The sequence below is a fragment of the Weissella oryzae SG25 genome (assembly GCF_000691805.2).
Taxonomy (GTDB): Bacteria; Bacillota; Bacilli; order Lactobacillales; family Lactobacillaceae; genus Weissella; species Weissella oryzae.
In genome coordinates, this window is sequence record NZ_DF820498.1 from 1 (window position 1) to 45,541 (window position 45,541).

General features: G+C 40.8%; 36 protein-coding genes, 1 tRNA gene, 1 rRNA gene and 1 pseudogene. 6 read left to right on the forward strand and 33 right to left on the reverse strand.

Annotation, left to right across the window (positions count from 1 at the left end; genetic code table 11):
- Positions 1-268: 268 nt before the first annotated feature.
- From TT13_RS11565 to TT13_RS09200, 14 genes and pseudogenes are all read right to left on the reverse strand, one after another.
- Entirely contained in the window at positions 269-931 is a 663-nt protein-coding gene (locus tag TT13_RS11565) for an HDIG domain-containing metalloprotein (protein WP_278279346.1), read from the reverse strand.
- A pseudogene (gene lysS / locus TT13_RS09140) lies at positions 926-2,410 on the reverse strand (lysine--tRNA ligase); the annotation flags it as partial. The gene TT13_RS11565 and the pseudogene lysS, both read right to left, overlap by 6 nt.
- A gap of 96 nt (positions 2,411-2,506) precedes the next feature.
- Entirely contained in the window at positions 2,507-3,400 is an 894-nt protein-coding gene (hslO, locus tag TT13_RS09145; protein WP_027699687.1) for an Hsp33 family molecular chaperone HslO, read from the reverse strand.
- Between the two features lie 149 nt (positions 3,401-3,549).
- The gene (ftsH, locus tag TT13_RS09150) at positions 3,550-5,613 is read right to left on the reverse strand and encodes an ATP-dependent zinc metalloprotease FtsH (RefSeq protein WP_027699688.1); all 2,064 of its coding nucleotides are present in this window, start codon (positions 5,611-5,613) and stop codon (positions 3,550-3,552) included.
- Positions 5,614-5,654: 41 nt separating this feature from the next.
- The gene (gene hpt / locus TT13_RS09155; RefSeq protein WP_045477116.1) at positions 5,655-6,224 is read right to left on the reverse strand and encodes a hypoxanthine phosphoribosyltransferase; all 570 of its coding nucleotides are present in this window, start codon (positions 6,222-6,224) and stop codon (positions 5,655-5,657) included.
- 143 nt (positions 6,225-6,367) lie between these two features.
- Positions 6,368-7,354 carry a tRNA lysidine(34) synthetase TilS gene (gene tilS / locus TT13_RS09160; RefSeq protein WP_027699690.1) on the reverse strand — a complete coding sequence of 329 codons (987 nt, stop codon included), beginning with the start codon at positions 7,352-7,354 and terminating at the stop codon, positions 6,368-6,370.
- Between the two features lie 50 nt (positions 7,355-7,404).
- Positions 7,405-7,803 (reverse strand): FtsB family cell division protein, encoded by a 399-nt coding sequence (locus TT13_RS09165; protein WP_045477104.1) that lies wholly within the window; start codon positions 7,801-7,803, stop codon positions 7,405-7,407.
- 139 nt (positions 7,804-7,942) lie between these two features.
- Entirely contained in the window at positions 7,943-8,221 is a 279-nt protein-coding gene (locus TT13_RS09170; RefSeq protein WP_027699691.1) for an RNA-binding S4 domain-containing protein, read from the reverse strand.
- Positions 8,208-9,815, reverse strand: a complete 1,608-nt coding sequence (locus tag TT13_RS09175) for a putative polysaccharide biosynthesis protein (protein ID WP_027699692.1) — start codon at positions 9,813-9,815, stop codon at positions 8,208-8,210. Before TT13_RS09175 ends, TT13_RS09170 begins: the two co-directional genes overlap by 14 nt.
- 15 nt (positions 9,816-9,830) lie before the next feature.
- The gene (gene mfd, locus TT13_RS09180; RefSeq protein WP_027699693.1) at positions 9,831-13,322 is read right to left on the reverse strand and encodes a transcription-repair coupling factor; all 3,492 of its coding nucleotides are present in this window, start codon (positions 13,320-13,322) and stop codon (positions 9,831-9,833) included.
- Between the two features lie 11 nt (positions 13,323-13,333).
- The gene (gene pth / locus TT13_RS09185; protein WP_027699694.1) at positions 13,334-13,900 is read right to left on the reverse strand and encodes an aminoacyl-tRNA hydrolase; all 567 of its coding nucleotides are present in this window, start codon (positions 13,898-13,900) and stop codon (positions 13,334-13,336) included.
- Positions 13,901-14,179: 279 nt separating this feature from the next.
- A complete protein-coding gene (locus TT13_RS09190) occupies positions 14,180-14,782 on the reverse strand; it encodes a hypothetical protein (protein WP_027699695.1) in 603 nt (200 codons plus the stop codon).
- Between the two features lie 30 nt (positions 14,783-14,812).
- On the reverse strand, positions 14,813-15,262 hold the full coding sequence (locus tag TT13_RS09195; RefSeq protein ID WP_027699696.1) for a GNAT family N-acetyltransferase: 450 nt from the start codon (positions 15,260-15,262) through the stop codon (positions 14,813-14,815).
- A 241-nt stretch (positions 15,263-15,503) separates the two neighbouring features.
- Complete coding sequence (locus TT13_RS09200; RefSeq protein WP_027699697.1) at positions 15,504-17,795, reverse strand: YhgE/Pip domain-containing protein; 2,292 nt, start codon at positions 17,793-17,795, stop codon at positions 15,504-15,506.
- 139 nt (positions 17,796-17,934) lie between these two features.
- Between TT13_RS09200 and TT13_RS09205 the strand changes: the two genes are divergently transcribed.
- Together TT13_RS09205 and cbpA are read left to right on the forward strand one after the other, a co-directional pair.
- Complete coding sequence (locus TT13_RS09205; RefSeq protein WP_027699698.1) at positions 17,935-18,570, forward strand: TetR/AcrR family transcriptional regulator; 636 nt, start codon at positions 17,935-17,937, stop codon at positions 18,568-18,570.
- 80 nt (positions 18,571-18,650) lie between these two features.
- A complete protein-coding gene (gene cbpA, locus TT13_RS09210; protein WP_027699699.1) occupies positions 18,651-19,298 on the forward strand; it encodes a cyclic di-AMP binding protein CbpA in 648 nt (215 codons plus the stop codon).
- Between the two features lie 257 nt (positions 19,299-19,555).
- On the opposite strand, the gene TT13_RS09215 is transcribed toward cbpA, so the two are convergent.
- The 4 genes from TT13_RS09215 to TT13_RS09225 all read right to left on the reverse strand — a co-directional run bounded on the left by TT13_RS09215 (position 19,556) and on the right by TT13_RS09225 (position 21,616).
- Positions 19,556-20,404, reverse strand: a complete 849-nt coding sequence (locus TT13_RS09215; RefSeq protein WP_027699700.1) for an undecaprenyl-diphosphate phosphatase — start codon at positions 20,402-20,404, stop codon at positions 19,556-19,558.
- 94 nt (positions 20,405-20,498) lie between these two features.
- On the reverse strand, positions 20,499-20,666 hold the full coding sequence (locus TT13_RS11350; RefSeq protein ID WP_190279656.1) for a hypothetical protein: 168 nt from the start codon (positions 20,664-20,666) through the stop codon (positions 20,499-20,501).
- Positions 20,659-21,300, reverse strand: a complete 642-nt coding sequence (locus tag TT13_RS09220) for a DUF1700 domain-containing protein (protein ID WP_027699701.1) — start codon at positions 21,298-21,300, stop codon at positions 20,659-20,661. Before TT13_RS09220 ends, TT13_RS11350 begins: the two co-directional genes overlap by 8 nt.
- Positions 21,290-21,616: a PadR family transcriptional regulator gene (locus TT13_RS09225; RefSeq protein WP_027699702.1), complete on the reverse strand. Its 327-nt coding sequence runs from the start codon at positions 21,614-21,616 to the stop codon at positions 21,290-21,292. Before TT13_RS09225 ends, TT13_RS09220 begins: the two co-directional genes overlap by 11 nt.
- Positions 21,617-21,758: 142 nt before the next feature.
- On the opposite strand from TT13_RS09225, the gene TT13_RS09230 reads away from it, so the two are divergent.
- The 3 genes from TT13_RS09230 to TT13_RS09240 all read left to right on the forward strand — a co-directional run bounded on the left by TT13_RS09230 (position 21,759) and on the right by TT13_RS09240 (position 24,377).
- Positions 21,759-21,995, forward strand: a complete 237-nt coding sequence (locus tag TT13_RS09230) for a PspC domain-containing protein (RefSeq protein WP_027699703.1) — start codon at positions 21,759-21,761, stop codon at positions 21,993-21,995.
- 232 nt (positions 21,996-22,227) lie between these two features.
- A complete protein-coding gene (locus tag TT13_RS09235) occupies positions 22,228-22,800 on the forward strand; it encodes a PadR family transcriptional regulator (protein ID WP_052348614.1) in 573 nt (190 codons plus the stop codon).
- Between the two features lie 2 nt (positions 22,801-22,802).
- A complete protein-coding gene (locus TT13_RS09240) occupies positions 22,803-24,377 on the forward strand; it encodes an MFS transporter (RefSeq protein WP_045477107.1) in 1,575 nt (524 codons plus the stop codon).
- Between the two features lie 90 nt (positions 24,378-24,467).
- Here TT13_RS09240 and TT13_RS09245 read toward each other — a convergent pair whose 3' ends face one another.
- From TT13_RS09245 to TT13_RS09260, 4 genes are all read right to left on the reverse strand, one after another.
- Positions 24,468-25,697: an LCP family protein gene (locus tag TT13_RS09245; RefSeq protein ID WP_082816217.1), complete on the reverse strand. Its 1,230-nt coding sequence runs from the start codon at positions 25,695-25,697 to the stop codon at positions 24,468-24,470.
- A gap of 169 nt (positions 25,698-25,866) precedes the next feature.
- Positions 25,867-27,099: an LCP family protein gene (locus TT13_RS09250; protein ID WP_027699706.1), complete on the reverse strand. Its 1,233-nt coding sequence runs from the start codon at positions 27,097-27,099 to the stop codon at positions 25,867-25,869.
- A gap of 212 nt (positions 27,100-27,311) precedes the next feature.
- On the reverse strand, positions 27,312-28,268 hold the full coding sequence (locus TT13_RS09255; RefSeq protein WP_027699707.1) for a thymidylate synthase: 957 nt from the start codon (positions 28,266-28,268) through the stop codon (positions 27,312-27,314).
- A 10-nt stretch (positions 28,269-28,278) separates the two neighbouring features.
- Positions 28,279-28,758 carry a deaminase gene (locus TT13_RS09260; protein WP_027699708.1) on the reverse strand — a complete coding sequence of 160 codons (480 nt, stop codon included), beginning with the start codon at positions 28,756-28,758 and terminating at the stop codon, positions 28,279-28,281.
- 208 nt (positions 28,759-28,966) lie between these two features.
- On the opposite strand from TT13_RS09260, the gene TT13_RS09265 reads away from it, so the two are divergent.
- Positions 28,967-29,197, forward strand: a complete 231-nt coding sequence (locus TT13_RS09265; RefSeq protein WP_027699709.1) for a Veg family protein — start codon at positions 28,967-28,969, stop codon at positions 29,195-29,197.
- Positions 29,198-29,320: 123 nt separating this feature from the next.
- Here the strand turns inward: TT13_RS09265 and TT13_RS09270 are convergent, their stop codons facing one another.
- The 11 genes from TT13_RS09270 to rrf form a co-directional block, all read right to left on the reverse strand.
- Positions 29,321-30,667, reverse strand: a complete 1,347-nt coding sequence (locus tag TT13_RS09270; protein ID WP_027699710.1) for a hemolysin family protein — start codon at positions 30,665-30,667, stop codon at positions 29,321-29,323.
- Between the two features lie 171 nt (positions 30,668-30,838).
- Positions 30,839-35,080, reverse strand: a complete 4,242-nt coding sequence (locus tag TT13_RS09275; RefSeq protein ID WP_027699711.1) for a beta strand repeat-containing protein — start codon at positions 35,078-35,080, stop codon at positions 30,839-30,841.
- 308 nt (positions 35,081-35,388) lie between these two features.
- The gene (locus TT13_RS09280; protein ID WP_027699712.1) at positions 35,389-36,753 is read right to left on the reverse strand and encodes a hemolysin family protein; all 1,365 of its coding nucleotides are present in this window, start codon (positions 36,751-36,753) and stop codon (positions 35,389-35,391) included.
- Between the two features lie 54 nt (positions 36,754-36,807).
- The gene (gene rsmA, locus TT13_RS09285) at positions 36,808-37,704 is read right to left on the reverse strand and encodes a 16S rRNA (adenine(1518)-N(6)/adenine(1519)-N(6))-dimethyltransferase RsmA (RefSeq protein ID WP_027699713.1); all 897 of its coding nucleotides are present in this window, start codon (positions 37,702-37,704) and stop codon (positions 36,808-36,810) included.
- Between the two features lie 7 nt (positions 37,705-37,711).
- Entirely contained in the window at positions 37,712-38,266 is a 555-nt protein-coding gene (gene rnmV, locus TT13_RS09290; RefSeq protein ID WP_027699714.1) for a ribonuclease M5, read from the reverse strand.
- Between the two features lies 1 nt (position 38,267).
- Positions 38,268-39,068 carry a TatD family hydrolase gene (locus TT13_RS09295; RefSeq protein WP_027699715.1) on the reverse strand — a complete coding sequence of 267 codons (801 nt, stop codon included), beginning with the start codon at positions 39,066-39,068 and terminating at the stop codon, positions 38,268-38,270.
- A 113-nt stretch (positions 39,069-39,181) separates the two neighbouring features.
- Complete coding sequence (locus TT13_RS09300) at positions 39,182-41,320, reverse strand: cation:proton antiporter (RefSeq protein ID WP_027699716.1); 2,139 nt, start codon at positions 41,318-41,320, stop codon at positions 39,182-39,184.
- A gap of 14 nt (positions 41,321-41,334) precedes the next feature.
- Entirely contained in the window at positions 41,335-43,137 is a 1,803-nt protein-coding gene (recQ, locus tag TT13_RS09305; protein ID WP_027699717.1) for a DNA helicase RecQ, read from the reverse strand.
- Between the two features lie 84 nt (positions 43,138-43,221).
- The gene (gene metG / locus TT13_RS09310) at positions 43,222-45,240 is read right to left on the reverse strand and encodes a methionine--tRNA ligase (RefSeq protein ID WP_422821963.1); all 2,019 of its coding nucleotides are present in this window, start codon (positions 45,238-45,240) and stop codon (positions 43,222-43,224) included.
- 131 nt (positions 45,241-45,371) lie between these two features.
- A tRNA-Gly gene (locus TT13_RS09315) sits at positions 45,372-45,443 on the reverse strand.
- A gap of 3 nt (positions 45,444-45,446) precedes the next feature.
- A 5S ribosomal RNA gene (gene rrf / locus TT13_RS09320) occupies positions 45,447-45,541 on the reverse strand; the annotation flags it as partial.

Below are 45,541 nucleotides of genomic sequence, written 5' to 3' on the forward strand. Positions count from 1 at the left end.
TTATCGAAACGTTATTCAGTTTTCAATGATCTACATTGCCCTAAGACAACTTTTATATCATATCTTATTTATCAAACTTTGTCAATAACTTTATATGACTTTATATGACTTTATTTGAAGTAAGATGTAGATAAAATCATCAGATTGCCTCTGACAACTTAATCTATATTACAGATTACATTAGGGTTCGTCAAGTACTTTTATCGACTAATTTTCCCAAACACAAAAAAACAAGCAGTTATCAACTAACTGCTTGTCTGTATTGAATTTATAGAGTCCCGCGTAAGCCTAATTCGTCTACATTTTCCTTCATTGCATTGATGCAACCTTCAATCGCTGTGTTCAAATCCATCCCTAGTAACTCAAGAGCCTCGTTGATTGAATTGCGGTCGACACCACGGGCAAATGAAGCTTGTCGGAATTTCTTATTAATTGACTTCACCTTAACGTCTAAGATGCTATTTGATGGTCGAATTTGCACGTCAGCATAAATCAAACCACTTAGTTCATCCATCGCATACAAGGTCTTTTCCATCAAATTACTTGGTTCAACATCGGTTTCGAAATGATAGGCATGGCTCTGAATTGCATGGATATAGGCTGGGTCAACACCCAACTCAGTCAATATCTCAGTTGCTTTGAAGGTATGGTAACCCTTACCCCATTTTTGCCAATCAAGGTCATGCAACAAACCAGTTACACCCCATAAATCTTCATCCGCACCATTTTGTCGTGCAAAGTAACGCATGATTGCTTCAACAATTTTAGAATGCTCTAACAAAGCTGGATCATCCACATATTGAGTCAAGATTGCCCAAGCTTCGTCCCGTGATAACTTTTTAGCAACTTTAGGATCATCTGTGGCTGCTTTAGTACTTTCAACTGGTTTAGCAGCTGCTTTATTGCTATTCTTTGGTGCATTTTGCTTCATCGTTGGGAAAAGCAAGACATCGCGAATTGTATCTGTATCTGTCAAAAGCATTACTAAGCGGTCGATACCAATCCCTAGTCCACCAGTTGGCGCCATACCATATTCAAGTGCCTCAATGTAATCTTCATCAATACCTTCGGCTTCATCGTTACCAGCAGCCTTTTCTGCGGCCTGAGCCTCAAAACGTTGGCGTTGGTCAATTGGGTCATTTAATTCCGTGAAGGCATTTGCATATTCGCCCCCAACGATATACAACTCAAAACGGTCCGTGAAACGTGGGTCTTCGGCATTCTTTTTAGCTAAAGGTGATACTTCTACTGGGTAGCCATAAACAAAAGTTGGTTGCATTAAGGTCTCTTCGACAAACTCATCAAAGAACTTAGCAATGATATGGCCGACTTCCCAATAGCTTTCGACTTTAACACCCTTTTCCTCAGCAATTTTTCTAGCTGCTTCGATGGTCATTGGTTGCCAAAAATCAACACCAGTCACTTCTTTGATTAAATCAAGCATGTGCTTACGGGCAAAAGGCTTAGCCAAATCAATCTCATGATTCTGATAAGAAACTTTCATCTCAGGCGTAACTGCACGGGCGGCTGCCTTAAAGATGTTTTCCGTTTCTTCCATTACATCTTTGAAATCAAAATAAGCTGCATATGATTCTAGTGTCGTAAACTCAGGATTATGCTTAGGGTCCATCCCCTCATTACGGAAAATTCGGCCAATTTCATAAACTCGCTCCATACCACCAACAATTAAGCGCTTTAATGGTAATTCAGTCGCAATCCGCATATACATATCGACATCCAGACTATTATGGTGTGTTATGAATGGACGAGCAGTCGCTCCACCAGCGGAGGTCAACAAGATTGGTGTTTCCACTTCAATAAAGCCTTCTCCATCCATGTAAGAACGAATTGCTGAGATAATCTTAGACCGCTTCATAAAGCGATCCATTGAATCTGGGTTAGCAATTAAATCAAGGTAACGTTGACGGTAACGTGTCTCCACGTCCGTCAAGCCATGGTACTTATCAGGTAAAGGACGTAAAGCCTTAGATAGGTGTGTAATTTCATTAACATTAACCGAAAGCTCACCTGCTTTGGTCTTCATCACTGTTCCGGTGACACCTAAAATATCGCCTAAGTCAGACTTCTTTAACCATTCGTAGCTCTCATCACCAACAACTGACTTTTGTACAAAAAGTTGAATACGGCCAGAGCGATCCTTAAGATCAGCAAAAGTTAGCTTTCCTGAACGTCGCTTAGTCATCATCCGTCCTGCAATCGTTACTAGATTAGCTTCAGCTTCTAATTCTTCACTCGTCTTGTTATCAAAAAGGGTGTGAATTTCTGCTGCTGTATGTGAACGCTCAAAGCGGTGTCCAAAGGGATCAATACCCGCATCTCGTAATTCCGTCATTTTTTCACGACGAATAAGCATCTGGTCATTTAATGACATCATTGCTTGATCAGCCATAATTGTTGCCTCGATTTCTTTTTCAATTTTTATCTGAATAACTTAATAGTCACAGCCAATAACTAGTTTGCCAATTTGCCAATTGTTTTGCAAGCCTTATTCCGCTTCATTTTGCTTGATTGCAATAATTGATGCAAGTTCAGCCTCATTAAAATCAATTTCTTTACCTGTAAAGCGATCAATTATATTGATACCATGGTCTTCACGCATCATCGCTTGCAATTGTTCCAACGGCAAAGTCTCAACCATTCGACCATACTCACTCTTGGTAATTTCTGGAAACAGACCCAAATCAGTTTCAGACAATAGCTTGATTGTTTCATGACCAAACAATTCTTCTAAAATAGTATAAGGTGTATAGCCATCTAACAACTGAGCTGAAATATTTGGGAAGGTTGCCAAATTCGCCTCTAGCTTTTGAATTGCATCATCATCCGCATCAGGTAAGGTTGAAATAATAAAGCCGCCGGCTGCCAAAACCTGCCCTTGGTCATCTACTTTAACCGAAAGGGCAACGGCTGATGGAATCTGCTCTGATTTAGCCATGTAATAGGTAAAGTCATCCGCAATTTCGCCTGTGACCAACTGAACTGACCCAGTAAATGGCTCACCGAAATCAATTTCTTTAGTTACCTGCAAAAAGCCATCCGTTCCAACTGCACTAGCAACTGCACTTTGCTCAGTAGTCAAATTTGGTAAAGTCACTTGGGGATTTGTAACATAGCCACGAACATCACCAGTAGCACTAGCTTCAACCACAATTTTACCGGCGGGGCCGTGACCATCAATAGCGACAGCTAGACGCTCTTCACCCTTAAGCACTGCGTTTGCAACCAAGAGCGAACCAATTAGCGCTCGACCTAAAATCTCCACTCCCAACGGGCTAGCATCATGAAACTTGGCGGCAGCCTGCATCATTTCAGTCGCATCAACGGCAATCGCACGAAAATTACCATCCATCGTTGTTACGCGGATTAACTTATCAGCCATTTTTATCTCCATTTCTTTGCTTAAATTATGTAACTATCTTAACATGTTAATTCTTTACAAACATAGCTTATTAAGCTAGATACCTAAAGATTAAAAAACTACGTTAGGCTCAAGTAAACTTGGGCTTAACGTAGTTTAATCAAATTACCTTATGATAATGAATCATCATCATCCGGTGTAATTGTCTCACCATCTTCGACTGGTGTTGCCTCTGCTTCCTTATGTTGAACGGCCGTTTTGGCTTCATCATAAGACATTGGACGTGCTTCTGCATCGTTGTCAACATCGTTTGGCATCTTACCTGTCTTGAACAATGACAAAATTGCCTTTTCATCCAAAGTTTCGTACTTTAACAAAGCTTGGGCAATTGCTTCATGCGCACTAGCGTACTGGACAATAATGTCATGAGCTTTTGCATAACCTTCGTTAGTAAGACGACGAACTTCTTCATCAATCAGACGAGCTGTTTCTTCTGAATAGTTTGGTGAATCACCATAAGACCGGCCAAGGAATGGCTGACCGCCACCCTCTAATTGAACCATGCCCAACTTATCAGACATTCCATATTGTGTAACCATTGAACGTGCAATTCCAGTTGCTTGCTCAAAGTCGTTTGAAGCTCCTGAAGATTGTTGATTATAGATAATCTCTTCGGCAGCCCGACCACCCATCAAACCAGCGATTTGATCAGTTGCATCACTCTTTGACATTAGCATTTGGTCTTCACGTGGCAACATGATTGCATAACCGCCAGCGCGACCACGTGGCACAATCGTCACCTTATGCACAACTCGTGCATCATTTAGCACCAAACCAACAATTGCATGTCCCGCTTCGTGATAAGCAACAGTCTTGCGTTCCTTTTCAGAAACAACTCGGTCCTTCTTAGCTGGTCCAGCAATTACTCGATCTTCGGCTTCATCAACATCCGCAGCCGTAATTGTCTGCTTACCTTGACGAGCAGCCATCAACGCTGCTTCATTCAACAAATTAGCCAAATCTGCACCGACAAAACCAGGGGTTTGCTTAGCAATCTCTTTCAAATCAACATTTGAATCTAATGGCTTATTCTTTGAATGAACCTTTAGGATTGCCTCACGTCCCTTAACATCAGGACGGCCAACCAAAATCTTACGATCGAAACGACCTGGACGAAGCAAAGCAGGGTCTAAGACGTCAGAACGGTTGGTTGCGGCAATGACAATAACGCCTTCATTACCCTCAAAACCATCCATCTCAATCAACATCTGGTTCAAAGTTTGCTCACGTTCATCGTTTCCGCCACCCATACCGGCACCACGTTGACGACCAACGGCATCAATTTCATCAATAAAGATGATTGATGGAGCAGCTTTTTTAGCGTTTTCGAACAAATCACGTACACGACTTGCCCCAACACCGACAAACATTTCCACGAAATCAGAACCTGAAATTGAGAAGAAAGGTACTCCAGCTTCACCAGCAACTGCCTTAGCCAATAAAGTCTTACCAGTTCCTGGAGGTCCCTCAAGTAGGACACCAGATGGGATGCGCGCACCTAGCTTAGTGAACTTATCACGATCACGTAAGAATTCAACAACTTCGACTAGTTCTTGCTTCTCTTCTTCTGCACCAGCTACGTCCTGGAAACGCACTTTATTACTTGATGGATCGGCAGGCTTGGCCTTTGACTTACCAAAGCCCATAACACCACCACTGCGGCCACCTTGACCACCTTGTGACATTCCATTCATCATGAAGTACAACAATCCAAAGACCAATAACATTGGTACAACTGTGACCAAGATATTACTCAAAATATCTGAATCTTGTTGTTGCGTCTTCATCTCAGTATCAGTCTTGCTAGCTGCTTGACCAATCTCATTTAGAATTGGATCTGATGAAATTACCTTGGTTGTAAAGTGGCTAACTTCGGTGCGGGCCGCTTGACCACCAAGATTAAACAAACCGGGCTCTGTTTTTTGATCTGACTTTCTCGTTGTCCGATACTCACCACTAATTTCATAAACACCAGCACCTGGTTTAATAGTAAAGTCCTTAACTTTTTTGTCCTGTAACTCTGTCAAAAACTTTGAAGTGGACACATTTTCAGTTGCTGATCCTTGTGACGGACCTGCCACCCAATATATCAAACCCAAAATTCCTAGGATGACAATTACATAGAACAAACTATTACGAACAAAGTTGTTGTTGCCTTGTGGCTTCTTGTCCATGTGTTCCTCCCATATACATATTGAAACAATATGTTTTCATTTTATCCTAAATCATTTGCCAAAATATCTTTATGCTCAGGTGCATAGACCTCGCGCTTCAAGATACCTACGTATGGCAGGTTACGGTAAAGTTCCTTGTAATCTAGGCCATAGCCTACAACAAAGGCATTTGGTACGTCAAAACCAACATAGTCGACAGTTGCTTCAACCACACGACCCTCTTTTTTATCAAGCAGGCTGGCAACCTTGACGGAGGCTGCACCACGCTCTTTTAAAAGATCGAGCATAAATTTAAGTGAGCGACCGGTATCAACGATGTCCTCTAAAATAATGATGTCGCGCCCAACAATATCGGCTTTCAAGTCAGTAATCAGATCAATTTCACCTGAACTTGCTACACCGCCGTGGTAGCTTGAAACATCAATAAATTCGACCTCTGCATATTGCATATGGCGCATAACATCGACCGTCCACAAAACTGCTCCTTTCAAAACTGAAAGTAGAATTGGTGTCCGTCCCGCATAATCATTTGCGAGGGCTTGGCCAATTCGAGCCGCTGCTTCAGCAATGTCTTTTTCACTGTACAAAACACGCTCAATGTCATTGTTCATGTCATTTTGACTCATGGGTTTATATTCTCCTAAATATAAAGGTTATCTACCGTTACACAGTAACAATAATAACACAAAAGTTCTTAATTTTTTTAGTCATTTTAATGTAAATTTATTGGTTAATATCAGGTAAGCAAATATTTTTATTTAGTTATTTGTAATTTTAAAGTCTGGTAATTTTTAATCAATGCGCGTCCGTTTGATAGAAGTACTTCACCATGCGCTGTGCTCTTATTTTGCATCATTTTTACCGCCTGTGCTAACTGGCGATCTTTTATATCAAAAACTCCCTGACCGTTGAGCCAACTTTGCAATATCAAAACTAATACCGCTGAATCCTGTTGCCAAGCTAAGTCCCCCAGCTTTAAAGCGGCTACTTGCCGATTTAGTTCCGGTTGTGCTAATTGCATTAGAGTTGCTATCTGTTGCGATAGTCTAACTATATTCGCCCCAGCTTTTTGATTTATCAAATTAAGTTCTGGCAACACCTTTTGCCGTAAACGATTGCGCGCAAAATTTATATCTTGATTGCTATCATCCTCAATCCATTCGGTTATCGGCTCTTTTAGCAAATCGGGTAATTGCGCTTTTTGCAAATCTAAAAATGGACGAATAATTTCAATCCCTGGAGCAAGAACTTGGCAAGAAGACATTCCTTGCAACTGCGCCGCTTGCCCACCACGAATCAATTTATACAAAATCGTTTCGATCTGATCGCCTTGATGATGTGCTGTAGCAATTTTATTACTGCCAATTGTTTGTGCAAAATCGGCCAATTCTGCATACCGCCGTTCTCTGGCTTGCTCCTCAACTGCACTTTGTGGTTTTTCTTGCCAATCTAATCGAACAACCTTACTAGTCACCAATTTATCAGCCAATTGATCAAAAGTTTCCCGTACTAATTGCTCTTCTTTAGCTAATTGATAATCTGCACGTAATTGATGATTAACATAAAGTCCACTAACACGGGGCTGGATGTCAGCCGGCAAAGTGCCATCCGTAAGCCAATGCAATAAGTGCAGGGAATCATATCCTCCTGAAAATGCAACTAAGATATGATCATTTTTATCAAACAATTGTTCGCTTCGGACTTGCTGAATCAAATTTGCTCTCGTTACCCGAGCTCGCATAAAATCTCCTTTTTACTAAAAAACTGAGACGTTACCGTCTCAGCGTCCTACTAACTCTTACCGCCATTAGGTAAGCTAAATACAACTTCACCTGACTTTGTGTACATTAATTTTTCGCGCACGTAATTTTGCAAATACGTTTTATCATTTAAATCTTTTTTCTGTTGTTTTAACTTGACACCACTTGCCTTAGCAGTAGCAAGCGTTTTATTAGCTGTTGTAACTTGTGACGCAATGGCGTCATACCCACGCATACCACTTGATACCGATACAATGCCGATAATTAAAATCGCTAAGGTCAAAACCCAACCAAAGCGTCGCCGAAAAGTATGCACTTTTGCATTACGCGTGAGTTGCGCTTGACTCAAATTGCTTTGAAAACGCAACTCACGCGCGCCGCCTTCATTCAAAGGGCGGATATTCACTTGTCGGTCCGCTTGTCGAGCCATAGCCTTTCTCCTCTTGTTAAAAACAACTACTAGTAAGAAAATATCTGACTCTACTTTAACCTGCTTTATACTAATTTTGACTTTTTTAAGATGTTCTTTAAACTTTTTGCAAGATTTTATAACTTAACGTTACTTATTTTTAGTTATCGATTTCCGTGGATGCCTCAGCGTACTTTTCATCCACAATAGTGTACATCCGTTCTGCATCATCTTTTTTGGTTGTTTCAACAATTTCGTTAACTTTAATTATTGAAACTTTATTACCAAAACGAATTGTCAATTCATCGCCAACCTTAACATCACTAGATGATTTTACCGTTTTACCATTAACATCAATTCGTCCTTGGTCAGCAATTTCCTTAGCAACCGTTCGGCGCTTAATCAAACGTGATACTTTCAAAAACTTATCTAATCGCATTTTTTCTCCTCTTTATGAAGCGGTCATAAAACTTTTTTCCATGTGGTAAAGCTAACCACTCTTCAATTGATAAAATATTAGTTAATCTTAACATGATTATACAAACAACTAAGCCAAACATAATCGCTAAAACCGTTTGCTCAACGCTAGCTAGCCGTGAACTACCAAACCATAAACGTCCTAAAATATAACTAAAACGGGCACTTAAGCCGATCATGCCAGCCAAGCCAATTAATTTGAAATACCAGTTGGCTGGACGCCACTTATGCCAAAGTCCGCTTGGAATGCGCCAAATGGTAAAAATCGTTAGTGGTACTAAAGCAAGTAGAGTTGCTACACTCGCACCATTAATTTGCCACATTGGCACAAACAAAATATTTAAACCAAATTTGCAAAGTAAGGTCAAACTGATCATCCAAGCCAAACCTTTCGTGCGGTTAAAACTTTGCAATGTTGAAACTAGGACTGTAATTAAAGTGGCAGGGATTATCGTTAGACTGTACCAAGCCAACGCCGTTGAACCTTGCTGACTACCGAACAGCATTTGATTAAGGGCTGGCATAATTGCAACTAACCCGACAGTCGTTACGACGGAAAATAGTAATGATAGGCGGGTTGTCATTTGAAAATCAGTCTTAAAGGCCTGCTCATTTTCATTAAGTAAGTGTAAGCGCAAAGTTGGTAATAATGAAGTTCCTAAGCCGGTTGCCACTACCATCCCCAATTGAACCATAGGTTGACCACGGTCATAGACCCCCTTGGTCGCTTCAGCCATCGTGGCTTGCAACCCGCTGTCTTCGAGTAGGACCTTTACTGAGAATGAATCCATTAATTGCAGCAAAACTAGTAATGCCGCAATCATTGCTAATAGTCCACCCTCATTGAGCAAACGCCCTAGTAAGTGACGCCAGTTAAAGTTTGGCGCTAGCCGCAAATCAGCTGGTAGTCGATCATGCCATACTTGGCGTAACGTACTAATCAAAAATACACTTGCTGCCAAAGCCGCCAGCGTTGCTGAAAAAGTTGTCCAAGCACCCATTAAATACATTGACCAGCCATGTTTGACTGCCCAGTATGCGGCTACTAAAATCACTGTCACCCGAACAACTTGCTCAATTACCTGTGAAATCGCCGTTGGTAGCATGTCTTGCTTGCCTTGTGCAAAACCACGCCCAATTGTTAAGAATGGCATTAACCAAAACATCCATGCAACTGCCTGAATCACCCCAGTCAACTTAGTATCATTCCCCATTAAAATCGCAATTACTGGTGCTGCGCCATATATCAAAAGAAAGAGGCCCACAGATATTAAGACTAAGAGCCAAAACATCCGACGAGCAACCAGTTGTTCCTTCAACGGGTCACCATTTTGTTCGGCAATTAATTTTGATACAAATAAAGGCCAGCCTGACAAAGCAAAAACCATCCCAATACCATAGATTGGGTAAACTTGTTGATAAACATAAAAGCCGGTATTTCCCACTAAATTTTGGAAGGGAACCCGATAAACTGCTGATAAAATTTTGGCGATTAATCCAGCTAATGCTAGCACACTTGCACCAACCACTAAATTTTGACCCTTAGTTTTACTCATGTATCTTTCCTCAACTTATACAAGCTGATTAATTAACGCTAACAAATCGGTTAACCAATCATCCGCTGTCATCTTTGGCTGCAAAACTAGTTCCGCCTTTAATGGATCACTCTGTTTAATTTGCCCCTTTAAGCGGCGACCAGCCAAAGCAGCAATTAGACTAGCACCCGTGACCTTACTGTCAGCGTTGAAGCTAACCAATAAAATATTATTACGTGCAAAATCCTTTTTAATCTGTTTAATTCCAATTTGATCTGCAAGCGACTTTAACCGACCAACCAGCAACAAACGTGTCACAGCTGCCGGTAAATCACCAAAGCGATCTTGAAGATCTTCGGCAATTTCGTCATATTCCGCTTGACTATCAGCCTTACGAATCCGCTGATAAAGATCAATTTTTTGTGGTCCATTAGCAATATAGCTTTCAGGTAAGAAGGCTTCGACTTGCAAATCCAATTCTGCATCATTTTTCTTTGCCTTACCTTTACCTTTCTTCTGAGCCACAGCTTCTTGTAACATCTGCGTATAAAGGTCATAACCCACCGCATTGATAAAGCCGTGTTGCTGCTGGCCAAGTAAGTCACCGGCACCCCGAATTGATAAATCACGCATGGCAATTTTAAAGCCTGAACCTAGTTCTGTGAAGTCACGAATCGCGGTCAATCGTTTCTCGCTTTCTTCATTTAGGGTTCGGGTACCTGGATAGGTGAAATAAGCATAGGCAATATTGTTCGACCGGCCAACGCGACCCCTTAATTGATAAAGCTGAGCCAGACCCATATGATCTGCATTTTCTACATAAAGGGTATTGGCATTTGGAATATCAACCCCAGTTTCAATAATCGTCGTTGTAACTAAGACATCATACTCACCATTGATAAAATCAACCAAAACCCCTTCTAGTTGCGCTTCTGACATCTGGCCATGCACATAGGTAACCCGGGCTTCTGGTGCGATTTGCTCAACCATCGCTGCAACCTGCGCAATATCTTCGACCCGATTGTGCAAATAATAAATCTGCCCACCACGTGCCATTTCGCGCTCAATTGCATTACCCAAGACGGCTAGATTTTGTTCCATAACATAGGTCTGGATTGGATAACGATTTGCTGGAGGCGTTTCAATCACTGATAAATCACGCAACCCGACCATTGACATGTTTAGTGTCCGGGGAATCGGTGTTGCGGTCAAAGTTAGAACATCAACATTTGGTTGTAACTGCTTTAGGCGCTCTTTATGTCGAACCCCGAAACGTTGTTCTTCATCAATTACTACCAAACCCAAATCAGCAAAAACAATATCCTTCGATATAATCCGGTGGGTTCCAACTATAATATCAATTTCATGATTCTTTAGCTGTTCTTTTATTACTTTTGACTCCTTAGCGCTTTGGAATCTTGATATGACCGCCGTCTTAATACCAAAATCTTCAAACCGACTTTGCATCGAATCAAAGTGTTGTTGGGCCAAAATTGTCGTAGGCGCTAAAATTGCAACCTGTTTACCTTCATGAGCCGCTTTAAAGGCTGCCCGGAAGGCAACCTCGGTCTTACCAAAACCAACGTCGCCAACCAATAGGCGGTCCATTGGACGTTCGCGTTCCATATCTTTTTTAATCTCATCGGCTGAACGTAACTGATCCGGCGTTTCTGGATAGGGGAAAGCATCCTCAAAGCGTTGAATTTCAGCATCATCAGGTCCAAAGGCATAGCCTTTTTGGAGTTCTCTTTGTGCCGATAGCTGAATTAATTCATCAGCAATATCGGCAACCCGCTTTGCAACTTTGGCTTTTGCTTTGGCCCACTGTGGCGAGCCAAGCTTGGTTAGCTTTGGCTGTTTCTCAGCTGAACCAACGTACTTTTGCACTAAATCAAGCTGGGTTACTGGAATGAAAATCTTGGCATCATCCAAAAAACCAATCGTAATATAATCTTGCTTAATACCACGATTTTCAATCGTTTCCATTCCTTCGTAAATCCCGATTCCATGATTCACATGGACAACATAGTCGCCCGGCTTTAATTCATTGTACGATTTTAAACGTTCAGCATTTGAGAGGGTTTGACGGCGCGGTACTTTTCTTTGCACTTGCTGAAATAATTCACGTTCCGTCAATAACACTAATTTTTGCGCTGGTAATTCAAAACCGGCACTCAAAGCTAACTCTGTTAATTGGGTTCGCCCGGCGACAAGCTTATCGACGGCGACTTGATTGACTTTTATATCATAATTCGCCAGGGTCTCCAGCAATCGGTTCGCCCGTTCTGCTGTATTAACCGCAAAAATTATCGTCATACCCTGCTTTTGCCAACGGGCAACTTCACCCTTTAAAAGATTCATCTGACCAAAGAATTGCTGTGCTGGTCGAACCACCACATTTGTTAAGCTACTTTGCTTTAAATTACCGATTGACCTTTGTAAAGGTGACAAGATAATTGAGGCCTGCCTTAAATCACGAGCAAGATCCGTTAACTGCCAAGCATAGTCAAATTTTTTCAATCCTTGGTGTTCAGTTGCTTTAGTTTCCCACCAAGCAATGTTTTCTTCCAAACTAGCTTGGCTATTTTCGATTGCACGTGGAAAATCATCAAAAACTGCCAGACCAGCTTCCGGTAGATAGTCAAAAATACTTGTGGCATCTGGATAGACCAGGTGCAAGTACTGTCGAATTTCTGGTAAGAACATGTTTTGATCCAAAGCATTTAACAATGGATGAAAACTCTCCGTCAAATGTCGTTTATCAGCGCCAACCAAGGCATCTCGGTCAGTAGTCATTGCAATTTCTAGGCGCGTTTTAATTTCAGCATACTCATCGTTGGCCACAACCAAATCGCTAGCCGGTAAAATCTCAACTTCTGGTAAATTCTCGAGTGAACGCTGCGTTTCAACATCAAACGTGCGTAACAAATCCAGTTCTGTATCAAAAAAGTCCAAGCGCACTGGATTATCTAAATTTAACGGATAAATATCAATAATCGAGCCACGCAGCGCAAACTCGCCCGGTTGTTCTACCCCATTACTCCGAACATAGCCCATTCTTACTAAATCAGCACTTAATTTCTTTAAATCATAGCTATGTTCAAAATCAATTTTTAGAGTAGCGGCTTTAAAGACTGATACTGGTGGCAAATATCGCTGAGCTCCAGCTGCTGAAGTTATAATGACCGCTTTAGGGTCATTTAATAACAAATTCAAAGCTTCAACGCGGGCCAGTTTTGTGTCCAAAGAAGTAACTGCAATTTCGGCCACAATTGTATCCTCACTCGGAAAAATCCCAACGTGTTCACTACCAATCAAGGCTGCCATATCTTCAGCTAATTGATCCGCATGAAATTGATTATCTGTAGTAATAACCATTGGTACAGCACGTTCATGCCAAATTCCGGCCAGGTAAACCGTTCGGGCCGTCCCAGTTAAACTAGTAATTAAATGTCGACCGCCACTTTTACTTGCTTTAACTAGCTCATTAAAACTAGCATCTGTTTGCAATAAGTCAAAAATTGCCACAAAATCCTCCTCTAGTTAAATGCGTTCATCATTGTTGACATATCATCCCCATCAGCAAAGGCGGTGAAAATTTCAAGTGCCTTGTCTGTTCCACGTAAAACATCAATATCTTCGTCCTTACTAAACTTTCCAAGGACATAATCGACTACCGCTTGGTGTTGATGACTAGGATGACCAATTCCAAATTTTAAACGGGCAAAGCTCTGCGTACCTAGATGATTGATGATACTCTTTATGCCATTATGCCCACCTGCTGAACCCTTTGCCCGCAAGCGTAGCCGTCCCAAGTCCATATCCATATCATCTTGTACTACCAAAAGATCATCTAAAGCTAAATTGTAATAATCCATTAATGGACCAACTGCTTGACCTGATTCATTCATATAGGTCGTTGGTTTAACTAGCAGAATTTTTTCACCCGCTAAATTAATTTCTGCAATCATCGCATGCTGCTTACTAACAACTTTAAAGTTAGCTCCCTGGCTAGCTGCTAGTGCATCAACTGTCATAAAGCCAATGTTATGTCTTGTGTGTGCGTATTCAGCGCCAATGTTTCCTAAACCAACAATCATTTTCATTATTATATGTAACCCCTTATTTTCACTCCATAATGCACGAAATGGGCTGAGATGAAATATCCCAACCCTAACACCTAGTAACTTACTTCGTACACCTTGGCATTCTATTAATAATCAGTTTTGCAATTACTTCCCAAATTAGACAACTGGCAAACCCATATTAATTAGGTCAGCCATTATCATTCCTAGGAATATTGTATCATTCTACCACCTTAACATAACAAGCGCATCTTTATTGATCAAAACAAAGTAACTAACTTAGATTTGTGCTAATAAACATCATTCTAGTCCAACTTTAGCGCCTGGCCGCTTGTATTTATACCAACGACGCCCATATATTAACAAGGCTAGGCTTAAATTCAAAAGGACCAAATAGATTGAAAAACCAACTTGACTAAGGGTTAATCTGGTCGCTACCAGCAAGCCAGATGTTGGTGATATTACACCAGTTAAAAAGAGCCAAGGAATTTCACTAAGTGGTCGACGCCAGACCTTGATAAAAGTTGGTAAGGCAGCCGCAAAATCTCCAATAATTGAAAGAATAATCGCTAAATTGGGGTTCTTAGTAAAGTACCACGTCAACAAAGCTAGAATTGAAATTGCTGCACATGCTAAATTTAAGAGGCTAATGTCCCAATAAGAATCACGATTTAAGAATGAAGCGATAAAAACTAACAATGGCATAAAGCCAGCCATAAAAACTGGTACTAACGCCCAACTAGGTTCTTTTAAAAAACCGGCAATAACTGAAATCATTGGTGCCACTGACCAGAGCAGCCAAGTAATCTTATTGGGCTGGATTTTATTTCTAATCGTTGCAATCACATACATAACCCCAGAAATAAACGAGGCTAGTGCGCCTAATCCAATAATTATTTGCATGTTTGCCTCCCAGCTCGTCCATATTTTTCTTTAATTGTCTAAGACCATATCAACATGGGGAATCCCATCTTCCAAATAAACATCAGAAACGTTTTTAAAGCCAAATGAATGATAGAAAGCTTGTAAATAACTTTGCCCGGCAATCTTAATTGCCCGGCCAGCATGGTTCACCCTTAATTCAGCTAAAGTTGCTGCAACGATTTTACGTCCAAGATGTAGCCGCCGGTATTCCTTAACAACCAAGACCCGACCAAAACTAACATGCTCACCATCACTATGTTCGATAATGCGCGTGTAGGCAACTAACTTAGCCCCGTCCATCAAAAACACATGGGTTGCATCATTATCTTGCAGGTCAATTTCTTGATATGGGCAGTCCTGTTCAACCACAAATACCTTGACCCGTTCTTGCATAATCGTTAATAACTCTTGATTCGTCAACTCATCAGTTGTTTTGATTTTGAGTTCAAATTCATCCATATTCATAATCTGCTCCTTGTAAAAAAACAGCACCCATACGCTCCTCACCTCAGCGGTGCCCTAGTGGAACGTATATGGTACTGTTAAACACGTTATCCGGGGATAACGATCAGTTATTTATTATTGTAAATACAACATAACACCAAACTATCGACACGGCAAGCTTTTTTATCGCTAGTTCTTCCCTACCTGCTATAATAAAGCAAAAACAGCTAGTTACTTTTAGTAACTAGCTGTTTTCTTATTCAACGTTTGAATCTGCATCCTTCATCATTGTATAGGTGTGCATATTAGCTGCATAATAAGCACCCATAATGATTAAGAAGACTACCATAATTACTAATAGTATCTTGGCGTCCGTCCATGCCGAACCACCAATCATAATTGTTTCACGGAAAGCTCGTACCGTGTAAGTCATTGGTAGATATGGGTTTAGCCACATAAAGAACTTACTTGACGTTTGAATTGGATATGTTCCTGCTGAACCAGAAAGTTGCAAGACCAAGAAGACCACTCCTAAGAAGGCACCTGGTTTCTTAAACCACAATGACAAAGTTGTCGTAATGGCACCAAAGGTTAGCGCTGTAAGTAATAGCATTCCATAAGTACCAAGTCGATTTACTGGGTCTAAACCAAGAACCGAAATTGATAGAACATAAACTAAACTAGCAGCAACAAAGCCATAGAACGTGAGGACTGATAATTTAGCCCCAAACCAGCTCAAGAAATTTCTTGGACGGCGGCGTGGTGTAACCATATCAATCATCACATTAAAGGCCAACATTCCAACATACAAACCAACTGAGAACATGTATGGAGTCATACCAGTTCCATTATTTGGCACACGATCCTTTTCAGTTCCGCGACTTGTGACCGGGCTAGCAATTTGGTTAAAGACGCTCGACTTAGCTTTAACAGCGTCAGTTTGCTTACCAGCCTTGCCAAGTGCATCGGCTAGGGTCTGATTACCAGTTACCGCTTGACCTAACTTGCTTGCCAACTCGTTTGAACCACTTACCAATTGTTGACTACCAGAAGTAATTGCACTTGCTCCGCTATTAAGTTGATCAACTCCGCTCAAGACTGTCTGGTTTTGATTTGTTAGTTGACTCAACCCATTTGAAAGACTTTGACTACCACTTTGTAAAGCAGTTGAATTATCACTTAAGGTATTCAAACCACTAGCTAATTGGTCAGCCCCTGCAGAAAGTTGGGCCACCCCACTTGATAAGCTAGCAACTTGCGCTAACTTATCATTAAGGTTGACTCCCTGCAAAGCAGTCATTTGCTTTTGCAAATCACTGGCCGCATTCAATAAGGCAGCTTGTTGACTACTTAACTTTTGCAAGTTAGCCATAGTTTCTTGGAAAGCCTTATTATTTGCTAGACTACTCAAAGCAGCTCCAGCATTGGATTTACTATCTGCTTGATCTAAGGCACCGTCTACGTTGCCAATAACCGCTTGCTTCTGATCCGCAGTTAAGTCGGCTGTATTGTTAATCGCATCATTAACCGCACTCTTACGGATTGCTGCATCACCCTTTAGAGCTGTTTGAAGTTGCTGCATAAAGGTTGGTAGCGTTTGTACCAACTGCAAGGTTTCCGGATCTGCTGCACTTAGCAAAGGTTGCAAGGTATTATAGTCCTGCATAATCTTGCCCACGGTACCCTTAACACTAGCAAGTTGGTTTTGTGTATCAGCAGAATTAAGTTGCCCATTCAGCTGATTTAGCCCAGCCTTCAGTTGTTGACTCGCTGCTGCCGCAGTTTGTACCCCATTAGTATAAGTAGTAATACCACTAGTTAGCTGCTGACTACCTTGGTTAGCACTTGCAACTCCATTCAAATAGGTTGATAACCCTGTTTTCAAACTTTGCGTCCCATTTTGCAAGGTTAAGCTTCCATCGGCTAAAGTCTGCAAATTTGTACCAATTGTATTAGCACCATCTTGTGCTGCCTTCGTTCCGTCTGCCAACTTACCATTTGCCGCGCTGGCTTCCTTGCTTCCTTTACCTAGTTGCTTAATTGAACCAACCAAAGTCTTAGCATAGGTCTTAGTAACTTCACTCGAAACATTATTAACAATTGTTTTTGCAGCTGACTCAGTCATCTTACCGGCTACGAAACTTTGTCCTGAGCTAGTTTTGTAATCCAACTTCATTTGTTTAGGTTGCTTATCCAACAAAGTCGTTGCGTTTTTAGAAAAGTCCTTAGGTATCGTAATAACCATGTAGTACTTACCATCATCAAGCCCACTTTTTGCTTTTTGTGATGAAAGGACGGTAAATTTCATTGCATCTGACTTCTCCAAATTTTTCGTTAAATCTTTACCCAAAGTCAACTCTTTATCTTGATAATCGGCCTTTTTGTCCTGATTAACCACGGCAACTGGCAAATTTTGGGTTTCTCCATATGGATCCCAAAGTGAACTCAAAAAGACAATCGCGTAGATTGTTGGAATTAAAATTAATGCAGCCATTACTAAATAATAAAATTTGTTGTTTCTAAACCAGCTCCACTCAGCTTTAAACATATTTAAACGGCTCCTCCCTTATCTATGTATTTAACAGCGTGTTGAATAATTTCTCATAATGTTACATAATAGCACTTGACTACAAGTATTCAATGACTAGATTAAGTGAATGTGTTCAATTTATAGGGGGGTATATTTTATGAAACAGAGTGAACGTACAGATTTGACGCGGACCAGGATTAGAGAAGCTTTTATCAACTTAGTAGAAAGTAAAGGCTTTGGAAACCTAACCGTCTCCGATTTAACACGTGAAGCATCCGTTAGTCGCGGGACATTTTACGTGCACTATGCCGACAAACATGAGTTATTAGCAAGCATTGAACATGATTTACGCGCTAATATTACAAAAATCATCAAAGATGATATTGCTGCTACGATTGAGGTTCATAGTATTAATGATGCTAGCTCTACCTCTCCGAATGAAGAATTGAGTGACAATCTCTATAACTTATTCAATCATGCACTTTACTATATCGATCAAAAACGTCATACAATGAAAGTCTTAATGTCGCCAAATGGTGATCCTCAATTCTTTGACGAAATTAAAAACGTGATTGATGACACCTTTGCCCAACAGCTTCAATCAGGTAATGGGTATTTCTCAGACACCTTACCCATTGACTACACAAAAGAAATTGTTGTAAATAACGTGGTCTATCTAGTGCGCCACTGGATTAATAAAACCCATCCGGAAAGCACCGAAGATTTCGCAAAGATTCTTATGCAAAGTCGCTTTTTGGCTCCTAATGACTTAATAATTTTCTCAAAAGCTTAATTTTTAACTGCCTATTACTTAGGTAATATAAGATTTACATGATATAATTATTAGATTATAAAATGAAATGAGGTCGAAAAATGTTAGCAACTTTAATTAAGCCTCGCGATGAACTGATTACTATTAGCGAAGACGCTACAATTGAAGATGCCTTGGCCCTATTTGAAGAATATACTAGCTTTCGCGCAATTCCAATTTTGGATGCATCTGGTCAGTTATTCCGCGGTGCCATTTATAAAATGCATATCTATCAATATTTGATGAATCAAGGTGATCGTAGTTTACCTGTCACTGCGATGATGCGTAACATGACTAAGTTCATCGGTATCAACGCCACATTCTTTGAATTACTTTTTAATATGCGCGACCTGCCATTTATTAGTATTCTTGATGAAGATAATCATTTTTTAAGCATCATCACGCACAGTCGGCTAATGGACTTATTTGCTCAATCTCTACAAACTGATGAAGGTCGCTATACGTTGACCTTACTAACTGATGGTGAGCGCGGTAGTTTAGAGAAAGCCGCAAAAATCATTTCACGCTACACCATCATTAGTTCTTCAATGACTATTAATCCCGATGATAATCCACGGACTGTAAGAATTCTGTTTACCTTACCTGACTCAGTGGATGAAGGAACCCTATCAAAGATTATCCGAGTTCTATCTCGTAAAGGTTTCCATCTTGAATCATTAGAAGATTTACATAAACAATCTTATCTTTAAAATAAAAAGTCACCCTATGATAGGGTGACTTTTTTATAACTCGTTATCCATGCGCCCCCCGACACAATCTATATCATAGCAAATCTTCATAAATTGTGTCAAAAATCCGGCCATGCTTAGCTTCCCGCTAAAACAGCTAATAATAGTCGATTTTTATAATAATCTGCCTAACTTAAACAAGCTTCTTTAAGCTACATAATACAAAAAAGGCAAACTACTAATATAGCTTGCCTTAATCAATTTAATTACTCAACTTTTTAAACATGTAATAACCCAAACATGCCTAATAGAATCACTAAGATTCCTAAAGCAATTCGGTACCAACCAAAAATCTTAAAGTCATGATTTTGAATGTAGCGCATCATAAACTTAATTGCAAAGTAGGCAACTGCCCAAGAAACTAAAAAGCCAATCGTCATTACCACGGCTTGTGTACCAGTAAATGCACCACCGTTGGCTAGATACTTACCAACTTTAAGAATTGATACACCAAACATAACTGGAATTGACATAAAGAAAGAAAACTCTGCTGCAACAAATCTTGATGTACCCAAGAACATTGCTCCTAAAATTGTCGCCCCTGAACGTGATGTACCGGGCACAATTGATAGGACTTGAAAGAAACCAATCGCTAGAGCTAATTTCCAACTCATCTTGTCCAAATCAGTCAGCCATGGCTTTGTATGCTCGTTTCGTGTCTCCAATAGAATGAATAAGATACCATAAAAAATTAAGGTTCCAGCAACCACCCACGGATTCATTAGGTGGGCATCCATCCAGTCGTTTAGCAGGAAGCCAAAAACTACAGCTGGCAAAACACCAATAATCACTTTAAACCATAGACGCCAAGTTGCTACGCGTTCGCGATAAGACTTCTTTGAAGTAAAGGGATTTAGCTTTGTAAAGTAAAGCTGAATCACCGCCATAATTGCACCTAGTTGAATCACATAATCAAACATATCGGTGAAGGCTTTGGTCCATACAACTCCACCAGGAATTTTCATCAAAGACTCAGCAATAATAATATGGCCAGTTGATGAAACAGGTAGAAATTCTGTAATACCCTCGACAATCCCAATAATAATTGACCGAATAAATTCAATAATCATAATAAACAAACCCTCGTTAATGTAGAAGTAGTACATTAAACAGCACTCATTAGCAGTCTACCACGTTGTTGTCTATTCGCCTACACACACATTAGAATTTTAAAATTGCGCTTAATACTCGGACATTTTCAATGGCAAAACCATGATTATTCCAATTAAAACCTCTAATGCTACCAAAATGTTCACTAAGCACCATCATAATTATGCCAATTACAATTAAAGCAAAGCCAATAATTATCACCTTTAATAACCTAGGCATGTGTGTTCCCCCCTCTTTTTGTACCCTTTGAAAAGCGCCGACCTAAAAACTTTGCAAAAGTAATTAGACCATCCAGAGCGACTTTAAGGATTAATAAACCAATTGGCCAAGCCACAAATTGAATACCAATTAAAACAAAGCCAGCTCCTAGCCAGAAAAAGCCACTTGGTAAACTTTGTGCCATTAAGCTAACACCAGCCCAAAGCAACATTATTCCTGATACAGCTGCAAAGGCTAAGCCCAAAATAACAAAAATTACCAGCATTACGAAAACAAATAAACCAGCTAAAATTAGTAAGACAGCCGGGATCCAGACCCAAGAAGTAAGTAAGGCAAGCAAGATTACCCACAATAAATTCATTTGCCTTTTTACACGTTTTGTCTGCTGTATGCGTGGTGTTTCTGTTACGCTTGGTGCATCATTATCAACCATATCATCATAACGAATTGAATAATCAAGCAAAACGCGTCGTGCTAACTGTTTAGGTGTTCCAAAAGCTTTAATCAAACGCTCACCTGCCAAATTAGCATCTGATGCATATTCACGATAAAAATCAATAACATCATCCTGCTCTGCCTGAGTTAATCCGCGTAAATGACCACGTAATTGCTTAAAAAAAATCTCATTCTCCATCAGCATTGACCCCTTCTGTTATAACAGCATTGATTTGTGCTGAAAACATCTGCCAGTCGGCCTGAATTGTTGCTAATTCAGCTCTTCCCTGCGCAGAAATCTGATAATAACGTCGATTGCGCCCCTCAAATGGCTCATCATAAGTTGTAACCAGGCCACGGGCTTTAAGCCGACGTAAAACTGGATACATCGTTGACTCTGAAACTGCAAAATGCGCTTGCACCTGCTTGGTTAGGGCATAACCATAAAGATTATCTTTATCTAATAATGCCAAAACAAGTCCATCCATTAATTCACTTGATAGTTGCATTGCTATACCATCGTCCTTTACAATACTATATAACGTATAATATGATATAATCATAAGGTGAGTTTGTAATTCTGTCAAGCAAGCTCATTTAGCTTTATAATGGAGGTAGCTTCCATCATTAAGCATAATTAGCAAAGGAGTGTATAAAATGGCTAAAAAATTATATCGTTCTAACAATCGCGTCTTTAGTGGTGTTTTAGGTGGCTTTGCTGAGTATTTTGATTGGGATCCAACCTTAGTCCGGGTAATCTTTGTCGTTGCTGCCCTGATTACTAGTGGTTTCCCACTTTTGATTGCTTATATTGTCGCTGCAATCATTATGCCAGAGGCGCCTCATTACGAATCTAATGATAGTCGTAAGGACATAACACCGGATCAGGATTAATTTTTGATTTTGAATAACTAAATTTACCAACTATAAGCTAGCAACGAATGTTGTTAGCTTATTTCTTTATAATAAATTTTCTATTCCATACTTACACAATAGGCGCGATAGTTGGCATTGTTTCACATGAAACAAGTTAATTGTTGCAAAGCTTGTTTTCTGAAAAATTAAGTGTATATTTATATAACGTTGTGATATATCAAAAAGATATATCTAAATTAAGGAGGATGCTATGTACGTTTTGTTCGTACTGGGTGAGTTGCTAGATAGCAGTTTATCTGGTTACCGATTACATGAAATTTTGGCTTATAAGTTAGGCCCGCGTTTTAAAGTTAGTTGGGGCATTATTTATCCTTTACTTGATAAATTAGTTGCTGCGGGTGATATCACCTTAACTGAAACAGCTGAACCCGGCCAACGTTCAAAAAAAATTGCCAGCATTACTGCACAAGGCCGGCAAACCTTCCATAATTTAATGCTTGCTCCAATTAAGGCCGGCAAAAATGAAGATATTCAATATACTTTCAAACTAAGTAACTTACACCATCTCGCAGCTGACGAACGGCAAATGATTTTAAATAGCTTCATTGCCTATCAGGAACTTGACCTTGCTAGTGCTCGCCGCGGCATTACTGGCATTGCTGATAACGACAGTATGGTGCCTGCCGATCGCTTTATGGCGACAAAGTTACAAGAGTATCGCATTAAACAAACAACTACCGCAATTGAGTGGGCGCAAGCAATGAAAATAACAACTGCTAGCCCCGAGTTTATTAATCTATTACAAACAGAGAGAGAAAATTAATAATGTCTGAAGAAAAGTCAATCAAACGCCAGCACCTAATGCACTGGCTAGCGCTATTTGCTGTCTGTCTCGGCGTCTTTATGTCGCTACTTGACGTCACCGTTGTAAATGTCGCTTTACCCACTATCCAAACAGACTTCAATGAAAGCTTCAATAATCTACAATGGATTATTAATGCTTACACAATGATGTACGCTGTTTCCCTACTATTATTTGCCAAATTAGGTGACCTATTTGGTCGGAAGCACTTATTTCAAATTGGAATGTTAATCTTCACCTTAGGTTCGCTGGCTTCGGCCTTAGCGCAATCAGGATTAGCCCTTAATTTAGCCCGTGGCTTCCAGGGAATCGGCGGTGCCGGTATGATGAGCCTATCAATGGCCATCGTTGCATCAACCTTCCAAGGTCGGGAGCGAGGGATTGCCCTAGGTATCTGGTCATCCGTCATTGGACTGGCAACTGCCTTAGGCCCACTTGCTGGTGGTATCTTAGTTCAGTTCTTTTCATGGCGGGCGATTTTCCTTGTTAATCTTCCCATTGGGTTGATTGCCCTAGTGATGGGCTTCTTCTTTATTGATAATACAGCTGGTCAACACCAAGGCCGGATTGATTGGCTTGGTATCATTATTAGCACTGGAGCTGTTTTTAGCCTAATCATGGGACTCTTACAAAAGGAACAACACCCAGGCTGGACTTGGTTAAACATTCATGTCTCTGGCCTTTTGACCTTGGGAATTGTACTGTTAATTGTTTTTATACTTATAGAGTTACGCTTAAATGACCCGATGATGGATATGCACATCTTTAAGTCTTGGACCTTCGTCGGCGCTGCACTAGCTTCCTTTGCCCTTGGCGCTGGCTTGTATGCTTTCTATACTTATTTGACAGTATTGATGCAAAATTACATTGGTTATTCAGCCATGCAAACCGGAGTTCGGCAGTTAGCAATCAGCCTATTCAGCTTATTCCTAGGGCCAATTATTGGTATTTTAACGAATCGCTGGGGTAATCGTTGGTTAATTTTTGGTGGTCTAACCTTTATCGGTTGTGGTTTGTTGATTATCCAATATGCCCTTTCACCAACCATGACCTATATTGATTTCGTCGCAGGCTTTGTGTTAATGGGAATTGGTAACGCAACCGTTAATCCACCCCTATCATCAGCCGCAGTTAGTTCTGTTGATCCAAAGCATCTTGGCATGGCCAGTGGTATCATTAACGTTTTCCGTCAATTTGGGATTAGTTTTGGAGTTGTAATGCTTGGTATTCAATTAACCAGTGGTTACCAGACTAAAATCAATCATTTAATTGGTGCTGTTCAATTACCGGCCAATGCAATTGATGGTATCAAGCATGGTTTACTAGCTGCAGGTCCTTTCTCAGGAAAAGAAGTGCTTCATTCACCTCAAGCAGCTCAGCTCCGCAATACACCTTTCATGGACCAACTAAGTACCATTGTTACTCGAGCTTTTGATTACGGTTTTAGCCATGTTTTAACCATGTCAATTGCCCTAGTCTTTATTGGCGCCTTAGCGGCTGCAATAATGATTCGTGATAAGCATACGTCTCTTAATTAATTTAATTAGTTTCAAAGTAAAAGGCCTCAAAATTGAGGCCTTTTTACTTATAAAAAAGCCAAGCAAATCAGTGTTTGCTTGGCTTTATTTTTAATTATTAGTTGTCGTGTCAGTTAAGCCAGTCGTGTTTGTTATATTAGTGTTCTCACCATAAAGGCTCGTACTACTACTTTCATCATCACTACCGCCAACTGTAATTCCATAAGGAGCTAAGGCAGCTGATGAAATCTTACCACCATAAGGGTTTCCAGTTTCTGCCTTTTTCAAACCTAGCGATGAACGCAAGCGATTAGTAACCCGTTGCATCTCTTTAAGATTAACGTGCTCATATGACACACCACCAATCATCAAGCTGTCACCTTGCGCATGGTCTGACTCAAGCTTTTGACTTGCAGACATGTAATTTGAAACAATCGTCAGCATGTCATTAAAAGTCAAATCTGTTTGAGCACTCTTAGATACCAAATCTAAGAACTTTTGATTCACTAATTTAGTTGGATTAGCCTTAGCCGCATGAACAATTCCTTCAAGGACTAGTCGCTGTCGTTGCTGACGGCCATAATCACCTTGTGGATCACCATAACGCATCCGTGAAAAGGCCAAAGCTGCCGACCCGTCCATTATATCTGATGACTGGGTCTTCTTGCCGTTTACTGTATGTGTCCAGTGTGTTGAGCCTTTGGTGAAGACATAATAATTATCACCGTCTGAATGCGCTGTATCTGGATTATAGTTAAAGGTCAATGGCGACTTAACGCTAACTCCACCAACTTGATCAACAACCTGTTCTAAGGCGTGCATATTCACAAGAGCATAAAAATCAATTGGCACATTTAGCCATTGCTGCACGGTTTTAATCGTAGTTGCCGCTGATCCATATTCATAAGCCGCATTTAATTTTTGTGGAAATGTGCTCGTGTAGCCTGGAATTGCTGTGAGGTTGTCACGTGGTAACGACATAATCGTTACCTTTTTTTGATTTGGGTTTACTGTTACTAACATCAATGAATCTGTCCGCCCCTTATAATCACGGCCAAGCTCACCAGTATCAGTTCCTAGCAAAAGCACTGAGAAAGGCTTGCCGTCTTTTAGAACCTGGGCAACGTCTCGTGATTTCTTTACCCCAGAATCATTAAAGGTCTTATTTGCAGTTGACCGAATGCTATTGAAATAGTACGCCCCGACTCCACCACCAATCAATAGAAGAAGGCCCAAAGCCATTAAGATTGCATTACGCACTTTATGGCCTCTTTTGCGACCACTTGCTCGGTGCCGCTCCCCCCTCATCTGGCGATTTTGATCATCTTGCCTCGGCTCCATGTTGGATCCTCCCTCTTGTAGAAAATCATTTTCTAAATACTATCCTTTAAATTTTACAATAAAAATTCAAAAACGTCAGTCTTTTCTTTGCTAGTAGCCAAGACTATAAACTTATTAGAGATACAAAAAACCTGGACTTGGCAATTAATGTCAAGACCAGGTAAATAGGCTAATTCCCGTTATTTAATTTCAAATTTGCTTTAGTATTACTGCTTGGATATAAATCATCTGCTAAGCCAACACTGTAAATATCGGAAGAACTAACCGTACTTGAAAATTCATGGCCGGTTTCCGCGCTCTTAAGACCAAGCGCTGAGCGAACTGTGTTAGTCATCGCTTGACGTTGATTGGTTGTTAGTCGTTGATATGAAACACCATTATACATTTGTGATTCACCTTGAACCGTATAACTCGTAATTTTATCACTAGCACTCAAATAACTTGAACCAATTGTTAGTAAATCATTCCAAGTCAAATCAGTTGCGATATTTTTGGCTGCCGTATTAAAGAACTTCGCATTTAAGACCTTGGTTGGATTACTCTTAGCTTTATCAATAATCGCTTGTAGAATCAACCGCTGGCGCAAAGTCCTTCCATAATCACCAAGTGGATCTTCATAGCGCATCCGTGAGAAGGCAAGCGCTGCAGTTCCATTCATACTAGTATAGGTTGAAAAATTGCTACCATCCTCGGCATATTTAAAGGTCGTTGATCCCTTGGTAAAGTGATAGAGATTGTTCCCATATTGTTCGGCTGTGTCTTGGCTAAATGTAAAGGTTAATGGTGAAGCAACCTTAATTCCATCCAGTTGATCAACAACCTGACCCAAACCACTCATATTAACCATTGCATAATAATTAATTGGTACATTAAACATCTTTTCAATGGTCTTCATCGTTGTACCAACACCATCACCAAGACTGGCGTTACTGTCAGCCGTCTCTTTAAAGGCATAAGCTGCATTTAACTTTTGTGGGAAAGAACTTTCAAACCCAGGAATTGAAGTCATAATGTCTCGTGGAATTGAAACAATTGTCGTAGCTTTCTTTTCAGGATTAACAATCACCAACATGATTGAATCTGTTAGACCTGAACGATCACGATTAGAACCAAAATTACCATTAGTTCCCGTATCCGTTCCTAATAGCAAAACGGCAAAGGGCTTTTTACTGTTCAATAGAGCCGCATTTGCACGCTCATTGCCAGAACCAGTCGATGAGTACGTTTGGTTAACAGCTTTATGCGCCATGTTATATACATAGGCTGCATATGCACCACCAAGAACAATTCCTAATCCAAGGATTGATAAAATAATAGTGATAATCAGCTTCTTTCTTGGATGCTTCTTTTTAGCACTTTTTCTTTGTCGTTCAACCCTTGACTCTAGATGTTCATTTTCCATTCGTTAAACCTCATTACTGATATCTTTGGTACTCTACCGTACCAACGGTCCTAGCTAGTCTACACTATAAGCTTATAATCTGAAAGAAATCATAAACTTAAAAAAGGGCAGAATGAAATCAATACTTTCATCAGCCCCATATTTATTTCTTTATAAGAATACCCCAAACAATTAATAAGCTTAACATGATTTTGAATGGTCGTAAACGACTATCAGACAGATACCGGTGCTTTAATTGCTTTAGCTGGCTCATAACCCAGTAATTTAATATCAGTCATTTCATAGTCAAAGAGTGACTTAACCGCTGGATTTAAGACTAGCTGTGGCAAGTCACCCATTGGCCGACTCAACTGCTCAGTAATTTGATTAACATGATTATTGTAGATATGTGCATCCCCAAATGTATGAATAAACTCACCTACTTCTAAACCAGTCTGCGCTGCAACCATCTGTAGTAGCAAGGCATATGAAGCAATGTTAAAAGGCACACCTAAAAAGACATCACCCGAACGTTGATAAAGCTGCAAGCTCAATTTATTGTCACTTACATAAAACTGAAAGAGACTATGGCAAGCTGGCAGAGCTTGGGTTGGGACTGCTTCTGGATTCCATGCCGTCACAATTAACCGCCGTGAATTTGGATTACGCTTAATTTCTTGCACCACATCATCAATTTGGTCAATAAAACCACCCTGGACTTTACGCCAATGGCGCCACTGAGCCCCGTATACCTCACCTAACTCGCCAAATTCTTTAGCAAAGGCATCATCTTGTAAAATTCGGTCGACAAAAGCCGCGTGTTCAGCATCGTATACGGCTTTAAATGCTGAATCAGTCTCCGCTCGATGACCAAAGTCGGTCATATCCGGTCCCTGGTATTGATCCGATTCAACCCAGCGCTTAAAAGCCCACTCATCCCAAATATGGTTCTTATGCTCTAATAAGAAACGAATATTTGTATCACCGCGCAAAAACCAGAGTAATTCACTCTTAATCAGGCCAAAGGGTACGCGCTTAGTTGTCAAAAGCGGAAAGCCTTCTGTTAAATCAAAACGCAATTGCCGACCAAAAACTGAGCGTGTCCCCGTGCCAGTCCGATCACCCTTACCAGCTCCATTTTCTAAAATATCACGGGCAAAATCTAAATATTGTTGTTCATTCTTACTCATTTGCTGTCTCCTACTCCGTCAAGTAACGGTCTAATTGTAAAGCTGCTAAATCAGCTGCGCTTAGCGTAACTTGACTTAGTTCAATCTGTTTTTGTGTCAGCAATTCCATCGCAAACTCATCATTATGATAATTACGTAAATAATTTATTTTTACAATACCGGCCTGCAACAAAAATTTTGTACAGTGCACACAAGGAAAATCCGTAACATAAATTTCAGCTCCAGCTGCCGGGATTCCCATCTTAGCTAATTGTAGTAGCGCATTTTGTTCAGCATGTACGGCTCGAATACAGTGGCCGTCAACAATTAAATCGCCAACTTCTGTACAATGCGGCGTCCCCGCTACCGAACCATTATAGCCTGAGGCGATTATTCGGCCATCTTTAACAATTACCGCGCCAACATGTAGTCGATTACAAGTGCTACGTGATGCCAACATTGTTGCTTGCAACATAAAATATTTTGGCCAATCAATTCGTTCGGTTTCCATTGCCACACTCCCCGATAAATTTTATTAATTAGTCTATTTTATCAAATAACCGAATAATTGAGCAAGCAACTTAATAAAACGTTCGAATAGCTTGTTTTATAATTAAAAATATGATATACTTCAATAGATTACTTTGTGATTAAGCACATTTCGCGTAGCGGTCTCATTTGCCGCTAGTTGTGGGGTCGCCCCACGAAAGGAGTGCAAAATGCCTGCAGCATTAGCAGAAATTAAGCAACATCTCGACGAACATATTGGTCAATCAGTTACTTTAATAACTCATGAGAGTCGTAATCGAACAATTGAGCATCAAGCCATTGTTCGTGAGACATTTCGTTCAGTCTTTGTTCTAGATCTAGAGCAAGAAGGTCGTGAGTTTGACCGAGCATCATTTAGCTACACAGATATTTTAACTGAAAACATTGAAGTTAAATATTAATTATTCGGGGAACTTATTCACAATTATCCTCGACCACCAGTTAATGCTTAGATATAGGTATTAATTTTGCATAATAAAAAGCTGGCTAGTTCTTTTAAGAACTAGCCAGCTTTTTTAACGTCATTATTTTGCTGCGACTGGTAGTTGTGTAACTTCTACTTCGTTAATAAAAGTATCTTTATAATCGAGCACTTTAATCAAGAAGCCGGCTACAACAATCTGACTACCATTTTGAATCAAATCCTCATTATCGAGAATAAAACCAGATAGTGTCACCATCTCTGAATTATCAAAAGCTGGAATATCAATTTTGAAAAAGCGTTCAAAATCATAAAGCGTCAATTTACCAGAAACCTTATAAACTTGGCTACCATCTGGTTTCTTATCAACCTTTTCGATCATATCTTCCGCAACTTCATCAACCTCGTCACGCACCGTACCAAACAATTCTTCATAAATATCTTTGTCTGTGACAATTCCTGATGTCCCACCATATTCGTCTCCAACCACTACCATTGGCGTACGGCTGGCAATCATACGTGATAAGACGTCCATAATTGGCATATTCTCAGGTACCGTTGGTATGTTACGAATTACCTTACGGACTGAGACGCTATCATCTAAGGTTGCTTGATACATAATATCATAATTAAACACGTAACCTAAAATTTTGTCCTTGTCATGATTAGCAACTACCGGGAAGCGAGAATGCTTACTGGTAAAGTACTTCTGCAAGGCTACCTTGACCGTTGTCGTCACATCGACCACTTCTAATTCAGTTCGGTCAACCATAATATCAACCGCTGTTTTATCCGTCATCTCAAAGGCACGTTCCATAAAAACATAATCTTCTGCGTCAACTTCACCTTGGCGTGCTGCAATCCGGGTCAAAGACAAAATCTCAGCTTCCGAGTATACCTCTTCGTCTTCATTCGCTGTTTTTAAGCCCATAATACGGGTAAAAAAGACTGCCGAAACATTTAATAACCAAACAAAGGGATAAAAAATCAAATGAAAGGCACGCAATGGCGTTGCTACGAACAACAAGACCCGAATTGGAAACTCAATGGCAACATTTTTGGGAACTAATTCCGTAAAGACTACTTCGATATAAGTCAAAAGAACCAAAGCAATTACCGAAGCTAAAACACCTGCGGCCACGCCTGGTATACGTTGTAAAATCCCTAAATCTAGCAACAAACTAGCAACTGTTGCTTCACCTAACCAACCTAGAATCAAACCTGATAAAGTAATTCCAACTTGTGTTGTTGATAAATACTCATTTAAATTCTCGACCATATGGATTGCCAAATTAGCCTGTCGCGATGGGCGCTCACGCTTAGCTTGATAATCCTCTAAAGCCGATTTACGTACTTTAACTAGCGCAAATTCGGCCGCTACAAAAACCATTGCAAAAAGCAAAACTACAATGATTACTACCGCCGATATTATTTCCTGACCAACTGTCAAAATATTTCCCCAATTTCTATAAAATCATTTATTAATATTATACTAGAATATTATTTTTTTGGGACCTTTCCCAGATTTTAGCTCAAAATCTAAAATAACCACCCAGCTAGTTCAATCTCATAAACGTTGAGCCTGGCTTGGTGGTTATTTTAAAGCAATTTTCTGGTGTAACTAGTCTTCTTCATCGCGCTTGCGCCGACCAATAGCAAAGATTGCCGCCAAGTAAAGACTCGCTTGTCCTAACCATGCAATCGCTTTATTTGAAGCCGTAACGCCAGTATCTGGTAAACTAGTCCGACTTGGCAATAGACTCGCAGCATTTGGTACTGCCTCTTTGACAGCAACATCAGCTACATTGCTATTATTCGAGTCCGTTGACAGTATTTCATCCGGCTGCGAACTGCTACTATCAACTGGCAAGACGGTCACCATCACCGTTGCTGTAATTTGGTTACCAAATCGGTCTAAGAAACTGTAGGTAACCGGATAAGTGCCCGCCTTTTGCAGATTCAAACTAGTTTGGTCAATAATCAGCTTTGCGCCAGCAACTAGACTACCATCTGAATCAGTCGCATGAATTAACTGCAATGGATCAACTGTTGTCCCTACATTAACCTGCACAGCTAATGTTCCAGTTACTGTTACGCCAGGTACTGACTGTGCTAAAGTAATGCCAGCTGGATCGGCAAGTACCGTCACCACCGTTTTAGCAGTAACTTGGTTACCAAAACTATCGGTGTAACTAAAACTAATTGGGTAGGTGCCGGCTTTGGCAATATCGACTGTCCCACTAATTGTCACGGCATTGGCTGGAATCGTGCTAACCCCATCCGAATCGAGGACGTTCGTTAGCAAGGTGCTTGGATCATAACTGGCACCGGCGTTAGTGTTTTGGTTCAAATTTACGCTAGTTGGCACATTCAAATTAGCTTGGTCTGGCGTCACAGTCACGAGGGTGTCGCCCGTGATTTGATTACCAAAGTTATCAAGATAACTAAAGTTAATTGGATAATCGCCAGCCACCGCTACATTCACGGTACCATTCACCGTTACAGCATTAGCCGGAATTGCACTACTACCATCTGAATCAATTGCATTGGCTAATAGCCCTGCAATATCATAACTGGCACCACTGTTGGTATTCTGTTGCAAAGTCACCCTGGCTGGTAAATTCAAATTTGCCTGATCTGGTATCACCGTCACAATTGCCATTGCACTATGTTGAACCCCAGCACTATCGGTGAAGCTATACTGCAAATCATACTTAGTTGATGTTTGCGTTGTGGCTGCCAACCGCATTTGCAAACCAGCTTGTTGGATTGGCGTGATTTTAGTAATCGTCAATGGTAGAGAAATGTTTTGCCCAAGGAAATTCGTCCCGTTCAAAGTGTAATTACCGTTCGAACCATTGGCAGTCAAAATCGTTCCATCTGCATCAACCGCTGTCGTGATTAGACTCAACGGATTGAGGGCAGTTTCTTGTGCCCCAGCATCAACTGTAATTGCCGGAGTAACTGCCAAGTTACCAACTTGCATTGAGCTAAAGTATTTACCAACCGAAGTTGCAGCAAAGCCACTATTCGCATTCGCATAGCTATACATAACTTCATAGCTACCAAGCAGATTATTTACAAACTTGCCATTCACCACATTCAGCACGGCGGGATTTGAAGCCGTAATACTGGTAATTGAACCATCACTGGCTGAAGTAATCACAACCGTGTTCCCAGCTGGGTCGGTCACCGTTGTGGTCAACCCTTGAGTTGGTGCAGCAGTATCAACATAGCTAGCTGGGTAGGCCATTAAATCGACAGTACTACCAACTGGCATGTTGGGAATTGTCGTTGCTGTAATGTAGGAAGCGGGTACCGTAATCGTTTCATAGGCTGATACCATGTTTCGTAAGTTATCAAGATAAACATAGCGTACCTGGTAAGTACCACCGGCTTGGAAGCTAAAGGTACCATCCGCATTCACGGTTACCCCGCCATTGCTTTGGGCGACCCCAGTTGTATTACCATTGTTAGTCGCTAAGAGCGTTTTACCAGTACTATCATAAACCATTGTGATTAGATTCAAGCTTGTCGTGGTTGGCGCATTATAATTTGTGTTAAAACTCGTCACGGTCGTTGGCGTAGCTGTTGCAACTAGACCGCCGGTACTCAAGGTATAGTTAGTGTCAGTCGCCGTCAAATTACCATTCAAGCTCACGGTTTGCCCCGGCATCACAATGGCACTAGTAGGTGCAGTTAGACTGGCTGTATCAGTAAAAGTCCACTGACCGGTGGTTGCGTTATAAGTGGCATAAAGGTAACCCGATGATGTAAAGGTTCCTGTCGCTGAGGTTGTTGAGGGTGCCATATAACCGTATGTAACAATCATTGGCGTAGCTCCGGTGATATTACCATTCGCATCGTAGATATAACTAGGCGTAAAGTTGGCAAAGCTACTACCACCGTAGTCATAAATGATGTAAGAATGACCCGCACTATCAACAAAGCCGGCTAAAGTCGTATACCCTTGAGCCTTGATCCAACTATCATTACTAGGGTCAATCATAATTGGTCCGGCGGCGTTAATTGTCGACCCCGTTGCCGTTGAAGCAACCGCCCCAGTACTGGTAGTTCCATATTGAGCGACAAAGTTATAATTTGTCGCACTTAATTGACTCATCGTTAGCAAAGAACGGGAACCCAAAGCACTCCAAGTATAGCCGGACTTACCATAGGTACCAGGAATTAACGTAGTTGAGAAAGAGGTTATAAACTGATCTGAAAACGAATTACTAGGTCCTTGCCCAAGCGTTAAGGCCAACCCACCACTAAAGGAAGTTCCATTATAGACCGAGGTTCCCACCGTTTGTGCACTGGATCCAATATTAGTGAAAGTTGATAAACCACCGTTAGTTAGGGTAGCAACATTCGGAATTAAGACCTGTCCAATTAAAATCTGCCCATTATTGGTATTCACGGTCAAATTACCCCAAACTAAGGTTGGTACAGTAACCCCATTAGAGTTCTTAGCCGTGCCGGTAGTTCCAGCCGTATTAATCGCTGAACTTGTCACAAAGGGGTATTCAATTGCGCCACCAGCATAGGTACTCTGTGGATTCATAAAGATCCATTGACCTGTAGCTGCGTTATAAGTAACAAAACTAACCAAATGAATGGTATTACTTGCTGAATTGCCAAAGCTACTAGACCAAACTGAACCTAAACTTGCATCAATATAACCACCATTATAGTTGGTTGTACCTGAAACATAGCCAGCCGGCAAATTAGTATTCATCGTAATTGAATTACCATTCGCAGCTGTATAACTAGTTCCCGTAACAAAAGCGTTTGCCGGGATATTAATTGATAACCCGGAAAAGTTCCCAGTATTACTTGATGTAATTGCTGGTGCGCCAGCAGGATTTTGCGCATTGATATTCCAGCTACCGTCAGCATTTTGCGTCAAGTTTGCAGTCCCGGTCGTCGTTCCAGATGTGTAGGTAGCCGTAGCTGTTTTCGCACCTGTTTGAAAGAAATTCGTTAAGGTAACTGTCTTACCATAATTGGCAACCGTACTAGCCCCATAATTAACCGTATAAGTGGCACTCGCATTCGTGCCGGCAAGAATTGGGATGTATTGATTAGTTGCGTCGTAACCTGTAACCGCCCCATATTGTAAGATTAAGTCCCAATTACCTGTTGTACTATCTAAAGTACCCGTAACTGTTCCCGTTGTGACTCCATTACTAGGGTTGGCAACCGTATATGTTCCTGTCAAGGTGCTACCTAATGCTAGCGCGGTAATCGTCACGTTATCCGTTGAACCATTAACATTTTGCCCAGTAAAACTACCGGTAACATTACCAGCGCTGTCAATGTTGACGCCAGTTGCGTTGGTCGTTGTTGCATAACCAGTAGCCTTAACATTAACTGCTGTTGTGTTAGCACTGGTGGCCGCTGTACTGGCTGTACTGGCAACCACATTAGCTGCAAACATTTTTGCCTGACTTGCTGAGCTAGCTGGCGTTGAACTGGTACTAGTTGTGCTAACTGCACTCGCAACTGATTGTGCATCGCTACTTGTTGCATCCGTCGCTGAGCTAACAGTTGAGGCACTGGTTAAATCGCTGGTTGGCGCAACCGAAGCCGTGCTACTACTTGCACTGGTACTGCTCGTACTGGCTACATCAGCGGCCAAGCTACTGCTACTATCCGCCGTACTGCTTGCAACTTGCTGACTCTGACTTGTACTTGGTGTGCTGCTGTCGGCTAATACCGGCTTGCTAGTCAATGTAACTGCACTTAGACCACTCATTAATAGAAGTGTTGAATAGAAACGCAAACGCCGTTTATGCAATTCAGATAAGTGATGTCTGTGTAAATCAGCTATCCTATGTTTTTTATTTTTTTCTACCAGCATCACACACCTCCTACACTTGCTTTTATTAAGATTTTTTATATATTATTTGTATAATTATAACAAAATTATTAAAGTTAATAAATCTTATTGTTTGTCCCATAATTCTGATTAAAACAACTTTAGATATGCATTTGTTGGGTTAATATATTTCAAACAATAGTGACAACAACAATATAAAACTATTCAATAAAAACATTTGCTTTTATTTTTATGTGGCCATTTTGATTAAAACGAGTAAGTTACCATTAGCTTGAAAGGCAAATAAAAAAGTGTCTGACGATAAATCGTCAGACACTCCACTTTAAATTTTAATCTTCGTCGGTTGCTTCAGGTTCTTCAACCTGCTCAACCGGTAATTCAACAACTTCGAAATCGTTAATATAGGCATCTTTGAAATCCATCGCTGTAATCTCAAAATTTTCAACCCGCATTGGTTCACCAACTGTTACGTCTGGCTGCTCATCTAAAATATAACCCGTCAAGGTAACCATTTCAGACTCTTCAAAGTCACGGAGCGTCGTTTTGAAGAAGCGTTCAAAATCATACAAGGTAACCTTACCAGAAATCTTGTAATGCATGTTCCCATCTTCATCGGAACCTAATTTGGTAATCAAATCATCAGCCACGTCATCAATTTCATCACGCACTGTACCGAACAACTCTTCATACACATCCTTATCGGTAACAATTCCCGACGTTCCACCATATTCGTCCTTAACAACGACAATTGGTGTCCGATGGGTAATCATTTCTTTCAAAACTTCTGTAATTGGTTGATTCTCACTCACCGTTGGAATATTCCGCAAAACTAGTCTGACAGAAGAATTCATATTTAAGCGACCTTGGCGGACTAAATCATAGTTATAGACATAACCTAAAATCTTATCCTTATCATTATTGGCCACAACTGGAATCCGTGAGAAACCTTCTTCCAAATAAAGATTAAGCGCATCTTGAATTGATGCAGTCACATCGACGACGGTCAATTGTGTCCGATCAATCATAATATCAATGGCAACCTTGTCATTCATCTCAAAGGCGCGCTTCATAAAGGTCAAATCTTCTTCATCCAATTCACCGGCCTGTGCGGCATCCTCTGACAAAGAAATAATCTCATTTTGCGAGTAAATATCTTCATCGGGATGCGCATTGAAGCCGAGCATCTTTGTAATTAGAGCTGCTGCCCGATCAAATAACCAAATTAAAGGATACAAGATTACATGGAAAAACATCACTGGTCGCACGATAAATAGTAGCACACGGACCGGTTGATCAATCGCAATGTTTTTTGGCACCAAGTCTGTAAAGACGGCGTGGATAAAAGTAAAAATCAAAATAGCTGCAAGCGAAGCTATGCTATGCGCAACGGCAGCCGGTAAAATCTTAGCCCCAATGATTAAATTGGCAATCGTTTCCTCACCAATCCAACCTAAAATCAAAGACGTTACCGTGATTCCTACCTGAGCCGTTGATAAATACTCAGTTAGGTGATCAAGCATATTCAAAGCATGCTGAATGTTAGCAGATGGCTTTTGCCGTGCCTCTTGAAGGGCACGTAAAGCAGATGGTCGCACTTTAACCAAAGAATATTCGGTTAGTGTGAACAAAACTGCTAGTATCAAAATAATAATTATTATAACTAAATTGACCATAATAGACGGACCGGAATCCATATTTGGGTTACCTCTTTTTCTTAAAAATTTATTGCAGTAGCATCATTATATAATTTACTTATCGTAAACGCCAGCATTAAAAAGCGCATTGTGTAAACTAATAAATTCTTCTAAAGTTAATTTCTCAGCACGAATTTTTGGTGAAATTTCAGCCGCAGCCAAAGCAGCCGTTAATTTAGCCACCATCACCTCATTCTTACCAAATGCAGCTGTTAAATTATTCCAAAGCGTTTTACGCCGTAGAGCAAAACCAATTCTAAATAGTTCAAATAATTTAACTTCATCCTGTGGTAAGACGGCTAATGGCTCACGTGGTGTCAACTTAACAATCGCTGAATCAACATTAGGATTAGGAATAAATGACTTACGTGACACGGTAAAAGCAAGTCGGGCGTTCATACGATATTGCACGGCTAGTGAAAGTGAACCATACTCTTTTGTACCCGGCCGAGCTGATAAACGCTCGGCGACTTCTTTTTGCATCATTACAACAATTGCATCAAAATGAATCCCTGATTGCAACAGTTGCATCAAAATTGCCGTCGTAATGTAATAAGGTAAATTCGCCACTAATTTAAGGGGCGCTGTTGGATCAGAGAAGGATGCTTTAATTGAAACTGCTAAATCAACCTTCAAAATATCTTGGTTAATAATCTTAACATTCTGATAGGGTTGTAGCGTGTCCGCTAAGACTTCCATTAAACGACTATCAATTTCAAAAGCCACCACTTCCTTGGCAGCCCGGGCTAATTGCTCCGTCAAAGCCCCAATTCCGGGGCCAATTTCAATTACATTATCGGTCGCACTGACATCCCCAGCGGCCACGATATTATGTAGGATATTAATATCCGTTAAGAAATTTTGCCCCAAAGACTTCTTAGTGTTAATGCCATATTGGTTCATTATCGCCTGGGTACGTAAGGGGCTTGCAATATCTGGTATATCAACCATATTTTATTTAATCCTCAAGTTCTTTCAATACTATCTGTAATTCATCACCTTTGATACCAAACATCTGGAGGCGCTTTAACAATTGCTTGCCATTCACATAGCCTAACTTTAGGCGTTCAGCGACAAAGGTCCGGCGCTTAGCAGCATTTGCACCACCAATTAAACCAGCTTGAAGCAAATCATGCTGGGTAATATCTGAAATCAGGTCAACTTCATGCGGAGTATAGACCTTTGCTAAGGCCTGCTCAATCGCCGCCTGGTCAGCGTACTCAATTCCCAAACTATGGTGGGGAATTAAACGTCCCGCTTCATTTTTTGTTAAAAAGGCGTGTTTAGCCGTTGGTACGGCGGCCGTAATCAACTTTCGTAACCGTTCACCGTTAAAATCAGGATCTGTAAAGACAATGACGCCGCGCCTTTGGGCGGCTTCCTTAATTGCCATGATTGTTTTATCTGAAAGTGCCGAACCATTCGTTTCTAAAGTATCAGCTGCGACAAAGCGTTGAATAACGGCTGTGTCGGCCTTTCCCTCAACCACGATAACTTCTTTAATTTTTTCCATATTAAGCTAAATGCCAAAGACGATGTGCATTTTCCCGAGTCAATTCTGCAAGTTCGTTGTATTCCATCCCTAGCTGATTTGCTAAATTATCAATAGTATGGCGGACAAACATTGGCTCATTTTGCTTACCACGTAGCGGTACTGGCGCTAAATATGGTGCATCGGTTTCAACTAATAATCGGTCACGTGGGACTACCTGTACAGCCTTTTGCACTTCTTTGGCATTCTTAAATGTTGCAATTCCTGAAAATGAAATGTACATTCCTAAGTCTAAAAAGCGCTTAACTTCATTTTCATCACCAGCAAATGAGTGCATAACGCCGCCAAATTGCGCAACATCATTCTCTTTCAACATAGCATAAACATCATCGAAAGCATCACGGGCATGAATCGTTACTGGTAGTTTAAACTCCTTAGCTAAATCCAACTGGGCCTGGAAAGCTTTCTTTTGGTCAGCTGGCGTTGTCGTGTCCCAATAGTAATCAAGCCCCATTTCACCAAGCCCAATTACCGCTGGGTCGCTGAGTTGTTTTCGTAAGGTAGCCAATTCGGCTGGTCCGAACCCATTAATGTCCTCGGGTTGCCAACCAACAATAGCATGGGCCCCCTCAAACTCATGAGCAATCTCAATTGCCCGCTCGTTGCCGACAGTATCATAACCAACAATGTTCATCTCAACTACCCGGTATTCCCGGGCCCGAGCCCAATATGCTGCAACATCATGCCAAAAAGCATCATCATTCAAATGGGTATGCGTATCAAAACTATCCGCTGGACGTTTTGTCGGATCATAAATGGCCATTTCTTTACCTTCTTTAATATCATTCTTATTTTAAATCTAGAAATTTTTCAATCATTCTTAATGATACCAAAAAAGCACGCTGGACTTAACCCCAGCGTGCAATTTACTTGATTTTAGTCTTCAATATCGGCCGACAAAAGCAATGCTTGCGCTGCAATCACTTCATCGTATAACTCTTTAAGTAAGGCCGGATTAAATTCATTCTTTAAACGTCCATTTTGAATATAGGTCAATTCTGCCTGCAAAGCAGCCAACAAAACTTCGCTTTCTTCAACGTCCGCACTCTCTTGACGCTCCCAGCGACCACGACTTGAAGCAATCACGTGCCGAACGGCAATAATGTGCCGCTGGTCGGCTCCTTCCATTTCAAGCTGATTAACATACTCCGTTAATGCACTATCTGAAATTACCGCCATTTCATTGAAAATATCCTGCCGGGCGTTCTTCTTACTAACGCTATAGTCCTGTGGGGCTAGCTGTAATTGCGCATCAAGCCAAGCCTTTTGCTGCTCAACACTCTTTTTCACCTCAGCTTGAACTGGCGCTGGTAATTCAGCTAAACGGCTCATTTGAGCATCTAAGCGTTTACTATACCGTTCAAGATGCTCTTGGCGCCGTTTATATTCGCGCTGTTTCATCTTCTTAGGGTTGCGTACTAGACGTTTAACCATATTGAACAAAATTTGTAGCCAGATAAAGAAGTTTTTCTTACCAAAAGCCCACTTCCGATCTTGACTGGCTTTCAAACGCCGATAGAAAATCATCAAGTTTTCACTGACGGCACCACTATCAATCGCCTCTTCCATCGCCTTATCAATAACCGTTGTAACCTCTTTCGTCGCTTTTATCCATTCTTCACGATCTAACTGATCACTACCGTAGCCCAACTGATCTTGTAATTGACCAATCACACGCTGCTTAACGGAACTAGAAATATCTAAACTATCAACAAAGGCCATTCCAGTATTAATCATCGCTAAGTGAGCCTTTGAATATTCATCAACACCAAATTTAGGCTCAACCTTATCCAACATCTTAGGGAAAATAATTAGTGGCACAATTAAGCTCAGTAAGATTACTGTTGCTGCAATTAAAAGCAAAGCATTACGCTGGGGGAAGGGTGCACCATTATCTAGCGTTAACGGCAAGGAAAAGGCCATCGCCATAGTAACAGTCCCGTGAACACCACCTAATGCAAAAACCCAACCATCACGGCCTTTATCATCAATAAAATTAGAGATGGGACCATCATTACTACGATAAATTACAATAAATCTAAAGACTAACATTACTAAATAAATGGCTATACCAATGCCGATGTAATACAACCACTGGCTGTCGTGTCCAGTACCATCTTTAATCACTTGGACTAATGCCGAACCAAGCAAAACAAAGACCAAGCCGTTTAATACTTCTGAAACAATCCCAGTTAATTGGTTCGTTAAATTACTCAAAACTGATGACATAAATTGGGTGTGATGCCGCTCTTCATTTGAAAAGACCCCTGTGACCACCACCGCAATAATCCCAGATAACCCAAGATGCTCAGTTAAGCCATAGATAAAGATTGGCGCCAAGAAATATAACATTGTATGGGCAACTGTATCATCAAATTGATTTCGCAATAAGTATTGACGCAGCATCATTAAAATAAAACCGGCTAGCAAACCAACAATCGCTCCACCAAAGGCAACTTTCATAAATTCGATAAAACCAGTTACAAAAGAAAACTTACCCGTATTCAACCAAATCAACGCCAATTCTAAAACAACTAAACCAGTTGCATCATTAAAAAGCGACTCTAAACTCAAAGCACGTTTAATACCACTTGGTACGGCACGGCCTTCGGTAACTGATTCGAGTGCGGTTGCATCAGTTGGTGTAACAATCGCTGCCAATGCCAACATTAGTGGCATTGACCAGGCTAACGCATGTGAGCCTAATAAAGTTAGCAGCAATACGGTCATAATTGCTACCCCCCCAGCTAGACCAACAATCGCTCCAAAGTTACGTGAGATTATCCGTGCACTAGTTTTTTGACCTTCATAAAAAAGTAAAGGTGCAATAATCAGCATCATAAACCATGACGGATCTAGCTGCGGCGTAAAATTATGTAAAGCCGGTACTAAGGCCAGAATAATTCCACCCAAAATCTGCCAAAATGCTTTTGGTATGCTAGGAATTGCTTGTGATAAAAAATTAGCAATTATGATTGTGACAATCATAAAAGATAAAACATAAAAGATTAACATATCTGCTTCTCCCCCTAGACCTCTTCTGATCCTTCGGTTTCACTGTTGATGATTTCCATAAATATTTCACCATATTTTTCTGCTTTAACTGGACCAACACCATTAATTTTCAAAAGTTCTTCGATCGTTTGCGGCTTTTTCAAACTTAATTCCATCAAAGTCTGGTCAGAAAAAATTGTATAGGGTGGATTACCGGCAGCTCTAGCTAATTCAAGGCGCTTAGCCCGTAAAGTTTCAAATAAAGCTCCACCAACAACCTTGGTCAAACGCGTATAATTTTGCGCTGTACTGGCCTGACGTTGTCTTACCTCTTGCTGGCCTTTAACAACTTGTGCACCCAAATCAGTCAAAGACAAACTATTATATTCGCCCTGCATTTGAATATAGTTATCGGCGATCAAATAATCAATAAAACTATTTAACCGCTTGAGGGTCGTTTTAGCCATCAGCCCATAGGTTGATAGTTGATCAAACTTGGTCCACGCCATTTTATCAGGTAATTTCCCGCGCAATACCTGAACTGCCGTCGTTTTACTAGCCTGATGCCCAGTCTGGGTCATCCGATAAATATTCGTCAAAACCTTTTGGGCTTCTTCGGTCACATCAACTAATTCACGTTGGTCAGTACAATTACTACACTGTCCGCAATCGGCCATATCTTCACCAAAATATTGCATAATATAACGCGGTAGACACATCTGGGTTGCAGCGAAATTGGTCATTTCTTGTAACTTTTGATATTCATTTTGCCGGTAGGCTGCATCATCATTCTGACCATTATCAATAAAGAAACGCTGTAGACGAATATCAGCTGGTGAATAAAGTAAAATCGCCTCACTACTAAGGCCATCACGACCGGCACGCCCAATCTCTTGATAATATGCTTCCACACTACCCGGCAAGGTTGCGTGGATTACATACCGGACGTTGGTCTTGTTGATTCCCATTCCAAAGGCATTGGTTGCCACGATTACATCAACATCATCATACAAAAACGCCTTTTGAGCTGCACTTCGCGCTTGATCGGGCATTCCCGCATGATAGCTAACCGCTTTAATATTTTCCGCTTGTAAATACTGCGTCAACTCATCAACTTTTTTCCGGGTACCAGCGTAAATAATCCCAACCTGATTTAGATGATTCTTCACGTAATCTAAAATATATGCCTGTTTTTCTTTATCGCTAAGCCCTTTTTCAATTTTTAAAATCAAATTATTCCGGGCAAAACCAGTTACGACTTTCTTTTCAATGTGCAAGCGTTCTTCCAAATCAGTTTGTACTCGGGCCGTCGCCGTCGCAGTTAAAGCCATCAATAACGGTTTTGCTGGTAGTTGATCAATTAACTCCACCGCATGTAGATAACTGGGGCGGAAATCATGTCCCCATTGTGATAGCACATGGACTTCATCAATTACCACCATCGCAACATCGGTTTCGAGTAATGTCTGATAAAAATTAGGGTCTTCCAAGCGCTCTGGCGCAATATAAACTAGTTTATAACGTCCTTGTTGCATCGCCCATTGTCGATCGCGTAGCGTCGCAAAATCGAGCGAAGAATTGATTAATGTCGCATCAACACCAGCCAATTGTAACTCAGCCACCTGATTTTGCATCAATGAAATTAGTGGTGATACTACAATGGTCGTACCGGCCAATAATAAGGCTGGAATTTGATAGGTTAGTGACTTACCACCACCAGTTGGCATAACCCCTAAAGTTCGCTGACCGGCTAAGACACCATCAATAATTTCAGCTTGACCAGGCCGAAACTCATCATAGCCAAAGGTCTTTTGTAATACTTCTAAAGATTTTTGCACGCCGCCCCCCGATTCTCTCAACCATAATTTGCAAATAAAAATAAAAACGCCCCCAACTAAAATAGTTAGCGACGTTTATAAGCTTTAGCCTAGCTCTGAACCAGCTTCAATACCTTCTGGCAACAATGATAATGTAACCACATCATCCTTCTCTGCCGACAAAAGCATTCCTTCTGATACCTCGCCCATCATCTTACGTGGCTTCAAATTAGCAACAAACGCTACATTCTTGCCAACTAGTTGCTTAAATTCAGGATACCACTTCTTAATTCCTGAAAGAATCACACGTCCTTGTTCTGTACCATCATCTAGCTTAAAGCGTAGTAGTTTGTTTGATTTCTCAACTTCTGATACATCAAGAATCTTTGCAACTCGTAATTCGATTTTTTCAAAATCATCAAATTCAATTAATTCTTTACTTGGCACTTTAATATACTCCTTTGCAGGCACAGCCTTAGCTCCTGTCATCTCATCACGGATGTAAGTAACCTCTGCTTCAACATCAACACGCGGGAAGATTGGCTCACCCTTAGCAACGACCTTACCGCCGGTTGGTAAGTCAGTATACTTCAAATCTTCAATTGAAAGATTTGAACTAGCTAGTCCAAGCTGGGTAAAGATTTGATGTGGTGCAACTGTAAGCATTGGCTGCAATAGGATTGCAACCACGCGCAATGCACCAGCCAAGTGGGCCATTACTGAAGCAAGTTGTTCACTAGCTGTTTCATCCTTAGCTAAGGTCCAAGGTGTTGTTTCGTCAATATACTTATTTGCCCGTGAAATTAACTTCCAAACTTCAGCCAAAGCATCGGCCGTTCTTAGCTCTTGCATATTTTGATTATAGCTAGCAATCACCGCATCAGCCGTTGCAACCAAGTCTGCATCATAATCAGTTAAACCAGTCTGTAAGGCTGGGATAACCCCATTTTCATACTTATTAATCATTGCAACCGTTCGATTGAGTAAGTTACCCAAGTCATTGGCCAAATCATAGTTAAGCTTTGATACGAAGTCTTCAGGTGTGAAGATACCATCGTTACCATAAGGCATTGCCTTTAGGAGGTAATAGCGAACGGCATCAATTCCATAACGCTCAGCCAAGGTATCTGGGTAGACCACGTTACCTTTTGACTTTGACATCTTACCATCACGCATTGTCAACCAACCATGACCCAGTACTTCCTTTGGCAAAGGTAGTCCCAAGGCATGCAACATAATTGGCCAGTAAATCGTGTGGAAGCGGACAATTTCTTTACCGACTAGTTGTACGTTAGCTGGCCAGAACTTATCAAATAGTTCCGTATTATCTGAACCATAACCCAAGGCAGTAATATAATTTGACAAAGCATCAATCCAGACATAAACAACGTGTTCTGGATCTGATAATACTGGTACACCCCACTTAAAGGCAGTCCGGGTAACCGCAAGATCTTCCAAACCTGGCTTAATAAAGTTAGTAATCATCTCATTCATGCGAGATTCAGGTTGGATAAATTCTGGATGCTGTTGATAATAATCGAGCAACCAATCAGCATACTTACTCATTTTAAAGAAATATGATGATTCTTTAACAAGCTCAACCTCATGACCAGAAGGTGCCTTACCACCAATCATGTTGCCAGCCTCATCACGATAAACTTCAGCTAGTTGTGATTCTGTAAAGTACTCTTCGTCATCAACGGAATACCAACCTTCATATTCACCTTTATAAATATCACCTTGGTCTAAGAAGCGTTGGAAAATCATCTGAATTGCTTTTTCATGGTCCGCATCAGTTGTACGAATAAAGCCATCATTGGTGATATCCAAAGACTTCCACAAAGCTTGAATATCAGCAGCCATGCCATCTACATATTCTTTAGGAGTCATTCCCAACTTTTCAGCTTTTTGCTCAATTTTTAAACCATGCTCATCTGTTCCAGTTAAGAAATACACGTCTTCATTTAATAGACGATGATAACGTGCAGCTGCATCAGCTAAAACCGTTGTGTATGTGTTACCGATGTGCAGTTTACCAGATGGATAGTAAATTGGTGTTGTAATGTAGAATGTTTTTTTGTCTGCCATAAGTTCCTCCCGTATAGCAAATGAGCTATACGCTATTTTTATACTAATAATTACTGCTTTTAATTATAGCAATAATTAGCCCTTTAGCGCTAAATAAATTAACACATTTAAGTATTATACAAAAAAAGTGGAAGTAATCAGTTGATTACTTCCACCTCTCTGTATTAAGCGAACGACGGGAATCGAACCCGCATTCCCAGCTTGGAAGGCTGGAGCACTAGCCATTGTACTACGTTCGCATAGCATCGCGATGTCCTATCCTCGCAGGAGGCGATCCTCCAACTACTTTTGGCGCTACTGAGCTTAACTTCTGTGTTCGGTATGGGAACAGGTGTAT

Excerpts from the sequence above, each read along its gene's own strand:
- TT13_RS11565 (WP_278279346.1), bottom strand. The coding sequence starts at position 931 with ATGAAGCAAAATGCACCAAAGAATAGCAATAAAGCAGCTGCTAAACCA.
- hslO (WP_027699687.1), bottom strand. The coding sequence starts at position 3,400 with ATGGCTGATAAGTTAATCCGCGTAACAACGATGGATGGTAATTTTCGT.
- ftsH (WP_027699688.1), bottom strand. The coding sequence starts at position 5,613 with ATGGACAAGAAGCCACAAGGCAACAACAACTTTGTTCGTAATAGTTTG.
- hpt (WP_045477116.1), bottom strand. The coding sequence starts at position 6,224 with ATGAACAATGACATTGAGCGTGTTTTGTACAGTGAAAAAGACATTGCT.
- tilS (WP_027699690.1), bottom strand. The coding sequence starts at position 7,354 with ATGCGAGCTCGGGTAACGAGAGCAAATTTGATTCAGCAAGTCCGAAGC.
- TT13_RS09165 (WP_045477104.1), bottom strand. The coding sequence starts at position 7,803 with ATGGCTCGACAAGCGGACCGACAAGTGAATATCCGCCCTTTGAATGAA.
- TT13_RS09170 (WP_027699691.1), bottom strand. The coding sequence starts at position 8,221 with ATGCGATTAGATAAGTTTTTGAAAGTATCACGTTTGATTAAGCGCCGA.
- TT13_RS09175 (WP_027699692.1), bottom strand. The coding sequence starts at position 9,815 with ATGAGTAAAACTAAGGGTCAAAATTTAGTGGTTGGTGCAAGTGTGCTA.
- pth (WP_027699694.1), bottom strand. The coding sequence starts at position 13,900 with ATGAAAATGATTGTTGGTTTAGGAAACATTGGCGCTGAATACGCACAC.
- TT13_RS09190 (WP_027699695.1), bottom strand. The coding sequence starts at position 14,782 with ATGCAAATAATTATTGGATTAGGCGCACTAGCCTCGTTTATTTCTGGG.
- TT13_RS09195 (WP_027699696.1), bottom strand. The coding sequence starts at position 15,262 with ATGGATGAATTTGAACTCAAAATCAAAACAACTGATGAGTTGACGAAT.
- TT13_RS09200 (WP_027699697.1), bottom strand. The coding sequence starts at position 17,795 with ATGTTTAAAGCTGAGTGGAGCTGGTTTAGAAACAACAAATTTTATTAT.
- TT13_RS09205 (WP_027699698.1), top strand. The coding sequence starts at position 17,935 with ATGAAACAGAGTGAACGTACAGATTTGACGCGGACCAGGATTAGAGAA.
- cbpA (WP_027699699.1), top strand. The coding sequence starts at position 18,651 with ATGTTAGCAACTTTAATTAAGCCTCGCGATGAACTGATTACTATTAGC.
- TT13_RS11350 (WP_190279656.1), bottom strand. The coding sequence starts at position 20,666 with ATGCCTAGGTTATTAAAGGTGATAATTATTGGCTTTGCTTTAATTGTA.
- TT13_RS09220 (WP_027699701.1), bottom strand. The coding sequence starts at position 21,300 with ATGGAGAATGAGATTTTTTTTAAGCAATTACGTGGTCATTTACGCGGA.
- TT13_RS09230 (WP_027699703.1), top strand. The coding sequence starts at position 21,759 with ATGGCTAAAAAATTATATCGTTCTAACAATCGCGTCTTTAGTGGTGTT.
- TT13_RS09235 (WP_052348614.1), top strand. The coding sequence starts at position 22,228 with ATGTACGTTTTGTTCGTACTGGGTGAGTTGCTAGATAGCAGTTTATCT.
- TT13_RS09240 (WP_045477107.1), top strand. The coding sequence starts at position 22,803 with ATGTCTGAAGAAAAGTCAATCAAACGCCAGCACCTAATGCACTGGCTA.
- TT13_RS09245 (WP_082816217.1), bottom strand. The coding sequence starts at position 25,697 with ATGGAGCCGAGGCAAGATGATCAAAATCGCCAGATGAGGGGGGAGCGG.
- TT13_RS09250 (WP_027699706.1), bottom strand. The coding sequence starts at position 27,099 with ATGGAAAATGAACATCTAGAGTCAAGGGTTGAACGACAAAGAAAAAGT.
- TT13_RS09255 (WP_027699707.1), bottom strand. The coding sequence starts at position 28,268 with ATGAGTAAGAATGAACAACAATATTTAGATTTTGCCCGTGATATTTTA.
- TT13_RS09260 (WP_027699708.1), bottom strand. The coding sequence starts at position 28,758 with ATGGAAACCGAACGAATTGATTGGCCAAAATATTTTATGTTGCAAGCA.
- TT13_RS09265 (WP_027699709.1), top strand. The coding sequence starts at position 28,967 with ATGCCTGCAGCATTAGCAGAAATTAAGCAACATCTCGACGAACATATT.
- TT13_RS09275 (WP_027699711.1), bottom strand. The coding sequence starts at position 35,080 with ATGCTGGTAGAAAAAAATAAAAAACATAGGATAGCTGATTTACACAGA.
- TT13_RS09280 (WP_027699712.1), bottom strand. The coding sequence starts at position 36,753 with ATGGATTCCGGTCCGTCTATTATGGTCAATTTAGTTATAATAATTATT.
- rsmA (WP_027699713.1), bottom strand. The coding sequence starts at position 37,704 with ATGGTTGATATACCAGATATTGCAAGCCCCTTACGTACCCAGGCGATA.
- rnmV (WP_027699714.1), bottom strand. The coding sequence starts at position 38,266 with ATGGAAAAAATTAAAGAAGTTATCGTGGTTGAGGGAAAGGCCGACACA.
- TT13_RS09295 (WP_027699715.1), bottom strand. The coding sequence starts at position 39,068 with ATGGCCATTTATGATCCGACAAAACGTCCAGCGGATAGTTTTGATACG.
- TT13_RS09300 (WP_027699716.1), bottom strand. The coding sequence starts at position 41,320 with ATGTTAATCTTTTATGTTTTATCTTTTATGATTGTCACAATCATAATT.